The following is a 57283-nucleotide window of genomic DNA, read 5'->3' as shown; positions in this document are numbered from 1 at the left end:
TCGCGGAACACGCCGTCTCTGACCGCCTCCTCCAGATCACGGTTCGTTGCGCACACGAGCCGGCCTTTGAAGGCAAGATCCTGTGTTGCGCCCAGCCGCCTGAACTGTCGCTCCTGCAACACGCGCAGAAGCTTTAATTGAAGTTCCGGTCCCGTATCACCGATTTCGTCAAGAAGCAGCGTCCCTTCGCCAACACTTTCCAAAACGCCGATCCGCCTGTCATGTGCGCTGGTGAAGGCGCCTTTCTCGTGCCCGAAGAGCGTCGAATCTGCCAGCTCCGGCGAGAGTTGCCCGCAGTTCACGGCCTCGAAGGGGCGCGATTGTGCCGCGTTCTTGGCGTGCAGATACCGTGCTGCAATTTCTTTGCCGGTGCCGGTTTCTCCAATCAGCAAAACGGGCAAATCAATCCCCGCCAGGCGGTCCAGCATGGACCGCACGCCGCGCATGGAGGCCGAAAGTCCAAAGGTTGAAAACGGGTCATCCAGTTGCGGCGCAAGCGGGCGAAGCAGAAGCTCCTGAATGCGGCTGACAAGCTCATCCAGGTTGAAGGGTTTCGCTAGGTAATCCCTGGCGCCATCGCGCACGAGTTCCACGGCCTGATCGACAGAGCCATAGGCCGTCATGTAGACAATCGGTACCGCACCGTGCTGGCTGAGCACCTCCCGCAGCAAATCAGCACCGGACCCGTCCGGCAACCGAATGTCCGACAAAACAAAGCTCGGAACCCGTTTGCCAAGAAACTCGCGGGCGGCTGCCAATGTGGTGGCATGAACGACAGAAAACCCTTCCAGCACAAGCCGTTGTTGCAAGGAGGGTCCAAGGACCGGATCGTCTTCCACCAACAAAATCAGCTCAGACATTTTCCGCCTCGTCGGTGCGTTTTGGAATGGTGATGGTGATTACCGTGCCGCTTTGCGGGCGTGTTGAAATCGCCAGCCGGCCATTCACATCATCAATCAGTTGGTGAACCAGCCAAAGTCCAAGGCGCCGCGTTTGTGGCTTCTCCGGAGTGGTTCCGCCGGTTAGGACATTCAGGGCTTCTCCAGGTAGACCGGGGCCGCTGTCGGAGACCTTGATGGTGAGTTGCTCTTCGATCAGCTTGGACTCAAAGGCAACGGAACTGCCAACCGGAGTGGCGTCTATGGCATTCAAGAGCAAGTTGAGCACGATCTGGCGCACGGCTTCCGCGCTGGCCGGGTAGGTTTCCGCGAGCTCCGATTTAAAACTCAAGTCCACCTGTTTGGCGCGCACTTTCGGGTTGATCAAGGTCCGCAAGTCATTGAGATCGTCGGGCTTGAGATCTCTGTTGCCTTCCGGTGGCCGGTAGGTCGACAACATGCTGGCCGCCACATGATCAATGCTTTGTAGGCCCCGGTCAATCAGGTCAATCGTCTGTTCCCGTACAGCTTTGTCATCTCCGAACCGGCGCAGTGTCGATGTGGCCGCGCTCATCCCGGCAAGCGGATTGCGCACCTCATGCGCGAGCCCTGCTGCAAGGCGGGCCAGCGTTGCCTCCCGCGCATGTTTGTTTTCAGTTTTTGCGATCGCGTCAGCTCGTGCTTGAAGCTCGGCCCGGGTTCTCAGTGCATTTTGCAGACGGCCGATTTCCGTGTTCGCGGACACTGGATCAATCTCAGTATTTGCATCGTAAGAATCGTCGTCGAGAGCCTTGGTGAGATCATCAATGGGGCGCAGGCTGTATTGCGCGATAAAAAACGTCAGGATCGCCGCGAGGACAGAAAACGCGACATCCACGGCAAGAGCGACACGGCGCCGTTCTTCTTGCTCGGCGCGTTGCCATTCGAGATCAAAGGCCGCGCCAAGCTGGATCGTTGAGCCATCGCGCACGGGAAAAGACTGCACAATCAGTTGTTTGTTTGTCTCATCGACAATTTGGATTGCGGCTTCGTTTGGCGCCAGACTGCGATTGGCGTTGAGCCAGTCTTCAAGAGCCAGCTCAGTTGTTCGCGGTTTGGCACCATTTGCGGTATCATCCGGGTAAGAGGATGTTATCAAAATTGAGCCGTCCACCAGACAACAAACGGCAACAGCTTCGTTGCGCAAAGAGGGTTTGAACCGGGCAGAGGCCGCCAGCAAGCCTTCAATTTCCGATAGCGGACCACCGGTGACAAACGCTGGTGTGATCAGCCCGGCCAAGGTGTCGAGAAATGACCCGCCAACTTCGACGCGGAGCTCGGCTTCCCTGCGTTCCAGCTCTTGCAAACCAAAAATGGTCAGAACAACCGCAAACAGCATAACCACCGACGCCATGGCCACCGGCAGCCGCCAAACCAACGGCCAGGATCTCAGTTTTTTTGCACCCGGTCCGGCTAGGCCGGTTTTCTTTTGGTTTTCCGAAGGTGCGTCAGATGGCATATGGGGTCCAGCTAAAGAACAGGGATGGCGCTGCCGCCATCCCCTTGATGTTTTTCAAGAACGTTGAGCATCCTAATGCCAAGGACCGCCTTGGGCTAGGTCCAAACCAGAACGTCTCCCCGCCAATTTGGCGAGATCTTGTCCTGCCAGAAGGTTCCGTACCAACGGGTCCGCAAAGGTCTTGGAAGGTCCGGAAGGATCACCGCGACAGCATCAGAGACCATTTGTTCCGGCAACAAGGCATCATCCGGTGCGGTCAGTTCCGGGTCTGCGAAGACAACCAGTGTGTTGGCATCAGCAGCACGTTGCTCAATTTCCGCCCGGCTGGCGGCATCAACGTACCCAAACACCCGGAGTTCTGTGGCCGTCCACAGCCGCTCAACCAGCGCCAGGTCAAGGGCGCGCCAGACATCATAAGATCCATCGAACAACACAGTGACGGGACCGGCTCGGGGGACATCGACCGCGTAAAGCGTCGGCCCGGGGTGCATGCTGGCAACACGCAGCAATCCGTCGGGTTGCTTGGTGGCATGCGGCGTTGCAACGCCGACACCGTGGTCTGCCCATCCGTCCGTCGGCAGAACCAGAAACTCACGCACGTCGCCGACACCGGCCATTGATGCAGCCGCATCACCTTCCTCGTAGACGAGCTCTACTGAAACGCCGAGATCGTCTGAGAGCGAGCGCAGATCAGGCAGCCAATGACCGACCTTGTCGCGGATCAACCGCATCGTCTCGGTGCTGTTGTCTGTTGCATCCACATATCCAGTGTCCACAGCGACAACAGCGATGAGCGGGAGGTCTGTGCGTGCTGCAAATTCTGCTGCGCGGCGCGCGAGTTTCGGCGCGGCATCGCCAACTGCCGCAAAACGGACGCGCTCAGGCGCAACAACATCCTTGAGGGATACGAAACCCGATCTTTCAGCATCGCAGAGCACAGGATCCGCTGACACCGGCACTTCTTTTTCAATGTCTGCCTCAGCCGCCATTCCTTGCAGATCCAAGCGTTCAGCCTGCTTTTCAATCGGCTGCTCTGGCCGTTTCAAAACGTCACGCAAGGCATTGTCCGCATCTCCGATCCCGGCCAGCTCAGCGCCGGACAGGTACGCCGCCCGTGCCAGCAAATGACTTGCGACGGGAATTGTCAGGATCAGGAACAACAGGGTCATGCCGCCCATCATCGTTGAATCCAAGCTGGATTTGCTGAGCATGGTCCCGATCAGGACCAGACCAGCACCCAACGTGCCTGCTTTCGTTGCGGCGTGCATCCGCTGGAAAGGATCCTCAAAGCGCAGCAATCCGATCGTTGCGATCAGCAAGAAGCCAACGCCAACAAATTTCACCAAAAGGGCAATAAGATCAACCATCACGATGCCTCCTGCTGCGCGGCTTTGTTGGCTTTTTGTTTGCCATTGTCCCGGAAGCGGCCATCGGTGACTGCGACCTTGCGTTCCAGGAAAGCTGCAAATGCTGCCGTTGCGACAAAGGCGATCAGGGCCAGCGCAAATGCCACATCGAGGAATTCGGACCGGCCGGTGGTCAGCGCGGTCAAGGCGCATGCGGCCACGGCAAGACCCGTCAGCATATCAATGGCGACAAACCGGTCCGCATAGCTCGGGCCTTTCATGAGCCGCAAGGCGGTGAGCGCGAAAGCGCCGATGATCAACAGTACCAGAACCGTGTTGAGGGTCTCAGAAATACCCAAAATGCTTTCAGTGCTCATGCGACGGCTCCTTTCTTGGCTACAGTTTCGCGGGGAGCCGGTCCCTCGACGGCGCGAACGCGGGTTTCGAACGTGTCTTTGATGGAACGGATCACATCCTCGTCGCTTTCCCGGTCAAGGACATGAACATAGAGCGTCTTGCGATCATCTGAGATGTGCAGCGAGGTGGTTCCTGGTGTCAGGCTCACGATGTTTGCAAGGGTGGTGATCCCCATGTCTGTCCGCAGGTCGAGCGGGACCGCAACAATGGCCGGCTTCAATTTCTGCTTGTTGGACAAGACGGCGACCGTCACGTCCACTGAGGCTTTTACCAGCTCGATGATAAAGACGCCGCACAGAAGGCCGAAGGCGCCCAAACGCTTTGCAATGCTGATCATTGGTCGATCCTTTCAAGAGCAGCTTCACCAACCTGGGTCTCTTCACCGAAGAAGGCCGCGATGTAGACATCCGGTTGCGTGAGTGTGATGGAGGCTTTCTCCGCGAACTGAACGAACGGTTCGGCGTAAAAGCCAATCGTGAGCGTTATCGCACCAAGAACGGCGATTGGAGCGATCATCAGAACAGGGACCGGACGCGTTTGAGAACGCTCAATGCCCGGTGCTTTCCAGAACGCTTCCATCCAGATCTTTGTCATGGAGTAGAGCGTCAACAGACCCGTAAACAGGGCAACGGCTGCCAGCCACGCCATGTCGCCCTTGAACGAGGCGTCAACGACGAGGAACTTGGCCCAGAAACCCGACAGTGGCGGCAACCCTGCCAGCGACAGGGCAGGAATAAGAAAGAGCACCGCCAGCCACGGGTGGCTTTTCAGGAGGCCGCCAGATTTCTTCAGGTCGTCCGTCCCGCTTGCCTGACGAATAGCACCGGCCAGCAGGAACAAATTGGCTTTCACGATGATGTGGTGAACGATGTAGAACACCGCACCTGCGATGGCCAAAGGTGTGGCGATTGCAAGGCCCATCAGGATGTAGCCAATCTGCGAGATGATGTGGAACGACAGGATCCGGCGGATGTTCCACTGGACTGCAGCACCGAACACCCCGGTCACCATGGTGAGCGCTGCAACAACGGCGACGATTTCGCGGATCCCGGATTCCTCCACCGTGAAAAGCAGCGTGAACACGCGGAAAGCCGCGTAGACGCCGACCTTGGTCAGGAGACCTGCAAAGATCGCGGAAATCGTGAACGGTGCTGTGTGGTAGCTGGCCGGAAGCCAGAAAAACAGCGGAAACACGCCTGCCTTGATGCCAAAGGCACACAAGAACAGGATTGCCGCTCCAACCAGGCCAGGTGTCGGTTCAAGCGTTGGCAGGACCCGCGCAAGGTCGGCGAATGCCAACGTGCCGGCAGCCCCATAGAGCAAGCCGATGGCCATCAGGAACAAGACCGTGCCGAGGAGGTTCAGCAGCGCGTATTTGATCGCACCGTCGATCTGCGCTTTCGTGCGGCCAATCACCAGCAGGCCGAGGGACGTAATGAGCATCACCTCGAACCAGACATAGAGATTGAACAGATCTCCGGTCAGGAACGCCCCGTTCACCCCGGCGACCATGCCGAAGAAGAGCGGGTAGAAACCTGCACGCATGTGGATCTGGCGCATATCCCGAAGGCTGAAGATGCCAACGCAGAACGCGAGAACGCCGGTGATCATGACCAGTGCCGCTGCAAAGCGGTCTGCCACGAAGGAGATACCAAATGGCACGGCCCACGAGCCGAACTCAACGGCAAGGATGTCGTAGCGGAGCACAGCCATCGTGAGCAGGGCCGAGCAGACCACGATAACGCCAAGGCCGGCAATCGCGACAACGCGCTGGGCCTGAATATTGCGCCAGAGGATTGCTGTGATCGCTGCAAGTGTCAGCGGAACCAGCACCGGAAAGGCGAGAACAAGCAGATTGTATGATGTTTCTGTCATTTACCTCAGCCTTGTTTTGGAGCTGATTTTGCTGCGAACGGCGATCCGAGATCCTCTGCGTCATGCATCTGGCTCGTATCCATGGTGCCCAGCGACTTGTAGCCTTTCACGGCGAGCGCGACGGCATAGGCGGTGAGAGCAAAGCCAATCACGATCGCCGTCAGTACCAGCGCTTGCGGCAGTGGATTGGCGGCGTAACTGCCCAACACTTCCGCATCTTGCCGGATGATCGGCGGGGTGACCGAGCCAAGCCGGCCGGACAGGAAGATCAGCAGGTTGGCTGAGGCGGCGAGCAGGGCGACGCCCAAAATGATCCGCACGATGTTCTGTGCAAGGATCATGTAGATCCCAGCTCCTGCAACGATGGCGATGGTGGCCGCATAAACGTAGATCATGCCGACGCTCCTTGAGTTGAGATGTTGGATTTCGTGACATCGTCAGCAGCAGTGGTGGCGTCATCGCTGCCACTGTTTTGTTGTTGAACCCGAATGAGGAAGGCGAGAACGCCGCCGATCACTGTCAGGTAGACACCAATGTCGAAAAGATAGGTGGTGCCAAGCTTCAACGAGGTCACGCCGAGGTTCAGGTTGACCCATTGGTGTGTGAGGAAGGACTCGTTGATGATCGCGCCCGGGACGCCGGACAAGATGGCCAGGGTCAGACCGATACCCATCCATGCGACTGGATGCAGGAGCAGTCTCCGGCGTGCGAAGTCGACGCCCAAGGCCAGTGCAAGCACTGCAAACCCTGCTGAGGCTATCAAACCACCAATGAACCCGCCGCCCGGCTCGTTGTGACCGCGGAACAGAACCCACACGGATACAATGAGCATCAGGAAGAAGAACATCCGTGCCGTCGTCTCGAAGATCAAAGATGGCACGGCGCGGTTTGTAGCAACGCCCGCCTTTGCGGTTTTCGATGGTGGATTGCCGCCGGTCAGGACCGCCCAGGCTGCGATGGCCGCGAATGCGACAACGGCAATCTCTCCAAGCGTATCCAGAGCCCGGAAGTCGACCAGGATCACGTTGACCACGTTGCGGCCAAACGCTTCAGACAGGCTGGTGACGGCGTAGTATTCGGTAACCGTCGGATTGAACGGCTTGGCCGCAATTGACAGGAGCACGACAAACAACGCACCGGCAAAGACGGTCGACAACAGCGCGTCCCCTGTCCGCAGGTCAAACTTGGAATAGCTGCGAAGGCCATCGGCAATCGCTGGCATCTTGACCAGGACCGCAGAGACAATGACGACCAGAAGTGTCTCGACAAGGAACTGTGTCAGAGCCAGGTCAGGTGCGCCGTTCTTCAAGAAGACCAATGCAATGCCATAGCCCGAAAGCCCCACGCCGACGAGTGAGACGACCATCGAACGGGAGATCGCCGCAACGATACCCCCAAGTGCGATGAGCGTACAAACGATCAAGAGGTACGGCCGGATTTCATCCGCAGCGAGTGGCGGCAGTGTGAGGCCCGCGGCTCCGGCAAAGGTTTCACCGGCGAGCACTGCGTAGGCCAGAGCACCCGTCACCACGGCAATGGTCACAGCGACATAGGTCCGCATCTGACCATTCTGGATTGTGCGCGTTGTGCTCTGCGCAAGGCTGAGGAGACCGCCGAAGATCGCGTCATAGCCCTTCTCGAAGGAAAAGCGATCGATGAACGACAGGCGCAGCATGGCCTCATGGATCGGTGTCCATTTCCAGACGAGAAGGCCGCCAATCAGAACGACCAGAGCGGACAGGCCAAGCATCGGTGTAATGCCATGCCACAGCTCGAAGGAGACGTAGAAGGGAGCACCCTGCAGGGCGACAGCCGCCGGCCCGACAATGAAGTACTGCGGGATATCTGCGAACAGGCCGAAGAATACGCCGAGGGCTGCCAGGACAACCGGTCCGGTTGTCATCCCGATCGTTTCGCCATGTTTCGGTTTTTCAGTGTAGGCCGTGGCTTTGCCGAAGAACGGACGAAGCGCGAAGATACCTGCAATTGCGACCAGGACTGAGTTCACCAGAACCGCAACAAACGTCACAACAGCCGCAAAGGACGAGTCAAGTTTGGCCTCGAAGACATATTCCTTGGCGATGAACCCAACGAACGGGGGCAGGCCGGCCATGGACAAGCTGGCGAGAATTGCCGCGATTGCGGTCAGTGGCAGCAGGCCGAAGAGTGCACCAAGATCCCGCACCCGCGTCGCTCCGGTCGCGTGAATGACAATGCCTGCACAGAAAAATAGCGCGGCTTTGTAGAGCGAGTGGGCGAGAATAAACCCTGCGATCCCGATCGAGCTTCCGGGGCCCTGAAGACCAATAAGCGTTACCAAGAGGCCGAGGGAGGCCACTGTCGAATACGCAAGAATGGCTTTCAAACCATCAGCCGAAGCGCCATCAGTGCAGCAACCAGCATCGTGGTCAGGCCAACGGCAACCATGATTACGATCACGGTCGGCGAGGCGCTCAAGATCGGGTCGAACCGGGCCAGCAAGAAGATGCCCAGCTTCACCATTGTTGCAGAATGGAGATAAGCGGAGGCCGGTGTCGGCGCCTGCATTGCATTCGGCAGCCAGAAATGGAACGGGAACTGCGCGGACTTGGTGAAGGCACCGATCAGGACCAGGGCGGCAATCACACCGAACCATGTGCTGTTGGTCACCAGACCTGGATTGCTTGTGATTTCAAGCAGCGAGAAGGTGCCGGCTTCCATACCCATGATGAGCAGACCGCCGAACAGCGCCAAACCGCCACCGGCGGTGATCACCAGTGACTGCAGTGCTGCCTTGCGCGCTTCAATCGAGGTGGAATTGAAGCCGATGAGCAGGAAGGACAAGAGGCTCGTCATTTCCCAGAAGACGAACATCACGATCACATTGTCGGACAGAACGGTACCGAGCATCGCGGCCATGAACATCAGGATGTAGCTGAGGAAGCGCCCCCTGTCGTCCGCGGGTTTTTCCGCAAAATAGGACCCCGCATAGAGAACCACCAGGGATCCGATGCCTGTGATCATCAAGGCGAACAACAGGGAAAACCCGTCCAGCCGCACATCGAAGTTGATGCCAAGCGATGGAACCCATTGCACCGTTTGGAGGATTGTCGGAACGCCCTCGCCATACGCCATGACAGGCACGTAGGTCATGAAGGCCACAAACAGGCCTGCTGGCAACAGTGCGGCGACGGGGCCGGCAGACTTGCCGAGCCGCGGCAGAACCAGGAAGCTGAGCGCAGCACCTAGAAAAGCGATCACCAGCAAGCTTGGAATGGCCTCTCCGGGCATCCAGCTGGCGATAGCAGAGCTATCAAGCGTGTTTGAAAACATGTTGGCACCTCAATTGATCGTCTCTCCGACGTCTGCAATTGCAGTGCCATTCAGTCTTATTTTGAAAATTCAATCAGTTATGCATCGACCGCTGTTAGCGACGTTCAGGCTTCCGAACACCATTTCGAGGCGCATGTTCGGAAACCTGAACACGCGTTTCCAATGTCAACAAGATGCAACGAGCACCGTCTGACATGACCTTTCAAAAACGCAACTCACTTATTGCTGGCCGGCTCTGGTAGGTCGCTGCTTAGCTCACTGCTTTCAGCTCAAGGTCGTCGTCGTACTCCGGACAGGCCAGAATGCGCTGATAACCTTTTGCATTGGCGGCCCACCGCGCCGCCTGAACCACCTATGCGAAGATCGGATTGATCAGGGACGCCAACACACCATTAACGCCGCGCTTCGAAAATCACGGAAGTTTTCGAACGCCAGCGCAGCTTTCTCGAACGATGAGATCGCCGTGAAGGAGATGTGTCTGAGCTGAGAGGGTGCGATTGGCCAATCGATCTAGCAAGAGGGACATTGCCTTTTCGCCAATGTGCTGGCGGGGTTGGCGTATCGTTGTGAGACCCGGCGTGAAATTGTTGGCAAAAGGAATGTCGTCGAACCCCAGAACTGAAAAGTCCTCCGGGACGCGGTATCCGCGCATCTGCAGTGCTGAAATCACACCGATGGCCGTATTGTCGTTGAAACAGAAAAACGCCGTCGGAAGGTCATCCTTAATGAACAAGCGCTCGACAGCTGCCCGGCCACTTTCCGCTGACCCGTCCCCCTCCAGGCGCCAATCTCGTAAGGAAACGGCGGATTCCCTCAAGCCCTTCTGATAACCGGAATGCCTGAGATCGCTGCGCACATCGGCAGGACCACCGGAAATGAAAACAATCCGGCGGTGGCCGAGAGAAATCAGGTATTCGGTCGCCATCTTTGCACTGGCGACGTCGTCAACACCGACATAACTGATATCGCCCCGGTCAACTGGCCGTTCAGTCGCGACAATCGGCGGAAGAGCTGTCAAAGGTGTTTGCGGTTCACCAGCAACGGGAATATGTCCCGTCAACAGAATGAGACCGTCTGCCATGCCTGTTGACAGGAACCGCAGATAGTTTTGCTCAAGACCCGTAGTTCCTTCGGTGTTACCGATAAGCACTCCGTACCCTCTGTCATTGGCTGCTTTTTCCAAGCCTGTGAGAATGCCGGCGAAGTTTGGATCGGCAATCGCAGAAGCCAGCACCAGGACCATCTGGGAGCGCTGCATCCGAAGGTTCTGCGCCATCGCGTTGGCGGTGTAACCGGTTCTTGCAATGGCCGCCGTTACTTTTTTCCGGGTACTCTCGGCAACCTTTTCCGGGGACCGGAGCGCACGGCTGACAGTCGCGATAGACACGCCCGCAAGCTTTGCGACGTCTTCTATGGTCGCAGGCCGGCTGCCCGGATCATCCATTATTTTACCCCGGTTTTGTTGCGGTGCGGCGTTTCAATAACCTCATGAAATTCCACACCTCTCTACGCTGTATAGGTTCTTCCATGCCCTTTGAAAAGGTTTACAATCCAAAATGTAAAGGTTTACATCACAACTGAAAACGTTTACATAACCTCATGACAGCGAGGCAAAAAAGAATACGGCTGTCTGGGAGGAATTCTGAGATGCAACACCATTCGCCCCCGATGGAGGCGGTGATTGAAGCCGTCAACATCAGCAAATCCTTTGGGCCGGTGCCAGTGCTGTTCAGCGTCAGCATGGACATCCGGGCGGGCGAGGTTCATGCGCTGATTGGCGAGAATGGCGCGGGCAAGTCGACCTTGATGAAGATCTTGTCCGGCTTCCACGACCCGACAACCGGTCACATCAAGCTCGACGGCACAACGACCGAACTCCCTCCCAATGGCGCTGCAGAAAAACTTGGCATCGTTCTGATCCACCAGGAACTCAATCTTGCAGAACAGATGACGGTCGAAGAGAACGTCTTTCTCGGCCGGGAACTGAAATCAAGAGGATTTCTGGACCGGGCGGGCATGAGATCTCTTGTCCAAAAGTACCTGGATGATGTCGGTCTTGACATCTCCCCTTCTGACCGAATTTCAGATCTCACAATTGCACAAAAGCAAATGGTTGAAATCGTCAAAGCTGTCAGCAGAAACGCACGCATCCTCATTATGGACGAGCCGACCGCCGTTCTGACGGAAGAGGAAACGGAAATCTTCTTCCGGCAAGTTCAGAAGTTGAAACAAACTGGTGTCGGCATTGTGTTCGTGTCGCACAAGCTGAATGAAGTTAAAGCGATTGCGGACCGGGTGACCGTCTTGCGCGATGGCCAATGGATCGACACGCGCCTGGCGAACGAACTGACCCCAGATGCCATGGCCCAGATGATGGTCGGCCGGGAACTCTCTGACCTTTATCCGCCGATGCACGAAGCGGATGTGGACGCAGACTTGGTCCTGGAGGTTCAAAATCTTTCAACGCCCGGCGCACACAATGTCAGCTTCAACCTGCGTAAGGGTGAAATCCTGGGGTTTTCGGGATTGATCGGGTCAGGCCGAACAGCGGTCTTTGAAGCCATATGCGGCTTAGCGCCTGTCGAGGGCGGCCGGATCCGGCTCTTTGGAACCGAAGTAAGCGCCCTGTCCGTTGCCGCAGCAAGAGACGCAGGGCTTGCCTACCTGACGAAGGACCGGAAGGAGAAAGGGTTGCTTCTGGACAAGAAGATGCAGCCCAATCTGACCCTGTTTGCCTTGCCGAAATTCATCAAAAACTTCACGCTCGACAGCACCGCTGAAGCCAATGCGCTCGAGCGCGCTATCCGGCGCTTCGATGTCCGGGCACGGGACCAGGAGATCGTTGTCGGAAAGCTCTCCGGTGGCAATCAGCAGAAATTGCTGCTCGCGAAAATCATGGAATGCGATCCGAAGATCGTTGTCATAGATGAACCCACCCGCGGGATCGATGTCGGCACCAAACAACAGATCTATCATTTCATCGCTGCGCTGGCAGCGGAAGGTGTTTCCGTCGTGGTGATCTCCTCGGAGATGCCGGAAATTATCGGAATTTGCCACCGTGTTGTGGTCATGCGGGAAGGCCAGATCACCGGAGTACTGACCGGAGATCACATCAACGAAAACGAAATCATGCGCTATGCCGCCGGGCTAAAACGGGAGGAACTCCATTGACCATGTCGAGCGTATCGGAAAACAACGCGGAAAAGACATCCAAGCGCATCTCGATTGACTTCAAGACGCTGGGGCCAGCATTGGCTCTTCTCCTGCTGTGCGTGATTGGTTTCCTACTCAACCCCGCCTTCGTGAGTGAAGGCAACCTGACCAACTTGCTGACGCGGTCAGCGTTTATCGGCATTATTGCGGTGGGCGCGACCTTCGTCATCACCGCTGGCGGGATCGACTTGTCGGTGGGCTCAATGGCAGCGGCCATTTCCGGCGTGATGATCATTGTCATGAACAATGCCGTTGAAACGCTCGGGACCGGTGTGCCAACTGTCCTGTTTGGGTGTGGCTTGGCGATCCTCCTCGGCATCGGCGCAGGCTGGATCAACGGTGCGCTGACCACCAAGGGGAAGATCGAGGCGTTTATCGTGACGCTGGGTACCATGGGGATCTATCGGTCTTTGGTGACCTATTTCGCGGACGGCGGCACCCTGTCGCTCAACTTCGATATTCGGGGCACGTACCGGCCGGTCTACTATGACAGTTTTCTGGGACTGCCGATCCCGGTCTGGGTCTTCATCGCGGTCGCCATCTGTGGCTGGCTGCTCTTGAACCGGACAGCGTTCGGACGCTACTGCACGGCTATCGGATCAAATGAAGCCGTCGCCAAGTACTCGGCAATCAATGTCGATCGGGTCAAGACGCTGACATACATCATCCAAGGTCTGTGTGTGTCCTTCGCGACCATCATTTATGTCCCCCGCCTTGGTTCTGCCTCAGCATCAACCGGCGTGTTATGGGAGCTGGAAGCCATCGCGGCCGTGATCATTGGCGGAACGGTCCTGAAGGGCGGTTACGGACGGATTGGCGGCACGATCCTGGGCGCGCTCATTCTTACCACGATCGGCAATATCCTGAACTTCACGGACATGATCTCAAACTACCTCAATGGAACCATGCAGGGGTTGATCATCATCGTTGCTGTGCTGCTGCAGCGCAGTGACTGGAAACTCAAAAAGAACGGCTGAGCACGGCCCATTAAATCCACGGAATAGGGACCCGTCCCCAATTTGAACCGGTTCGCACCGGACGGGAGAGGTGCGCCTTGAAGACAGCATCGGAGGAGGAAACAATGCTAGGAAGAAAAACACTGGGTGCGATGGCACTGACGGGGCTGATCGCCCTCAGCGGGACGGCAGCGGCAGAAGAAAAAATCAAGATCGGTGTCAGCTACCCAACACCGACCCACGCCTGGGCTGCCGGGATGAACTGGCATGCCGAGCAGGCCGAAAAACGTCTGGAGGCTCTTTATCCGGACGTGGACCTGATCCTCGTGAACTCTCCGGATCCAGGAGCACAGGCAAGTGCGCTGGAAGATCTCGTATCGGTCCATCAGATCGACGCACTTGTTGTTCTACCGTTTGAGTCCGAACCGCTCACCGATCCGGTCCTGAACGTCAAGAAATCCGGAGCCTGGATCACCGTTGTCGATCGTGGTCTCAGCCAACCGGGCATTGAAGACCTCTATGTTGCTGGCAACAACCCTGAGCTTGGCCGCGTGTCTGCCCAGTACATGAAGGGCCGCCTTAAGGACGGCGACAACATCGTTGTTTTGCGCGGCATCCCAACCGTGATCGACAACGAACGCTTTGATGCGTTCATGGCGGAAATCGAAGGCTCGGGTATCAACGTTCTGGATCACAAGCATGCCAACTGGAACCGCGATGACGGTTTTGAAGTCATGCAGGATTTCCTGTCCCGATTCCCGGACATTGATGCGGTGTGGGCACAAGACGATGATATCGCGATCGGCGTGGTCGCAGCATTGAAACAGGCAGGCCGTGACGGCAACGGCATGTTTGTTGTTGGAGGTGCTGGCATGAAGGAAATCATCAAAGGCATCATGGATGGCGATGAGCTGATCCCTGTAAACGTCCTTTACCCACCGGCAATGATTGCAACCGCGATGGATGCAACGGTCAACGCTTTCAAGTCGAATGGCCCTGTGGCCGGCCGGTACATTCTCGGGGCGACACTGATCACCCGTGAAAACGCAGAAAGCTACTACTTCCCAGAGTCGCCTTTCTAAGACGTCGCTTTGTGTGGGCCGGGGTTCAGTCACGTACCCCGGCCCTCAAACACTCTATTTCATTCAAGAGGTCGTCATGAAAACGATAAAGGGTCCAGCGCTTTTTCTAGCGCAGTTTGCGGGAGATGAGGCGCCGTTCCATTCCTGGGACGCAATTACGAAGTGGGCCGCCGATTGCGGATACAAGGGGGTACAGGTCCCAAGTTGGGACGGCCGGCTCATTGATCTGGAAAAAGCCGCCAGCTCGAAGGGATACTGCGACGACTTTGCCGGACAAGCCCGAGAGAACGGCGTTGAGGTCACCGAGCTTTCAACCCATCTGCAAGGCCAGCTCGTGGCCGTCCACCCTGCCTATGATGCAGCCTTTGACGGTTTTGCAGCTCCGGAAGTCCGCGGCAATCCGGCCGCGCGCCAGGCCTGGGCAGTGGATCAGGTCAAGCAAGCCCTGACCGCCAGCCGCAATCTTGGAATCACCGCGCATGCGACGTTTTCCGGCGCTCTGGCGTGGCCTTACATCTATCCCTGGCCACAGCGACCAGCAGGCCTGGTACAGACCGCATTTGACGAACTTGCCAAGCGCTGGCGGCCAATTCTGGATTATGCGGACGATATGGGCGTCGATGTTTGCTACGAGATCCATCCGGGCGAGGATCTTCATGATGGCGCAACGTATGAGATGTTCCTGGAACGCGTTGACAATCATGCCCGCGCGAAGATGCTCTACGACCCGTCGCACTACGTGCTTCAGTGTCTCGACTATCTCGACAACATCGACATCTACAAGGACCGGATCGGCATGTTCCACGTTAAGGACGCCGAGTTCAATCCGACCGGCCGCCAGGGCGTTTACAGCGGCTATCAGCCCTGGGTTGACCGGGCTGGGCGGTTCCGCTCCTTGGGCGACGGGCAGGTCGACTTCGGCGCCATCTTTTCCAAGATGGCAGCCAATGACTTCGACGGCTGGGCGGTCGTCGAATGGGAATGTTGCCTGAAGCACCCGGAAGACGGTGCCCGGGAAGGCGCGCAATTTGTTGCCGACCATATCATCCGCGTCACTGAAAAAGCCTTTGATGACTTTGCCGACGGCGGGACCGATGACGCGGCCAACCGCAAGATGCTGGGCATTGAATAGGAGCACGACATGGCCATTGAAGGAACAGAAGTCACATTCCAGCGCCCAATCCGCCTCGGCATGGTCGGCGGCGGCAAGGATGCGTTCATCGGCGCAGTTCACCGGATCGCAGCACGGCTGGACAACAGTTTTGAACTGGTCGCAGGCGCCTTGTCCTCAACACCGGACAAGGCCATCGCGTCCGGGCAGGCTCTCGGCCTCAAGGAAGACCGGATCTATAGTTCCTTTGAAGACATGGCCAAACGGGAGGCCCGGCTGAAGGACGGGATCGAGGCCGTTGCCATCGTGACGCCGAACCATGTTCACTATCCGGCTGCCAAGGCATTCTTGAAGCGCGGCATTCACGTGATCTGCGACAAGCCGATGACCTCGACGCTGGCAGACGCCAAAAAGCTGGCCAAGGCGGCCGCAGCCTCACCAGCTCTATTTATTCTCACGCACAATTACACCGGCTATCCGATGATCCGCCAGGCGCGGGAGATGGTTAAAAACGGCGAACTTGGAACAATCCGGGTCATACAGGTCGAGTACCCGCAGGATTGGCTGACGGTCGAACAGCACAACAAGCAAGCCGACTGGCGTACGGATCCTGCCCGGTCAGGTGCAGGGGGTGCAACTGGTGACATTGGAACGCATGCCTACAATCTGGCCTGCTTTGTGACCGGCCTGCGGGCTGAAAGCCTTGCCGCCGATTTGCAGTCCTTTGTTCCGGGCCGGCAGGTTGATGACAACGGCCACGTCATGCTGCGCTTTGACGGCGGGGCGCGCGGCATGCTCTGGTGTTCACAGGTCGCACCGGGCAATGAGAACAATCTCAAGCTCCGGGTCTATGGCGACAAGGCCGGAATTGAATGGCATCAGGAAAATCCGAACTATCTGCAGTACTCGCCGTTCGGAGAACCAGCAAAGCGCCTGACAAGAGGCGGCGCGGGCATGCTGGAGAGCATCGCGCCCACCACACGGATCCCGCCCGGACATCCGGAAGGCTATCTGGAAGGCTTTGCCAACCTCTACCGGGAAGCTGCCGACGCAATCAGGGCACACAGGGAGGGCAAGAGCACGCAAACACTGCTGCCCGGGATCAAGGAAGGCCTCGCAGGCGTGGAATTTGTCGACGCATGCGTAAGATCGTCAGCCAGAAATACAGTCTGGGTGAAGCTAGGATGACGTCTGAACGTTAGGGGAACCCGTCTCCCAGATCCCAGAACAAGCCTGTCATCATCTCCAGCCCTTCTTTCATCAGATGAGGCAGGACGTGTTCGTTGGGGGCGTGCTGGGAACAGCCGGTGTAGCTGTGTGGAACCCAGAGCGTTGGCATGCCGATGGTGTTGAGAAAGATGTCGTTTGGCAGGGAGCCTCCGGCATTCGGGATGACTGTGACCGGTTTTCCAGTCGTCTTTTCAATTGAAGTGACAGCCCAGGCTACAGCCGGATGTTCCGGATCGAGCCGTGAAGCACGCAGCATCGACATCCGGGCCGGTTCAACCGAGATGCCAACAAACCCTTGGTCCTTCAGATGCTGGCGGATCAAAGGCAGGAAGGTGTCGGGGTCCGTATCCACCACAAAGCGGATCTGGCAGATGGCTTCGGCAAAGGGGGGAACAGCGTTTTGAGGTTTCTCCGGATCCCCTGCAATGAAGGAGAGGACTTCAAACGTGTTCCAGCCGAAGACTTTTTCCGCGCCACTTAGGCCTGGCTCTCCCCACCAGGGATCAATCTCCGGATCATCCGGCCCGGATGTGACTGTCACCTTGGCAAGTGCATCGCGCACGGAATTCTTGATATGGGCAGGTTTCAGGCCGGGATGAAGGATCTCGCCGTTTCGACTGACCAGGGTCGTGAGCGCATGCATGAGCACAATGGCTGGATTGGCCAGCAGTCCGCCCCAGTTGCCGGAATGGTGTCCACCTTCCCGGTATTCCAGACGAAACCTCAGGTTCAGACCGCCTCGCGTACCAAGCTTGATATCCGGAGCGTCTGCCGAAAACCGCGGACCGTCCGATGCAATCAGCAGATCGGCCGCCAGCATGTCCCGGTTGTCCCGGCAAAATTCATAGAGCCCTGGCGAGCCCATTTCTTCTGCCATCTCGATCAGAAATGTGGCGTTGTAGCCAAGACGACCACGCGTTTCGATCACATTGCGCATGGCTTCCATATTGATGGCATGCTGCGCCTTGTTGTCGGCAGTGCCGCGGCCATACCAGCGGGGGCCGGACGGGGTTTGCGCAACATCCAGCGTCCAGGGATCCCGGTCCTCGCTCCAACGGCCTTCTTCCCCAGGAACCGTGTCCCCATGCCCGTAGCAAAACAGTGTGGGCAGGTTCGGGTCTTCGATCCTCTTGGCAACAAGAAAAGGCGCCCGGTCGAGCATTCCATTTGGGTGAATATCGACCGCAAATCCCATAGCCTCAAATCGCTTGCGCATCTCAGCATCCAGATAATGCATTAGGTCAGGTCGGTGCTCCTCCTCCCGGCTGGATGTTTGGATAGCGACCAGCGCAGTTAGTTCTTTTTGAAAACTGCCGTCTTCGAAACTCTTCGCCGCCGCCCCAATCGCTGCATTGCGTTGTGTCATGCCTAATCCCTTGTCTGTATCTCTTTGTTTGCAATTGTTCGTCGTGGCTGATCGCTGGTTAAACGGCCTCTGAATAGTCATCGGCCGGTGTGGTCGATTTGATGTACTCCATAAACTGCTGGGCAAGCTCTGACGGTTGGCGCCCCGCGGGCAACACGAAGCTGGTATCATAAGTGATCGGTGCATCGAATGGCCGGACAGAGATGTTCGGTACACCAACAGAAAGTACGGGAAAGGGATTGAGTACGGTCACACCCAGTCCTTCACGGACAAGCTCCAGTGCGGCCATGTTCGTCGCCGTTTCCGCAACCGTCCGGGGTTTGACACCAGAGCGGGCAAACAACTGTTCGGTGATCGCCCGGGTGCCGAGCCGCCTTAGAAACTCGATCAACTCCACGCCTTCCAGATCGGCGGGAGTGACGATTTCCTTCGCTTCAAGCGGATGTCCTTTGGGCATTGCGCAAACCACATGAGAGCGGAGCCACGGCACGAGAGTGACACCAGAGCGCTGGATCATCGCGCTGGTCAGTCCAAGGTCATAACGCAGATCCAGGATACCGGAGACCAGCACATCCGTTGCCTGAATATCCAGCTGCAGGTTCTTGCCCGGGTTCTGTTTCAAAAACGCAGCCACTCTTGTGATGATGAAGTTATGGGCAAGTGTGGGCGGAACAATGAGGCGCAGGGGCTCTTCATCTGCCTCCGCCCATTCCGCGCCTTCAATCAGAGCGAGCGTTTCAAAAAGCGGATCAAGCTGCTCGTTGAGCCTGAGCGCCGCGGCGGTCGGTTCGATTTTGCCGGCGCGCCGCAAAAACAAAGTTCGGCCAACCCGCTGCTCCAATTGCCCCAACGCGCGGCTAACGGAGGATTGCGAAACACCGAGCCGCCGGGCGGCGCCAATGGTTGTGCCGGTGGTCACCAGCGCACGGAGCGCTTCCATTTCCCTCAGTCGGTGCCGTGGCTCTGCCATAGGTTGAGATCTGCCTTATAAATGATCATGCCTACAAGGTGAATTAACCTATGCAAAAATGGATTAAATTCTCTGTTGGCAATGAATTTTCTGCAAGCTACCATCCTTTTCAGCGTGCGGCAAAAAGGTCCGGCAAAAGGACACCGCGCCTTCCGAGGGAGTTACTTTGTTATGAGAAAACTTACTGCCGCAGCCGCGGTGTCTGTAAGCGTGTTTGCCTTGTTGACCGGGGCAGCATCCGCAGAAAAACTGACCATTGGGTTGGCCTCCGAACCAACAGCTATGGATCCTCATTTCCACAATCTTGGTCCGAACAACGCAATCTCGTATCACCTGTTTGATCGCCTGATTGCACAAGACGAAAAGCAACGTTTGTCGCCGGGCCTTGCCGTTTCGTGGCAACCGATCGACGAGCTGACATGGGAATTCAAACTGCGCGAAGGCGTGAAATTCCATGATGGCAGCGACTTCACTGCCGACGACGTCATTTGCACCATGGAGCGGGCTCCTGATGTCCCGAACTCGCCATCTGGATTCGGCACCTATTTGAAGGGCAAAACCTTCAAGAAAATCGACGACTACACGGTCCACATCACCACTGAGACACCGTATCCGTTGATGGCGAACGACATTTCGACGATCCCGGTGATTTCCGACAGCGCCGGATGTGGCGCCGCGACAGAAGACTTCAACACTGGGACCGCTGCTATTGGCACCGGTCCGTTCAAGTTCGGAAGCTACAAGCCGGGTGAGAGCATCACCATGGTGCGCAACGATGACTACTGGGGCGACGCCCCGATCTGGAGTGAAGTCGACTTCCGCCCGATCAAGTCAGGTCCGAGCCGTGTCGCGGCACTCCTTGCAGGTGATGTCGACATGATCGCAAGCGTTCCGACAACAGATATCGGGGTGCTTGAAAGCAAGGACGAGATCCAGCTGAGCCAGGGTGTTTCCAACCGTGTTATCTATCTCCACTTGGACCAGTTCCGTGAGAACTCTCCTTTTGTGAAGGGTACTGACGGTAGCGACATCAAAAATCCGCTTCTGGACCAGCGCGTTCGTCTGGCGATCTCCAAGGCGATCAACCGGAATGCAATTGTCGACCGGGTGATGGAAGGCGTTGCACTGCCGGCCGGCCAGCTGTTGCCGGAGGGTTTCTTCGGAGTTTCGGAGAACTTGCAACCGATTGATTACGACCCGAACGGTGCAAAGGAACTGCTGGCAGAAGCCGGATACCCGGACGGTTTCCAACTGACCATTCATGGCCCGAACGACCGCTATATCAACGATGCGAAAATCGCTGAAGCGATCGGTCAGATGCTGACACGTGTTGGTATCAAGACGGCGGTCGAGACCATGCCGCGCTCCGTCTACTTCGGCCGCGCGTCCCGTGGTGGTGCCGATGGTCAGCCGGAGTTCAGCTTTATCCTTGTCGGCTGGGGTGCTGGGTCGGGTGAAGCGTCGTCTCCGCTTAAGTCCCTGATCCACACCTACGACAAGGACAAGGGCTTCGGATCTTCGAACCGTGGGCGCCACTCCAATGCGGAGATCGACGCCAAAATCGAAGAAGCACTGCGCACCGTCGATGATGAAAAGCGGCAGGACCTGCTCGCGGAAGCCACAGAAATGGCAATCGGGGATGTCGCGATCATCCCGACACACTTCCAGGTCAACACCTGGGCGGCCAAGAAGGGCCTGAAATATATTCCCCGCACCGACGAGTACACGCTCGCCATGGGTGTCGTGAAGGAATAACCAGCGATTTCCGGGCCGCTGATCTCAGCGGCCCGGAACGTCCCTGAACCGAGAACTCCTTATGTCTGTTTTTGTCATCCGCCGGCTGATGCAGGCGTTCCTCGTCGTGTTTCTCATGTCGGTGATCGTCTTCTTCGGTGTGAACATTGTTGGCGACCCGGTCTATATGCTGGTCAGCCCCGATGCCGATCAGGCCGACATCGAGGCCGCAATCCGCCGGCTTGGTCTCGACCGTCCGATCTGGGATCAATATCTGCTGTTCCTGAAGGGGGCAGCGCAGGGCAATCTGGGCGATTCCTTCATCTTCGGTGAACCGGCCCTGAAACTGATCCTGCACCATATGCCGGCGACGCTGGAGCTTGCGTTCAGTGCATTGATGCTTGCCATTGTCATCGGCATTCCGCTTGGCCTTTTTTCTGGTCTCTATCCGGACAACCCGATTTCGAAGGGCATAATGGCCGGATCCATTCTCGGGTTTTCCCTGCCGACATTTTGGGTCGGCTTGATGCTCATATTGCTGTTTGCCGTTGAACTCGGATGGCTTCCGTCAACCGGGAGGGGTGATACGGCCACAATCTTCGGCATTGAGACCAGTCTGGCGACCTGGGACGGCTTAAGGCATATTTTCTTGCCCGCGCTTAATCTGGCACTTCTGAAAATCTCGCTTGCCATCCGCTTGACGCGGGCCGGTGTGCGGGAAGCGATGAGCCAGGACTATGTAAAATACGCAAGGGCCAAAGGCATTTCGACCAGGCGGATCATCTTTGTTCATGTGATGAAGAACATCATGATCCCTGTCGTGACAGTCATGGGCCTGGAGTTCGGCAGCCTTATCGGATTCTCTGTTGTGACAGAAACGATCTTTGCCTGGCCAGGAATGGGCAAGTTGCTGATCGACGCCATTCTTCAACTCGACCGGCCCGTCGTCGTCGCCTACCTGATGATTATGGTGCTGTTCTTCGTGGTCATCAACCTGGTCGTTGACATCCTCTATTCAATTCTGGACCCGCGTGTCCGTTTGCAGGATCAGGGCGCATGACAGACACCACACTGCAATCTCCAGCGCCTGCCAAAGTTAAGGTTGAGACACCGTTTCAACGGTTCAGGGCTGAGTTTTTCGAAAGCCGAATTGCGGCAACGGCGTTCTTCGTCCTCGTGATCATCATGGCCCTGGCCGTACTTGCGCCCTGGATCACGCCGCAAAACCCCTATGACTTGGCGCAGGTCGATGTTCTGGACGGACGGCTGCCGCCCGGATCGGAAGCATTCGCCGGATATACCATGTGGCTGGGCTCCGATGGCGCGGGTCGGGATCTTTATTCGGCCATTCTTTACGGGCTCAGGATTTCTATTTCTGTGGGCTTGGCGTCCGGCGTGATAGCTTTGTTTGTCGGGATGGTCGTTGGCCTGATCGCCGCTTACGCTGGCGGTAGGACAGAAGCCGTCATCATGCGGGTTGTCGACCTTCAATTGTCGTTCCCTGCAGCCTTGGTGGCCCTGATGCTGGTGGCAGCATTGGGCAAGGGCATCGACAAGATCATCCTTGCGCTCGTTGTTGCGCAATGGGCCTATTATGCACGGACTGTTCGGGCCACCGCGCTTGTTGAACGCGGCAAGGAGTACGTCGAAGCAGCCCAATGTCTCGGGCTTTCCAAGACACGTTGTCTTCCGCCACATCCTGCCGAACTGCCTCGCCCCTCTGATCGTGGTTGGGACAGTGCAGACAGCGCATGCGGTTTCGCTCGAGGCAACGCTCTCATTCCTTGGCGTGGGGCTACCGCAAACCGAACCGTCACTTGGCGTTCTGATCGCCAATGGCTTTGAGTACATGCTGTCGGGCCGTTACTGGATCTCTGTCTTTCCCGGGATTGCGCTTCTCCTGACCGTTGCCTCGATCAATCTTGTGGGCGATCAGCTGCGCGACGTTCTCAATCCGAGGATGAAGAAATGACGGCGGTTCTCGAAGTAGCTGGGCTGAAGACGCATTTCTTCACCCACGCGGGTGTCGTCAAAGCCGTGGATGGCGTTGATTTCACCGTCAACAAGGGCGAGGTTATGGGCCTTGTCGGGGAATCGGGATCTGGCAAGTCCATCACCGGCTTCTCAATCCTTGGCCTGATTGATCAGCCGGGACGGATCGTCGAAGGCTCGATCCGCTTCAATGGCGATGAGATTGCCAATGCACCGGAGGAGACGCTGAAATCCATCCGTGGCAATCGGATATCGATGATCTTTCAGGATCCGATGATGACGCTGAACCCGGTTCTGCGCATCGATTCCCAGATGATGGAAGCGATCTTCGCCCATGAAAAAGTGTCTAAGAAAGAAGCCTGGGAACGGTCGCGGGATGCACTGGGCCTTGTCGGCATCCCCTCCCCTGAAGAGCGATTGAAAGCCTATCCTCACCAGTTGTCCGGCGGCATGCGCCAACGGGTATCGATTGCGATCGCATTCCTCAACAAACCGGACCTGATCATCGCCGATGAACCGACGACGGCACTGGATGTCACAATCCAGGCACAGATCATCCACGAAGCACAAAAGCTGACGCGCCAGACAGGCACTGCGATGATCTGGATCACCCACGATCTCGCCGTCGTCGCAGGCCTCGCCGACCGGATCTCTGTGATGTACGCGGGCCGGATCGTGGAGCAGGGTCTGACTGACGATGTCATCGACCATCCACTCCATCCCTACACGGTTGGGCTGCTCGGATCTGTCCCGACCGCAAACAAACGCGGCGAACGATTGTTCCAGATTGAAGGTATGACGCCAAACATGCTGGCGCTCCCCGAAGGCTGTGCCTTTGCGCCGCGGTGCAGATCGGCAAGTTCAGCCTGCAAAGCCCCGCCGCCGATCACCCATGTCGCGAACCGGGATATCCGCTGTTTTAATCCTCAGGCACAGGCTGCAGCCGAATGAACGCGCCACTTGTTGAGATCAAAGACGTTTCGAAACGTTTTGCCAAACGCCTGGATATTGCCGAAAAAGTCGCGCAAAAACTGGGCGCTGGCATCCGGGAAGAAATCGTCCACGCCGTCGATGAAGTGAACCTCACCGTCAAGGAAGGTGAAGTGCTGGGTCTTGTGGGCGAATCTGGCTGCGGCAAATCCACGCTTGGCCGTGTTGTTGCAGGCATCCATGCCCCAAGCTCCGGGCAACTGCTGTTTCAGGGCAAGGACGTCGCCACGATGTCACGCGCTGACAAGAAAGCGGCAACACTCGCCATCCAGATGATTTTTCAGGACCCCTTCGCCAGTCTCAATCCGCGCATGCGGGTAGAAGACATCATTGGCGAAGCGCCGCAAGTCCACGGTGTCGTTTCAAGGTCAGAAGCCTCTGACTATGTCGACGACATCATGAAAAAGGTCGGCCTGGATCCATCTTTGAAACGGCGATACGCGCACCAGTTTTCTGGAGGCCAGCGTCAGCGCATCGGCATCGCGCGGGCACTTGCGGTCAAACCGAAATTCCTCGTCTGCGACGAAGCGATTGCGGCCCTCGACGTGTCGATCCAGGCTCAGGTCATCAACCTCTTCATGGATCTGCGCGAGGAGTTTGGTCTGACCTATCTCTTCATCAGCCACGATCTCAGCGTTGTCGAACACATCGCGGACCGGGTCGCGATCATGTATCTCGGCAGGATTGTCGAAAGCGCCTCGACCGAAGAGATCTTCAGCGCGCCGAAACACCCCTATACAAAGGCCCTGCTTGCAGAAGCACCCCGGCTGGATCAACGAAAACGGGACTTTGCGCCAATCGAAGGCGAAATTCCGTCTCCTCTGGATCCGCCGAAGGGCTGTTTCTTCAATCCCCGCTGCCCGCATGCACAGGACCTCTGCCGCCAGGAGCAGCCCGGCCTTGAGACTTTCGGCGACGGCCATTCGGTCGCCTGCCACTACTGGAAAACGCTCTGATCCCGGCAGTCGGGATCGCCAACATGAAGACTTGCCCCGTGCCGCATATCTGCGGCGCGACGGGGTTCTGCTGACCTTTTGGGAGGACACAATGAAAAATACGGATCGCGTCTGGGATCTGGTCGACAGCCGCCGGGAAGACTATATCGGCCTCTCCGATCGTGTCTTTGACCTGCCGGAAATTGCCTATACCGAATTCAAGTCCGTTGCTGAGCATAAGAAAATGCTGGAACAGGAAGGTTTTAGGATCACTGAAGGTGTTGCGGGTATACCGACCGCGATTGTCGGCGAAGCCGGGGATGAAGGCCCCGTCATTGCCATTCTCGGTGAGTTCGATGCCCTTCCAGAACTTGGTCAGGTTGCTGGCGCTGCCGAACATCAACCCGTCGAGGCTGGCGGTCCCGGGCATGGATGCGGGCACAATCTTCTCGGCTCCGCAGCTTTGATGGCGGCGTCCGCCGTGAAGGATTATCTGGCAGAACGCGGCCTCAAGGGGCGCGTGCGCTATTACGGCTGCCCCGCTGAAGAAGGCGGCGCGGCCAAGACCTTCATGGTTCGTGAAGGCCTGTTCGACGACGTCGATGCAGCGATCTCCTGGCATCCGGCAACCTTCACCGGCGTAAACGAAGCCAAGTCTCTTGCGAACACGCGGATCGATTTCACCTTCCATGGCTTGGCAGCCCATGCCGCCGGCGCTCCCGAACTCGGCCGCAGCGCTCTCGATGCAATCGAACTCATGAATGTGGGCGTAAATTACATGCGCGAACACATGCCGGACGACGCCAGGGTGCATTATGCCTATCTGGATGCCGGCGGGATTGCGCCGAATGTCGTCCAGTCCAAGGCAACCGTGCGCCAGCTGGTGCGGGCGCGGAACCTGAAAGAACTGCGCGACCTGATCGGGCGGGTGCAGAAGATTGCCGAGGGCGCAGCGCTCATGACTGAGACAACAGTCGAGAGCAGTGTTGTCAGCGGGGTGTCCAATCTGCTCGGCAACCGCCCATTGGAAGAAACCATGCAGCGCAATCTGGACCGGCTGGGTGCCCCTGATTTCGACGAAACGGACCGCATCTTTGCAAACAAAATCCGCAAGACATTGAGTGCGGACAACATCACGGTTTCCTTCCGCAGGATTGGCGCGGAGGTCGATCCGGATCTTGCGCTGTGCGATTTTGTGGCACCGCTGGATCGCCAAAGCGAGGGCGGGGAAGGCTCAACCGATGTTGGCGATGTCAGCTGGGCCGTTCCGACGGTTCAGGCACGCGTTGCCACCTGTGCAGTGGGCACGCCGTTCCACACATGGCAGCTGACCGCACAAGGAAAGGCACCGGCAGCACACAAGGGGATGGTCCACGCTGCAAAGATCATGGCAGGCACGGCCGTCGATCTCTTTGAGGACGCTGGTGTTTTGAACCAGGCCATTGATGCGCACAAGGCGACGCTGGCCAAAGACCCCTATGCCTGCCCGATCCCGGAAGAGGTTGCCCCTCCCCTGAAAGCCATGAGCAACCAGTAGGTGCAAACAGATATCCAAGTGCGCTGGCCGGAAATTGTCGTGTTTTTATGCGAAACACGTCCGGCCAGCCACAATCAAAAAACCGCCGGGCAGATCAATCTCACTAGATGGGGTATCTAACAGCTGGTTCATGCTTACGAGCAGTTTGCGCTTGGCATTCAATATGTGTTGGAACGCCTCAGAAGAACGGCGGATCTATTGCAGTTTGCTGCGCAGCCAGTCGGTGATGAACTCCATTACGAGCACAATCACAAAGATCACCAAAATAATCGCGGACGCGTTCTTGTACTGGAAGAGATCGAAGGCCGCCTTCAATTCCTGACCGATCCCGCCAGCACCGACAAGCCCCAAAACGACAGACGACCGGACAGCCTTTTCCAACGCAAACAGGGCTGTGTTGATCATTGATGGTGCGGCATCCGGCAATATTCCACCCATGAGGATGGACACCTTGTTGGCACCGATCGCTGCGAGCGCTTCCTGCGGCTCCTTGTCGGCGTCTTCCATGGCTTCCGCGAAAAACCGGCCGCAAAACCCGATTGTGTCGACAACGATCGTCATGGTGCCCGCAACGGCCCCAAGCCCGACAGTCACCACAAACAAAAGCGCCCAAACCAGATCGGGGATGGTCCGAAGTAGAGAAATGATAGCTTTCACCAGCCAGGATGCCGGACCGATGGGAGACACTTTTTTCGCAGCCAGCCATCCAATCGGCAGACTGAGAGCGATCCCGATCGCGGCGCCCGCCAAGGCAATTTGAAATGTCTCGACGAGGCGCATTCCCACCCGCGCAAGAAAATTTGCTTCCGTGTTGGGCGGCCACATGCGGTCAAGCAGGTTGATCATACTCGGCAACCCATCCGCCAATTGGCCAACGGATGGCGCAACAGAGTTGATGGAACTTAGAACAATCGCGGCAACAACAAGGATCAGCACGAAGTTGATCGATGACATTCCCGAAAAACGGGACCGGAGGTCCGGGGACACGCCACTCATTGGAATGTGTCCCGAAGGTCTTGGTCAGAGACCGCGCGCGAGGCCTTGTCGAACAGGATCTGCCCATTCTTCAGAGCCACGATCCGATCGGAATAAGCCGCAGCGTGTTCCATGTCGTGGCTGGTGAAGAGCAAGGTAATTCCGTGCGCTTGAGCAAGTTCGGAAAATAGGCGCATGACCTCTGCACCGGACACCGGATCAAGGCTGGCGGCCGGCTCATCGGCAATGATCAGCCGCGGCCCACGCACGATGGCGCGCGCAATTGCAACGCGCTGTTGCTGCCCTCCAGACAACGCATCAGCCCGGCTCCGCGCCCTGTCGGCCAGATTAACATCCTCAAGCGCAGACATGGCCTTCGCACGCCACCTAGAAGGCGCTGTCGCCTGAGTGAAAGCGCGCCAACTGCCAGGCAAACCCAGCATGCCGTGGACAACATTGCTTAAAACCGAATGCCGTTTCACCAGACAGTGTTTTTGAAAAACAAAACCTGTCTGCTTGCGCAACTGTGCGCGCTGCGCAGCGGTCGGCATGGAGCCAAAGGTTTCACCCAGTGTCTGGACTGATCCCTCGTTGACAGCATGCAGCCCGATAAGGCACTTCAACAAAGTCGATTTGCCGCTGCCATTGGAGCCGATCAATGCGACACGCTCGCCGTGGCGGATGGTCAAGTTGACGCCCTTCAGGACCGGAAACTGGCCATTCTTGTACTGTTTCTTAAGTGCCGACGTTGCAATCGCAACATCTTTGGTATCGGCGAGAGGCGTGTGAAGCACCGCGCGGTCCTCAGGATTCTTCGTGTCAATTTTCGGTGCAAGACACAGCGACAGCACCGGAAAGGAGCGCGATCGCCCGCGCTCCCGCTATCTTCAAGAGGAGGTTAGTCACCAACGAATGAAGAGGTGTCGACACCAATGGTCTGGTACATGTCGCGAACGTAGTTGTAGTTCTCATCGTTCACGCCGGTCAGGAAGAAGCCACCACCATACTTTTGGTTGTCTTCGCCCTTCAGAACAGCAGCCATCAGCGCTCCGCTGTTTTCCAGAAACGCAGTCTTGATTTTTTCCAAAGCATCACGATCCATGTCCGGGCGAGCGACCAGAATGTCGTTCGGAAGATCACGGCCCCGGGCAATGACCTTGAAAGCTTCGCCAGGAAACGCGTCGCGAATGCGGCGCAAGTGGCTGTCGTTCATGCCAACAGCCTGCACATCGCCGCGGATCAGAGCTTCGATGGCCACGTTCCGGGAAATAATCTGCGGCGTGTAATCGGTGCCGTAAGCAAGACCGAAGTCAGCGAGAACCTGCGCCGGGCCAAGGTGCTGAGATGTTGAGCCGACACTACCGAAAGTCACGGTCTTGCCCTTGAGGTCCTGTGGCCCATCAATCTCACCTTCTGCCATCACCACGATCTGGGCGAAGTAGTTTGGGCGCTGCCAAGCAACCACGATTTCCGCGTTGGTCAGTTCCTTCATTACGACATATTCGGCCGGACCTGTCAGGACCAGATCGACCTTATTCTGATTCATGGACTCAACGGCGGACGTCCGGGAGCTGACCGGAAACAGTTCAATGTCCAAACCTGTTGTGTCTTCCAGAGCCTTTTCAAAGGCCGAAAATTCCTGCTGCAGCGCTTCCAAGCCTTCGATATCGGTGACCGCAAAACGAACAGGTTCAGCGGCAACAGGGAGCGCGAAAATCATTGCAGCTGCAGCAATGGCAGAACGAAGCATGTTGAATTCTCCAATGGCTATTCCTGTGTACACAGGAGTGTCATACAGCCTCCCTATAGATCTCCGTCGATAACGGTTTCATGACGTAGCCGCACCATTCTTAAAATATTCGAGGGCTAGAAATTGACTTCCATAAGTATTTTTGGCGGCGACGCTCTGAAAAATGATGAATTCATTCGTGAGCCGGTTAACATTCACTCAGGCGTTTTTGTTGATTCATCAAAGAGATTTAGCGAAACAATTGACGCAGCGGACTGCTATATCCTCCCGGGTATCATAGATGTACACGGGGATGCTTTTGAGAGGTCAATACAACCGCGCCCGAATGTCGACTTCCCGCTTCCAATTGCGCTGGCGGATGTTGACCGGCAATTGATCTCCAATGGCATTACCACCGCTTATCATGGGCTGACTGTTTCCTGGGAACCGGGCTTGCGCAGCTATGAGGCTGCCGCCAATTTCCGAATGCACCTGAAAGCCCTGCGGGCGAAGTTTGCCTCAGACATGCATCTGAACATCCGGTGGGAGACATTCGCGCTGAACCATGTCCGCGATATGATTGATTGGGTTCAGGACGACCCCAAGTCCATTCTGTCTCTCAACGATCACACGACCGCCTATCTCGACCTGCCGAAAACCTCATCGAAGATCAGCCGGATGGCTGGCAGATCCGGCCTTTCAGAAGACCAGTGCAAGACCCTTATCGAGCAGGTCTGGGAACGGCGCAACGAGGTCTCAGCTGCGATCGAAGCCATCTGCGCAGGAGCTCGGGATACGGGCTGCTCCGTCTTCGCACATGACGAGTTAACCCCGGAAACCCGCACGGAACACCGCCGCTTGGGCGTCTCCGTGTCCGAGTTCCCTATGACCATCGCAACCGCCAAAAGCGCGGCCGAAGAAGGTGAACACGTGGTCTTGGGCGCCCCCAACATCGTGCGCGGCGGCTCCCAGAACAACGCCATCGATGCAAGGGAAAGTGTGGCGTCCGGCCACTGCACCGTTCTGGCATCGGACTACTACTACCCAGCTCCATTGATCGCTGCGTTCAAACTGGTTGATGACGGTGTTCTTCCGCTAGAAAAGGCATGGAACCTCATCTCCAAAAACGCGGCAGCGGCGGCAAAACTGGCAGATCGTGGCGAGATAGCAGAAGGACTGCGGGCGGATTGCATTCTGGTGGATAAAAAGACCCGCAGCATCCGGATGGTGATTGCCAACGGCCAGGTGAAATATACCTTCAATTCAGGAAATCAAAGCCACCAGGTGTGATGTGACCGATCTGGAATTGTTTCGAACTCTCGCGCGCGAACCCTATCGAGCCAAAGGCGAAAAAGCCATCTGGCTACAGATATGTGACCGTCTTCAGTTCGCGTATGAAAATGGCGAGCTGGCACCTGGCATCAAGCTTCCCGGAGAAGTTCATCTCGCCGAAGTCTTTCAAGTCAGCCGGATCACCATTCGCCGGGCGCTCTCCAAGTTGCAGCAGGAAGGTCATCTTCACGCCAGAAAAGGTGTTGGCGTTTTCGTCCGTCAGAGACCTGAACGGTATGAAGTTGAAAGCAACATGAGGTTTGCCGACGGTTTCAAGGTCGCCCGCGATCGGGTGACCACCGAGACATTGAACCTCACTCGCGGCGATGTTTCGTTTGAAGGCGGAGTTGCTCTTGCACTGCCAACCGGAACCCAAGTCATTAAGCTGCTCAGGCGCCGGATTCTGGATGGCGAGCCAATTTATCTGACCGCCAAAGAGTTCCCGGCAGCGAGGTTTCCGGACTTCCAAGCCGTCTACAACAAAACGGGCTCAGTGACAGAGGTCTACAAAGCGCACGGTGTCGAACGCTACGAGCGCGCCGAAACAAGAATTGCGGGCGGATTTGCAACGGCGCGGCAAGCGGAGGGGCTGAACCTCAGTCCGCGCACACCCATTCTGGAAGTGGTTGCGATCAATTGCGATCCAACCGGTACCCCAATCGAATACAATGCTGGCTGCTGGCCACTCTCTAGCGTCGAAATTGTATTTCCAGGCGCGGTACCCACCAAGGCTTGATTGTATTGGCAATCTCTCGACGGTCGGGTTAGCGATCGGCTGCCAACTTTAGTTTGCTAGAGTTTTTCAAACAGAACCCCTGCCGCCGCGATTGGGCCCGCGGGCGTTTCAGCAGCCTTTGAACCATAGTTGATCCAGATGCGCATGCCTTCGGTGTCACGGCACCGGACCCCATCTTTCAAATCGAAGGTCGGCATATCCGCCTTTGCGCAAAGGTGCTCAAAAAGCCGGCGCCAGGCCACATCATCACACCACCCGCCAACGTATGTGAGATGATCAGAGCTGACAGCAGCCGGTTCTCCGGTGTCCAGTTCGAACAGCGTTTCGGCAGCGCTTTCCAGTTCCTCGCGGTACCCGGTAAAGGCCCCGCCGCCCTTGAGGGGCATTGGCATGTCCGGACGCAAGCTTTCCACCCGTGCAACGGTGACATCCAGTCCCGGCATGTCCGGGGGCAGTGGGACGGGTATGACCATGTCCGCGTCTCGTGCTGCTGTCCGGGGACCGAGAACCACTTCCGCGTCACACTCTGCCAGGGCGGTCTTCAGATCGTTCGGCATGGTGATCATGCCGGGTGCGGCGACGACTTTGTAGCCGGTGAAATCGCGGGTTTCAGGACGCAGAATATCTATGGACAGCCCGAGCTTGCGCAGTGCCTTGTAGGCGTCGAACACCAGCTGGAAATAGCTGAGCCCGGCACCGTGTGGCTGGGTGGCCCAGGCAAAGTCGGCGTCATAGTCGAAGATCAGGGCAACAGGGGTTTGCGGAGCTGACACATCCGGTACGGCACGCAATTCGTCCGCGACCTGCCGGGCCTCGATCAGGGCGGGGGCATCGGCATTGTCCGACCGCAACATACCTGCATGCATCTGCTCCTGGGCAAACGGGGCCTGCCGCCAGCGGAAGTAACAGACAGCCTCCGCCCCATGGGCATAGGCCTCCCAGGCCCAAAGCCGCATCATGCCCGGCAGCGGTGCCGGATTGTAAGGCGCCCAATTGACCGGTCCCGGCTGCTGTTCCATGACCCACCAGCGGCCCTCGCCGACGGCGCGGTAAAGGTCGTGATGGAAGGCCTGAAAGTCGGGATCTCCCTGACGGGCATAGGCGCGCTGATGCTCGGCCGATGCCCCGACCCGGTCCTCAAGGAACCCGAGCGGGTAACTGTCCCAGGTGGCGATTTCCAGATCGTCGCCCACCTTGAAGTGATCGAAATCCGTGATCCTGCCCATGTAGTTGTGGCTGATCGGAGCATCGGAATTCGCCCGGATGATCTCGACCTGCCGCTTGTTGAAACTGACCACCTGGTCTGACGAAAACCGCCGGAATGCGAGCGTGTGAGACGGGTTCGGTTCGGTGACCGTCAGGTTGGGCAGATCAATTTCGGCAAAGGTGCGGTACTCCATCGACCAGAAGACATTGCCCCAGGCGCGGTTGAGCGCACCGATAGTGCCGTACCGTAGCTCCAGCCACACCCGGAATGCATCACGGGCGGCAGCGGAATAGGAAATGGTGGTATCGTGACAGCCGTATTCATTGTCGGTTTGCCAGGCGGCGACCCGCGGGTTCCGACCGTAGCGCTCTGCAATCAGTGTGACGATGCGGTCGCTTTCGGCCCGGAAGCCCTCATGGGAAAAACAATAATGGCGGCGGGAGCCGAACTTGCGCGGCTGACCGCTTGCATCAACGGCGATCATGTCCGGATGCTTGTCGATAACCCAGCGCGGCGGGGTCGCGGTCGGCGTGCCTAGAACGACCTTCAGACCGGCGGTTCCGAGAGTGTCGATGGCCCTGTCCAGCCAGTCGAACTGAAGGTCCCCCGGCGTGGGCTCCAGACGCGACCAGGCAAATTCACCAATGCGAACCCACGTCAGGCCGACGTCCTTCATCCGGCGGGCATCGGCCTCCCAGATTTCCTCAGGCCAGTGTTCCAGATAATAACAAGTGCCAAGTGTGCGTTTCATGATTTGCTCTAAAGCCGGACACGGTGTTCCGCTTGACCCCTGGTCGATGTCTCAGCGACAAAGGTCTTGCCGTCGCTATCGCCAGTCAGCCCGCCTTCGGTCGCGGTTGTTACGAAAAGAGTTTTCAGATCGGCACCACCAAAGGCCGGGCAAGAAATCTGTTCAGCGGGAAAATCAATTGCTTCGATGAAGGATCCATCCTGCGCATAACGAGCGACCCGGTGGGCGCCCCATTGTGCATTCCAGAGGTATCCGTCCGCATCGACGACCGAACCGTCGGGGTTCAGACCTTCGGTTGTAAGATCAGCAAAGACGGTTGGCTCGCCCATCGGCCAACCATACGGGTCGAGTGCGGTTTTCTGAATGATACCCGTTGGCGTATCAGTGAAATAGGCGGTCTCACCGTCCGGAGAAAAGCAGATCGAATTGGTAATCGTCAGACCGGAAAACAACTGACGCAGCTCTCCGCGAAAGTACCGGTAGATACTGCCTGCACCAGTTTCAGCACGTTTTCCCATGGTCCCGATCCAGAAGCCGCCGTACGGGTCGGCGCGTCCGTCATTGGAGCGGGTGATCGGATTGTCTGCCTCCAGCGGGCACAACATCTGCTCGGCCCCAGTTTCCAGGTCGAACAAAAAGAGCTTACTCTCACTGGCGATCACCAGGGCATGTTCACTGATCCACCCCGCGGCAGAAACATGTTCCGGAAATTGCCACGAGAGGTCTTCATCGCCTCTCCGGCTCAGCAGTTTTTTGTTGAGAATGTCGAACCAAAACAACTGCTGGCGCTGAGGGTGCCAGATCGGCCCTTCCCCCAAAAGGCATTGCCTATGATCGTAGATCGTTGCCATCTTACGACCCATTCGATGTTACGGCAGCATCATAGGCAGTGACAATGGCCCCAGCCCGGGCTTTGATCTCATCAACCGTATATCCCGGCTTGAACAGTGCCGTCCCAATACCAAAACCTGTTGCGCCAGCTTTCAGCCAATGATCGAAATTGTCCGGCCCGGCTCCACCAACTGCGTAGGTCTTCGTTCCCTTCGGTAATACGGCAAGCATGGCCTTAAGCCTATCAGGACCGATGAGCGTGGCAGGAAAAAACTTCAAACCATCAGCTCCGTTGCGGAGCGCGCTGAAACATTCGGTGGGTGTCATCACACCCGGAAAGGATGACATTCCCTCCGCCTTTGTGATGCGGATGACGTCCGGATTGCAATCCGGCGAGACAATCAATTTGCCACCAGCGGTTTTAACCTGATGAACCTGCTCAGCTTCCAGAACAGTTCCAGCACCGATTTCAGCTCGCTCGGAATAGGCTTTCGCCATGGCCTCAATACTCTTGAGCGGCTCCGGTGAATTGAGGGGAACCTCAATCTTGGTGATGCCAGCCTCTATCAAAACCTCTGTAACCGGCAAGGCCTCAGAAGGCGTTAGTCCCCGCAGGATCGCGATGATGTGTCGGCTCATTTTGTTTCTTTCAGGTGTGCTTCATAGGCCAAGCTTAGACCCTTGACCGTATAACTTTCAGCGTCGAGCAACGCGCTCTGGTGCCCGAGGATACCAAGCGCTGCTCTATAAACTCGCGAGAGCTGATCCTTGCCCAAGATTGCTGTTGTCTTTAGATCAAACTCTGATGCGACTGCGGCAAGTTCAGCTCCGATAAGCAGACCTGAAAGGCGACCAGTCGCGGCTTCGGGAGTTTGCCCTGCAATCAGACTGGAGGCGCGAATGCCGAAGAGCTCACTGGTCAGACGTTCCGGAGACCTGGTGATCTCTTTGACTGCCACCTCAAAACTTGTGTTGCAAAACCCCTCTTGCGCCAGGCTATGCTGCAGGACGGATTTGTCTTTCAAAAGGGCGAAGACTTCGCCCGTCATACACGTGCGAAACCTGGTGATGGTCCCCTCCTCCAATACCACCCACTTGGTATGGGTCCCAGGCAGGCAGATCAGACCGGTAAATGAGGGATGGTCAGACAGAAACCCGGCAATCTGGGTTTCTTCGCCGCGCATCACATCTGCCGGTGCCATCTGTTTGATGCCTGGAAGGATATAGACCGAGAGCCGTGGATCGACCGGCTCCACGATTGTCGCGTTGCTGACACCGGGAGGCGCGCAAGGTGTCTCCCTATAAGGCGCTTCCCGCCAACCTTGCCGCGACCCGGCCATACCGCAAATTATGACCGGAATTGTTCGGTTCTCGGGCAAGCACTCGCAGATCAGCTCCAGAAGAGCGCCTTCAAAGTCTTCCGGCGCGAGTGTACTCATTCCTCTGGCCGACGCTTTGTGCAAAACCGTATGATTTGCAGCGTCGAGCGCCCAAATCCGCAGATTGGTCGTTCCCCAATCAGCGGCGATCCAGGCAATGTCATCCTCTCCACTCATCCGGTTACCACAACCCCGCCATCGACTACGAGAGATTGACCGGTCATTGCCTTGCTGGCTTTTGAGGCAAGGAACAGCACCGGGTCGACCATGTCTTCAGGCACCAACTCCTCCTTGAGGCACTGGCGATCGATATGAGCAGCAAGGCCTTCCGGCGTTACCCACATATCCTTTTGCTTTTGGGTGAGAACCCAGCCGGGAGCTACAGCATTGACGCGAATACGGTCCGGGCCAAACTCCCGCGCCAGGCTCCGGGTCAATCCGTTGATGCCGGAGTTGGCTGTGGTATAGGCCGGGTATCCAGCGTTGCCCATCATGTAGGAAATCGATGTGAAATTGATGATCGATCCGCCGCCCGCTGCTCGCATGCCGTCGACGACGTGCTGGCACGCAAAGAAATAGGCCTTCAGGTTGATCGCCTGGGACCAATCCCAAAAGCCCTCATCAACCTCTTCCGTGGTGTGGCGCTTGTCATTGGCCGCGTTGTTGACAAGGACCGAGATCGGCCCGTTCGCCTTCACGGCCGCATCCATTGAGGCCTTGAGCGCACTCATGTCGGTGATATCGCACGGCAAAAACACCGGCCGGTTGCCATGTTTTTCTTCCATTTCATCGCAAAAAGCAGTCGCATCGGACCGCTGCACGAAGGCGACCTTGGCCCCTTGCGCCAAGAAACCATCCGTCAGAGAGGCGCCGATGCCGGACCCACCGCCGGTGATGAAAACCGAGCTGTCTTTGAGATCCGGAAAATTCGCGTACATCAGTGGGTCCCCTGTGTTTGTGGCTCAAAATGCCAAAGTGATTTGCTCAATTTGGCAGACGCTGGCCTTCGATAACCCAGATTGTGTCCGGGAACCGCCAGGGCAGTGTCAGACCGTGCGACATCAAATACCGACCGCTGACCGTGAGATCTTGATGTTTCAAAAGCGGCGCGCCACGAGACAAGCCGGGCGTCTCGTCCCGGTTCGTCAGCGTGATCTTATAGACAGCATCTGGGTCCAAACCCGTCAAACGGATCGGGTGCGGCAGGATCTGGTCGGAAGGCCGGGTCAGGGCGGCGAAAACTGCAAACCGGTCCCCGGTTTCCGCTACCTGTATCTCCGCGATGGTTGCCGGATCGGTCGTATCGAGACGCAGGATGTCCGCCTCCATCAACCAGTCCCGGTTGGCCTTCCACCAGTCGGTCACGGCCTTCAACGTCCGCGCTTCGTCATCCGTCAACTCGCGCGGATCCATTTCAAACCCCATGTGCCGCTGGGCTGCGGTCCAGGCGCGCATCGACATGCAGATCACCCGGCCTGAAGTGTGGCAGTGACGTGGACCGACATGCGATCCGGTCACGGACGCGGGTAGGAAAAGCGCTGCATCGTGCTGAATACGTTGACGCTCCAGCGCGTCGTTGCTGTCGGATAGCCAGACCCGCTGCGTGCGTTCCAAAATGCCAAAATCGATCCGGCCTCCGCCGGACGAGCAGCTCTCAAATTCAACATGTGGGAAGGCCGTGCGCAGCTGATCGAACAGGGCGTAAACACCCTCAGTCTGTGCCGCATCGACAACGGGCAGAACCCGGTTGTGATCCCATTTGACATAGCCAACGGCATGGCTGCCAAGAACTGCCGACATCTGGTCAAAGAGATATTTGCGAACGTCCTGCCGGCCCATGTCGAGCACGAGCTGCTGGCGGCCGCGTGTCTGGTCTTCAAGTCCCAGGATCCAGTCCGGATGGGCGCGGTAGAGATCGCTGTCCTCATTGACCATTTCCGGCTCGTACCAGATGCCGAATTCCATGCCCAAAGACGTGATATGGTCAATGAGCGGAGTGAGGCCCTCCGGGTATTTGCGCGGATCAATCGTCCAGTCCCCAAGAGAGGACGTGTCATCGTCGCGTTTGCCGAACCAGCCGTCGTCAAGAACGAAGCGTTCCGCACCAAGCTCCGCAGCCCGGTCAGCGATGGCTTTCAGCTCATCGAGTTTATGGTCGAAATAGACGGCTTCCCAACAGTTGTAGTGCACGGGGCGCGGCGTCCGCGCGTCCTTTACGATTTGCGTGCGGACATGCCGCTGAAACCGGACCGCAGCCCCATTGAAGCCATCGGCGGAATAGGTGGCATAAAGCGGCGCGGTCGCAAACGATGTGCCCTTGCGAAGGCTGGCCGACGCGTGTCCGAACTGGATCTGCCGCCTGCCATCCGCCAATTCCTCTGCGACCATTTTATGGCCTCCGGACCAGCCATAGTGAAAAGCATAGGCGTCCCCAGTGGTATTGGAGGTTCCAGAATTACACACGATCAAGCCCGGAAAGTGGGCATGATCGGTCCGGCCCGTCCGGTTGTCACGAACGCGTGCGCCGGGGGCAAAGGGCAGGCGGTTGGTCAGGAATTCCGAGCACCAGCGGCCGGAAAACTCGATCATCTCGTTGGTGTACACCGGAACCGGCAGGACAGGCGCTGCCAGCCAGTCGACAACAATGTCGTCATTGCTGCGAAGATGGCATTGCAGTTTCAGGAGCGAGGTGTCGGCCGTCAGGCTGAGAGCAAATGTCAGCAACAGACCGCAGTCTTCATCAGAGTAAACCAGTGACAACTCATTGCCGGACTGCTCTTCCGATTGAAAGCTGAAACGTGGGGCCAGAACCTTCCCAGCAGCGTCTCGTGCCGCAAGCCCTGTCTGTCCGGGAAAGGTTCTTGAAGCTTCCGGGTTCAAACTGATTGGCGCATTTTCATCCACCATGCCGCCGGTCACATCCATGACAGCAGCTTCCGCCAGAACCTGCAGGTTTTCGCTCTCCGGCAGGGCCGGACCCCAGTAGACAACCTCCGGTAGACCAGCATTACGGCATGCCAGGACCAGACTCTGATGCTGGTCGCCAAGATGCCAGGTCTTAATCATTTCACGGCCCCAAGCGTCAAACCGGCGATGAAATGCTTTTGCATCATGAAGAACATGGCAACCGGGGGCAGAGCTGCGACGATGGAGCCCGCGCTCATCAGGTGATAGGCGGCCCGGTATTGGGCATTGAACGAGGTGATCCCCGCGGTGACCGGCTGGCTTTCAACGCCTTGGGTCAGCACAATCGCCCAGAAGTAATCGTTCCAAATGAAGGTGAAGATCAGCACTGAGAGCGCGGCGATAGCGGGCTTCATCAGGGGCAGGACGACAAACCAGAAGATCCGCCATTCTGCTACGCCTTCCACCCTTGCTGCTTCGATCAACTCAAACGGCAGGGCGCGGATGAAATTGCGCATGAAAAGCGTACAGAATCCGGTCTGGAAAGCGATGTGGAACAGAACCAAGCCGGTGATCGTGTTGTAGAGCCCCAACTGCAGCGTGAGATCGCGGACCGGGACCATGAGGATCTGGAACGGCACAAAGTTGCCGGCGACGAACATGAAGAAGATCCAGATGTTGGCTCTGAACTTATAGATACCGAGCGCGAAGCCGGTCATGCAGGACAGCGCGACCGCACCGATCACAGTCGGGATCGTGATCTTGAACGAGTTCAGGAGATATTGCGGCATGTCCGATCCGGTGAAAACCAGACCGTAATTAGTGAACCCCTCAAAAGATGACGGCCAGCCCCAATAGTTGGCATTCGCAAAATCAGCGTCAGGTTTGACCGAGAAAATGGCGACGGCGATCAGGGGCAGCAGCCAGAGGATCAGCGCAAGCGGCAACAAGGTCTGATAGGTAATCTGCCAAGAGCGCGGTGTGCGTTCGATGGGTGTCGGAAACATCTCAGCGCGCCTTTTCTTCCTTGTACATCGACCATAGGAAGTAGGCGATGAACATCAGCATGATCAGGAAAAGGACAACCGCAATTGCCGCGCCATATCCCATCCGGAAACCGTATTCAGACAGGGCAACCTCGAACATGTAGAAGCTGAGCACGCGGCTTGCGCCAAACGGTCCGCCGTTGGTCATGATCGAGATCAGGTCGAAGGACCGGAGCGCACCGATAATGGTCACGACGAAGGCAATGAAGGTTGCCGGACGAAGCTGCGGAATGATGATGTACCAAAGCATCCGCCAGCCTTTGGCACCATCGAGACGCCCCGCCTCAATCTGTTCCGGATCAACAGCATTCAATCCCGTCAGATACAGGATCATGCAATACGCCGTCTGTGGCCAGAGCCCGGCAACGATGATCCCAATGGTCACCCAATTCTCGTCCCCCAGAACATTGATCGGCGGGAGACCGACGGAACCGAGCAAAACGTTCAAGATGCCGAAGGTTGGGTCGTAGAACCAAGTGAAGACCAGTCCGACGACCACTTGAGAAATCACGAAGGGAAAGAAAAACAGCGACTTGTAAAGCCGGATACCAGTCACTGTCTGGTTCAAAAACAACGCAATGAAAAGGCCGGCAGGGATCGCGGCCAGATAGAGAACGAGCCAAATAACATTGTTCTTGAGGGACGTATAAAACGCGTCATCCCAATAGAGCTCTTCGTAATTGTAAAGACCAACAAACTCCGCTTCTCCAAGTCCATCCCACTCGTAAAGCGACAAGTTGAAGGACTGGAAGATTGGAAAGATGACGTAAAACAGGAAAAACAGGATTCCCGGGGCCAGAAAGAGCCAAGGCGTCAACTGTTGCTGGTTCCTGTGCCACCACGATGTCTGGTGGCCGTCTGTCGTGTAGGCCATTCGGAAACTCGTTGGAAGAAATCGTCTCTGGCTCTGCCGGCTGGCAGAACAGGAGTTTAAGGCAGGGTGCCGAAACACCCTGCCCGTTTCATCAGATCGGAGTTAGTCCTTGTAGATGCGCTTGGCCGACCGGTCCAAACGGGCCAGGATCTTGTCCAGATTGTCCGGCTTGACCATGAACTCCTGCATGCCCTCCATGGCAACTTTTGCCATTTCAGCCGGAGCATCCCGATCGAAGAACTGCGCGACACCGCCTGGCGAGTTTGTCGACAGCATTTCAAATCCCTGCTCCAGGAACTTGTCCTGATCGACAGAGGATTTGGCGTTCACCGGAAGCTGCCCAAGGTTCTTGCCGTCGTTGATCCATGTTTGGACGTCCGGAGACACCACATACTTCAGGAACTCGCGGGCATTTTCTTTGTTCTGCGCATTGGCCGGAATGTGGAAGGTATCGGTTGGCGCATCTTCAGCCTTTTCAATACCCGGCGTGATTTCGACAAACTGGTAAAAATCCAGCTGATCATCAGTGAGGCCAGCATCGCGCAGCGGTGCAACGGCGAAGTTGCCCATCAGGTAGGCTGCAGCATCGCCCTGAACCATGAACGGCAGCGCTTCCTGCCAGCTGTAGGTCTGATGATTGTCGATGAAGGCGCCCATGTCGATGAGCTCGCGCCAATTGGCGAATGTCGCCCGGACCTTATCAGAATCCCACTTTTCCTTGCCCTGCAGCAGGTCCATGTGGAAATCGAAGCCATTGGTGCGCATGTTCAGGTAGTCGAACCAGCCACCGGCCGTCCAAAGGAACTTGGTGCCGATCGTGTAGCACTTTTTGCCAGCATCAATGATCTTCTGGCAGTTGGCTTTCTCCTCTTCCCAAGTGGTCGGCTCAGTAAGGCCCAGCTCGTCGAAGATGTCTTTCCGGTAGTAAACACCCCATTGATAATAGGTGTAAGGCACACCCCACTGCTTGCCATCAATGGTCAGCGCACCTTTTGTGGATGCAAGATTTTCACCGATTTCGGTGCCGTCCCACAGATCGGAAACATCTTCGAACAGCCCAGCTTCGACATAGGGACGCATCCGGTTGGCCGCATACCAGGTCGCAACATCCGGAGCGTTCGCCGTCAGGAAGTTGCGGATCTGGGTCTTGTAAGCTTCCCGGTCAATCACTGTGGTCTCAATCTTGAGATCCGGATTGTCTGCCTGAAAATCGGCAATCATCTTTTCCATCGTCGCCCGGGGAGCCGGGTTGGATGTGTCCAGAAAGATCTTGAGATCACCGGTCAGGCCGTCAGCAAATGCGCCGCCGGTCGCCGTTGCAAAAAATGCAAGAGCCGCCGCGGACGTCTTCAACATGGAACGCATGGTTTCCTCCCTTAAGGTTCCATTATTTGAAACTTAGTTTTGTATATTGATACCTTGCGGGTGAGCGGTTACGTTGTCAACAGGCTCGGCGATAAGAAACGGGTCAGGAGGAGAGCTCACATGAACAAACACGCCACCGGAGATGGGACGGTCGGCAAAGCACTTGATGTGCTGGAGATGGTGTCAGCCAAGGGGCGGCCGGTCCGGTTCTCCGAATTGCTCAATGAAAGCCCCCTGCCCAAGGCAACGCTCTACCGGCTGCTGCAGACCCTGGTGAGCCAAGGCATGCTCTCTTACGGCGATGAGCAGCAGACCTATGCGTTGGGTATCCGCCTTGTCCGGCTCGCCCATCAGGCCTGGCGCCAAAGTTCCATTGCACCAATCGCGCGGCCCATTGTTTCCGCTTTGTCAGAGACCGTCGGCGAGACGGTGCACCTGGCACAACTGGACAACGGACAAGTTCTTTATGTCGACAAACGCAACGCAAAAGATCCCATAGACATGTATTCCCAGGCGGGAAAGGTTGGCCCGGGATACTGCACGGGGGTCGGCAAGGCCCTGATGGCGTTTCTCGAGCCAGGTGAACTCGATCAGGTGATCGCCAAACAATCCTTCTATCGCTACACCCCGGCAACGCTGGCCGACGAAGCCTCTCTGCGCGCTGATTTGGACACTATCCGCCAAGAGGGAATTGCTTACGACCGGGAAGAGCATGAACCGGAAATCATCTGTATCGCAGCACCGATCTTGTCACCAAAGGGCCGTCCGATTGGCGCGCTTTCGGTGACAACATCAACCCGGCGCAAAAGCCTTGATGAATTGAAAGAAGCAAAGCCTGCGCTCTTGAAGGCTGCATCTGAAATTGCCGCAGCTGTCTCGGACTGGCAGTTTCCAGGATAATTGTTCCCAGGGAGGGGAGAAGAACTTCATGTCTGGTGTCACCTTAGACGGAGCCGTTAAAAAATACGGTGAGGTTCAGGTCATTCACGGTGTCGATCTTCAGATTGAACACGGTGAGTTCTGTGTATTTGTCGGACCGTCCGGCTGTGGAAAATCCACGCTCTTGCGCATGATTGCAGGCCTTGAGGAAACCACCGGCGGAAAAATTTCCATCGGCAAGAGAGACGTGACCAAATCAGATCCGGCCGAACGCGGTGTCGCGATGGTGTTCCAGACCTACGCCCTTTATCCGCACATGACGGTCGAGGAAAACATGGGCTTCGGCCTCAAAATGAACGGGCACCCGAAGGCCGAGATCAAGGAGAAGGTCGGCGAAGCGGCGCGTATCTTGAAACTCGAGCCTTATTTGGCGCGCAAACCAAAGGCCCTTTCAGGCGGCCAACGCCAGCGTGTTGCCATCGGACGCGCCATTGTTCGCGGACCGGAAGTCTTCCTGTTCGATGAGCCGCTGTCGAACCTAGATGCGGAGCTGCGCGTTGATATGCGGGTCGAGATTGCCCGGCTGCACAAGGACATCGGCGCCACCATGATTTATGTGACCCACGACCAGGTCGAGGCCATGACCTTGGCCGACAAGATCGTGGTTCTGCGCGCCGGGCGGATCGAGCAGGTCGGCTCCCCAATGACGCTCTATTCCGATCCGGACAACAAGTTCGTCGCCGGTTTTATTGGCTCACCGTCGATGAATTTCATTGAGGGGACCGTCCAAGATGGCAGCGTTGCCATTCCGGCATTTGGTGGTTTAACGATCGAGCCATCCGTTGCACTTCCCAAAAATGGCGAAAAGGTTCTGGTCGGCCTCCGCCCGCAGCATCTGGTGATCAGCGAGACGGACGAGGGCGCGAGGGTTGATCTTTCCGAACAACTCGGCGGTGTCGCGTACTCCTATCTTGTTTGCCAAACGGGAGAACGCGTCATCATAGAAACAAAGGGCGAAGACGTCCCGAGACCGGACAGCACCGTTGCAATCACGTTCGATCCAGCCAACGCCTTTTTCTTCGATGCCAAGACCGAACAACGGCTCCGTTGAGTGCAAGTTTTGCGCTCTGCGAATTTTCTGATGGAAGACGCCAATAGGCAGTGGTTTTAACGCCGAGGCGTCAAACTGAAAATTTGCTTGTGATCACAAGCTTCAAGTCAATCATTTTAAGTTGACCGGCCGACGGCCATCGGCTTTTTTAGCGATGATGGTTCTCAGACGCCAAAGGCCGACGAGATGAAAAGGGAACACGGTGCGGCGTAGCCAGTAGGCACCAAATCCGTGACTGCCCCCGCAACTGTGAGCGGTGAGCGACCCCGTAAAACACCACTGGACACTTCGTCCGGGAAGGTTCGGGAGAGTTACGACCCGCGAGTCAGGAGACCTGCCATCACCGGTGCAGATGCTGCGCCGGATCTTCAACTTGACGCGGGCGGGGCGCCCGGCTCGGAGCATATGATGGCAAAGCGGTCACCACCGCCACCACTTCGTTTTGTTTGGCGCGCCCTTCTTTGTGGCGGAGGGCCAAATGAACCATCGTATAACTGTTTGCACATCCTGCCGGCGAAGGGGCACGGAAACACGTCCGGGTTTTGAGCTGATTGAACGGCTCCGAAACGCCTTACTTGCTGCTGACGACACAATGCCCGAAACCTTCGACGTTTCAGGTGTCGCCTGCATGGCGGGGTGCGATCGGCCGTGTACGATCGCCTATCACGGCACGAGCAAGGCCTCCTACCTTTTCGGGGACATTGATCCAGAGACCGATGTCGATGATCTCGTCGCGTTTGCAAAACAATACGCCTATCTCGGCGACGGATGGTGTTCGTCTGTCGACCGTCCAGGCAAGTTGCGGAAGTCTACGCTGGCGCGGATACCCGCCACCGGCGCGGCATTCGAAGAGCAGAAAGCGCGCGCTTCGTGACCGCAGCAACCCTCACCGCCAAAGACCTGTCTTGGTCGCCAAAGCACCATGGTGACATCCTGCTGCGATCGACCAGCTTCCATCTTGAAGCGGGCCGTGTACTCGGAATTGTTGGACCGAACGGTGCCGGCAAAACAACCCTGCTCAGACTGCTTTACCGATTTTATCGACCGGTCACAGGTCAGGTTCTGCTTGACGGTGAGGACATCTGGAGTCTCTCCGCGCGCGAGACTGCACAGCGGATTGCCGCCGTCTTGCAGGAACAACCAAGTGACTTTGCACTCACTGTCGGTGAGATCGTGGCACTTGGGCGGACACCGCACCGGCGCGGGTTTGCTGGGACGACAGGCTCCCATGACCGGAATATCATCGAGAGCGCCTTGGACCGGCTGGACTTGCACGGACTGGCAGGCCGCCAACTTGGAACCCTCTCGGGCGGAGAGCGCCAGCGTGTCATGGTGGCCCGCGCCTTGGCGCAAGAACCGCGGCTGTTGATCCTGGATGAACCAACAAACCACCTCGACATCCGTCATCAGCTGGAAGTTCTGGACCTTATCCGCAGTTTGCCCCTGACGATCGTCACCTCGCTGCACGATCTGAACCTTGCTTCTGGGTTATGCGACGATGTTGTGCTCCTCCAATCGGGCCGTCAACTCGGGTTCGGATCACCTGCCCATGTTTTGACGGAAACGGCTGTTTCCCAGGCTTTCCAGGTTGACGCCCGGCGCGAGCGCCTCACCCCCAGCAACAATGATCATCTGACTTTTCATATTCAAAAACAGGGAATTTAACTCATGAAGAAAACATTGTTGACCGGCCTGGCACTTGCTCTTTCCGCAGGCATTGCAACCGCGGAAACCAGCGTGCAGAGCTGCGACCGTGTGGTGACCTTCGATGCGCCACCGCAACGCGCCATATCCAACGACGTAAATCTAACAGAGATGATGCTGGTCCTCGGTCTTGAGGACCGAATGGTGGGCTATACCGGGATCTCAGGCTGGAAAACGCTAGATGAAGAAATGCGGGCAGGTGTTCAGGAACTTCCGGAACTGTCCTCCAAATATCCGTCCAAGGAAGTGATCATTGGAGCGGATGCCGACTTCTACTTTGCCGGTTGGAACTACGGAATGAAAGTCGGTGGTGAGGTCACCCCAAAGACGCTCGAACCTTTTGGCGTGAAGGTTTATGAGCTCACCGAATCGTGCACCCACATCATGGACAAGGACAAAGCCAGCATCGAGGACATGTATGCTGACCTGTTGAATTTGGGACGTATCTTTGACGTTGAAGAGCGTGCCGAAGACCTCGTAGAGGGTTACCGCTCGGACCTTGCCGCGTTCAAGCAGGACCTCAAAACAGGCGAACCGCTGCGGGTGTTTGTTTATGACAGCGGCGAAGACACGCCGTTTACCGCCGGGCGCTACGCCATGCCGACCGCGCTCATCGAAGCTGCGGGCGGCAAGAACATCATGGATGATTTTGAAAAAAGCTGGGCCACCGTCACATGGGAAGAAGTGGTTGAACGCAACCCGGAAGTCGTCGTGATCGTCAACTACGGCGAAGTCACTGCAGACCAGAAACGTGCGTTCATGATGTCAAATCCAGCTTTTGCAGATCTCGATGCCGTCAAGAACGACCGCTTTGTAACGTTGGAGTATGTCGAGGCAACGCCGGGACCGCGCAACATCAGAGCGATCAAAACACTCGCCGAAGCCTTCTGGAGCGAGTGAACCCGTGAGCGAGACGAGGACTGTTCAAATAAAATCGCTATTGTCTGGAAACAAGCTGATTGCCGGTCTTGGCGGGCTTGTGCTGCTCCTTGTCTCGCTCTCTTTCGCGGTTTCGGTAGGCGCTGTTCAGATCGAACTTGGAACCGTTTGGGGCGTATTCCTCAACAAACTGTCTCCTGGAATGATTGAACAGACTTGGTCGCAAGGCCGTGAAGCGATTGTCTGGGAAATCCGTTTTCCAAGAGCCCTGCTTGCCATGATGGTGGGCGCGGGGCTGGCCATCGTCGGTGCAAGTCTTCAGGCGGTGACCCGCAATCCGTTGGCGGACCCTCACCTCTTGGGAATTTCTTCCGGCGGCGCTTTTGGCGCAATTCTGGCCCTGCTTCATACCGGTTTGTTCATTGGTTTATTGACGGTCCCGCTATTTGCATTTCTGGGTGCTCTCGCAGCTACCGCCGTTGTGCTGGGTGTTTCGCGTTTTGCCGATGCGACAAGCGCGGACCGTTTGGTGCTCGCAGGTGTGGCCGTGTCCTTCATTGTCATGGCAGCGGCAAACGGGTTGATTTTCCTAGGCGATCCTCGCGCAACCCACACGGTTGTGTTCTGGATGCTGGGAGGTCTGGGACTCGCCCAGTGGAGCCAGCTTGTCTACCCGCTCATAATCCTGCTTGCATGCGGCACCTGGTTGATGTCGCAGGCGGCAGCTCTGAATGCCATGACGGTTGGCGACGAGACAGCCTCCACTCTAGGTATTCCGGTTGCCCGCTTCCGTCTCATCGTGTTCGTTGTGGGAGCTTTAATCACGGGCGTGATGGTTGCGTTCTCCGGCATCATCGGCTTTGTCGGCCTGATGGTCCCGCATGTTGTCAGACTGGTTGTCGGCGGCGACTATCGCCGTGTTTTGCCGGGCTCCGCGCTGATTGGCGCGGTCTTTCTTCTTTGGGCCGACATTGCAGCCAGGACCGTCATGGCACCGGAAGACATGCCCATCGGCATTGTCACTGGTCTGGTCGGGGGCGTCTTCTTTGTTTGGCTCTTGCGGGGAAAAAGAGCGGCATAAGGAACGCCGCTCTTTCTAACATTCGATCTCGGCCGCGCAATCATCAGAATGCGGTGCCCAGGTATTTACAGTTGCCCTGCTGCGGTGGCGATTGCTTCGTCGGTTTGCTGTAAGTCCTCAGCTGAAAGCGCCAGGTGTGCGTAGAGCTTGCTGTCGGGTTTCAAGATCCCGCTTTGGCGCAGCGATGCGTTGAACGCCTTGGCCTGCGCCGCGTTGTTCTTCAGCGTATCACGGTAGTCGCGCACCGGGTCTTCGGTAAAGACGACATCGAACAACATGGGTTCGCCAACGATCTGGTGAGGAACGCCTGCGGTCGAAAGATGCGTCGCGTAACTTTGCATCAACCGCTCACCGTTTTTCTTAATCTCCTCGTAGGCGCCCGGACGGCGCAGGACTTCCAGCGTCTTCAAGCCCGCCACACTGGCAACGGGGTTGCCGCTTAGTGTTCCGATCTGAAACGTAAAACTCTTGTCGCCGACAACGGCCTTGTCGAAATGGGCCATAATCTCAGATCTGCCCGCAATCGCGGCGAGCGGAAAACCGCCGCCAATGATTTTGCCGAGCGTGCACAGGTCCGGCACGACGCCGTAGTACTCCTGCGCACCGCCATAAGCGAACCGGAAGCCGGTCACCACTTCATCAAAGATCAGAACGATTTCATGCTTGGTTGCCAGATCCCGCAAGGTCTGCAGGAAACCCGGTGCAGGCGGGATCAACCGTTGCAAAGGCTCCACAATGATACAGGCGATTTCGCCGGCATATTCCTCAACCAGAGACGTCACGAAATCTGCGTCGTTGAACGGCGCAATCAGCATCTTGTCGCGCACACTTTCCGGAATGCCGGCGGAATCTGGAACAGCTTGCGGGTAATTGACGAGCGTCTTGGGCGCAAGGCTCATCAAGGCTTCGCCGGACATTCCGTGGTAACCGCCCTCGAATTTGAGGATTTTGTCTTTCCCCGTAAAGGCGCGGGCAAGCCGCATGGCGTACATGTCCGCTTCTCCGCCCGTCGACACGTAACGGATCTGCTCGGCGCAGGCCATGGCCTCGACCAAGACTTCAGCAAGTTCAATACCGGCTGCATTGTTGGTGAAGAACGTCATGCCCTTGCCAAGCTGTTCTTGCACCGCGTCCAGGACTTCCGGATGGCCGTGGCCCAGGATCATTGGGCCGGACCCGATAAGATAGTCGATGTACTCTTTGCCATCCTCGTCCCAAACCCGCGAGCCCTTGCCTTCGCGCAAGATCAAAGACGGATCGAAATTTCCAAACCCGGCCGCAGGCAGGACTTCGCCTGCACGGTCTTTCCAATCGGATTGCGAGATATTCGTTTTCATGGGGGCGCCTCCCAGGCTGGCCTTATGCCACTAGGTCGAGAATGGGATCTCCGAGCACATCCGGATCGGGTGACACACCCAATCCCGGACCACTTGGAGGAGAAATGAAACCACCGGTCCGCGATGGCGCAGCGGGATCAATTCTGGGTGCAACATATCCGGACAAATCACAGACATTCATGATGCCCTGGCGCGGTGTCGCGGCCGCGACATGAAGCGCTGCAGCTGTTGCGATATCCGAACCCCAGGTATCCTCAACACACATGCGCGCGCCGGCATAAAGACACAGATCCCGGGCCTTCCGGAGTTCGGTAATGCCACCGAATTTGGACAGTTTCAGAGCCACCGCATCCATGCAGCCAAGTTCATAGGCCTTCAAAAGGCTGGTGGTGTCATGGGCGTTTTCATCGAGCTTCATCGGCAAACCTGTGGCTGCTCTGACTGCAGCGCACTCTTCTAGAGTTTGGCACGGTTGTTCCAGCATGATGTCGAGGTCGGCAACGGCACGCCCGACACGGGTTGCGTCCATCCGGGTCGCACCGCAATTCCAGTCGCCATAGACGATCGGGCCAGGACCCACTGCTTCGCGAACTAGCCGCAAGCGGGCAACGTCTGCTTGCCAATCATCGTCCGCGCCAAGTTTGACCTGGATCTGGGTCATGCCGGCTGCAATCGCGTCTTTTGCGATCCGAACCATATCATCCGGCGCGATACAGGTGATGGAGTGATAGAGCGGGAGTTCATCTGTCTGCAATCCGCCAAGTAGGGTGTAGATCGGCAGCCCGCAGGCCTTTCCGGTCAAATCCCATAGCGCAATGTCGATGGCAGATTTTGCATAGACATGACCGATCAGGTGCTTGTTGCAGGCCGCCATCGCAGCCTCTGCGCCAATCGGGCTCCGCCCAATCAGAACGGGCGCGAGTTCTTCAAGGGCCGGAGCAACACCGTTGGCATAGGCGGGCAAATAATGAGGAATCGGGCAGACTTCGCCCCAACCGGAGACGCCTTGTTTGGTCTCGATGCGCACAACCATGCTGTCCACGGTGGCACAGGCCTTGCCGGATGCCATGTAGTAGGTCTCGTGGCTAGTCAGTGGAACCCGCCACAGGGAGAGACTCGAGATTTCAAGATCGGGTACGTTTCTCATGCGGCGTCTCCATATACCGCGATCGGGTCGCCAAGAATTTCAGGATCAGGTTCGACACCGATGCCAGGGCTCTGGTCGAAATGAACCGAGCCTTCGACATTGCGCGCGCCCTGACCGGGAACTGGATCAACAGCAAGATGCGCATGGCACAGCCAGCTTGCCAGTCTGTTGGCCTCCGGCGTTGCAGCCGCCAGATGCAAGGCGGCTGTGTCCGCGAACGCGGTTCCGCCCGTGTCTTCTATGTGCATCTGCCAACCGACCGAGATGCCGAAATCCCGGATCTGTTTCGCCTTGGTCAGTCCACCGACCCGGTTCGGCTTGACCTTGACGCCCTGGCAGATGCCTGCCTTCCAGGCATCAAGATGATCTGCAAATGAATGCAGACACTCATCCAGCATGATCGGCTGAGGCACTTTGGCGGCCACAAGCGCACACTCCGCAAGCGTTTCACACGGCTGCTCGATCCAGTCGCGGGCTGCAACCGAGTTTAGCACCTGTAGAGCGACACCTGGTGTCCAGGCCCGGTTCACATCGAAGGTCACCTGTTCGTCCGGCGCTAAGGCCGCTGAGATTGCCTCAATGCGTTCGATGTCGGCCTTGAAATTGCTGCCACCGGCCTTGGCTGAGTGGGTCTTGTAGCCCTTGGCACTGGCAGACTGAATATCCGCGATCATTTCGTCTGGCGTACCAGTTGAAATTGACGAATTGATCGCGACCTCTGCTGGATTTTCCGCACCAAAGAGCCGCCAAAGAGGGGAGCCGCTTGATTTGCCAAGGATGTCCCAGCAGGCAATGTCCAAAGGTGCTTTTGCGTAGGGGTGTCCGGGCAATTGCAGATCCATCGCGCGATTGACGGACTCCAGAGCCCGCGGGTCCTTGCCGATCAAGGCAGGTGCCAAGAGCTTAAGAGCTGCGCGCAAACCCGAACCATGGGCCGGCAGGTAAGTATGACCCCACGGGCACCCTTCCCCCCAGCCGGTGAAACCTTCGTCGGTTTCAATGCGCACGAAGGTGCTGTCGAGCCTCTCGAATTTCAGCCGCCCACCGGAAAGCCAGTAGGGTTTGGAGAGCGGCAGATCGATCTGCCAGACCGAGATCTTTGTGATCTTCATGCGGCCTCTCCATAGGTGGCCACAGGTTCTCCAAGAGAGGTAAAATCCGGAGCAACCCCGAGCCCCGGTGTGTCAGAGGCAAAGAGCTTTCCACCCCCCGTCTTTGGGGCAGGTGTTCCTGTCGAGCGGGTATTGTAATTGCAAAGGTCTGTTGTGTTTTGCAGATAATCCTCTGGAGTGGACGCTGCAAAATGGGCAAGCGTTGCGGTTGCGATTTCGCCGCCCCATGTGTCTTCGGCAACGACCGGGATCCGGTTGTCGAGGAAAAAGTCCCGAACCCGCCGAGCCTTCGACAAGCCTCCAAGATTCGATATTTTCAGGCACACCAGATCCGCACCCTGATCGGCAACAATCCGTTGTGCGGCTCGCATGCCGGTCACGCATTCGTCGAGCTTCATTGGCAGATCGATCCGCCGGCGCACCTGAAGGCACTCCTCATAAGTCCTGCAGGGCTGTTCGAAGATGAAGTCGAGATCCCGTGTTGCACGGGCCACCCGGAGCGCATTGTCGACGCGCCAGCCCTGATTGGCATCGGCCATCGCTTTTTCGCCGGGTTTCAGAAGCGGAACGGTTGCGCGGATGCGGTCTATGTCGCTGGACCAGTCCGCACCGACCTTGATCTGGAATTGCCGGTATCCTGCAGCCCGATGCCGGTCCAGCTCGGCGATCGTCTCTTCGGTTCCTCTATGCGGCGCGACACGGTACATGGGCGCGCCGTCCGTGAGTTTTCCGCCGAGAAGAAGCCAAACCGGCACTTCCAGAGACTTTCCAAAGATATCCCAGCAGGCGGCGTCGAAAGGGGCCTTGGCATAACCGTGGCCTTGAATGGTATGATCGAGGATCTGCTCGATCCGGGCCACCTGCCTCGGATCTTCTCCGATCAGAACCGGCGCGACCAACCGCGCGAGCGCTTCAACCCCTTCAGAATGGGCGACCATGTAGTTCTCGCCGCAAGGCGTGAACTCGCCGCAGCCTTGCACACCCGCATCCGTATCAATCACGACAACCGAGGCCTTTGCCACCGTAATGGCATTGCCCGCTCCCCAGCCGTATGCGCCATCGACATAGGGAAGATCTGTCTTGTATACACGGATGCGGGTGATCTTCATGGGGTCACCACAATGTTGCCCGTGTGCTTCTTCTCAATGAACGCGGTTTGTGCCGCGTGAAAATCTTTGAGTGGGTAGGTCGCGGCCAAAGCCGGCCTGATTTCATCGCGTTCAATGTACCCGACAACGTCCGAGAAAATATGGGGAGCAATAACGGTCGAGCCGGTAAATGTCAGGTCGCGCAGGTAGAAGGTTCTCAGATCGAGTTCCACGATCGGACCCGCGATTGCGCCGGAGCACGTATACCGACCACCGCGTTTCAGAACATCGATCAAAGTGCCCCAGTAGGATCCTCCGACGATGTCCGCGACGACCGAGACCGTGTCTTTACCCATTGCTGATTTCAAGACGGCTTTAAGGTCTGCCGGTGCCCGTTCAAGAACGTGATCCGCGCCGAGCGCCTTCACGTCTGCATGTTTGGCGGGCGACGCCAGAGCAATAACAGTCGCGCCCCGGCGTTTGGCAAGTTGGACGAGAGCCGACCCGACACCGCCCGACGCGCCAGTCACAAGAACCGTATCGTCTGCATTGACATTGGCGCGGCTGAGCATCCCTTCCGCGGTTGTGTACGAACAGGAAAATGTTGCCAGTTCTGCATCAGATAGTGTGCTGTCGATGGTTCCGACATTCCGCGCGTCGACAACCGTATATTCGGCAAACCCGCCATTGCACTCGGAGCCGAAATAGCCGGTCTTGTCCATGTTGTCCGGATCGGACCAGTCCCGCAGCCAGCAGTCGACCATGACGCGCTTGTTCAAGAGGTCTTCAGAAACTCCATCTCCCAACGCGACAACCGTGCCAACCGTATCGGCACCCTGGATACGTGGGAAGGTAATAGGCCTCCCGCCCCACGTCGGGTCTTCCTCGGCAACCTCCTGATAGGCCCCGCCTGTGGTCGCCTCGGAAACCGTCTTCGAATACCAGCCGGAGCGGGTGTTCACGTCGGTGTTGTTGAGGCCGCAAGCTCCGACCTTGATGAGGACTTGCCCGGCGCCCGGTTCGGGTGTCGGCCAGTGTTCGTGCCAGACGATCTTGTCCAGGCCACCATGTCCCTCAAGAACCATCGCTTTCATTGTGGCGGGAATGCTCATTCCGCGGCCACCCCGACCGGTGCGTCTGTGCGCGGTAAAATGCTATCCGGATCGTACGCTGGGACATCAAGAACCCGCGCTGATCGCGACCCATTCATGACGACGACTTCCAACTCGGTCCCCGCGTTCGCAGCCTCCGGTTTGACGTAGGCAAAAGCCAGGATCTTGCCGACTGAATGACCGTAGGCAATCGAGCTTGTTGCCCCGACGACCTTCCCGTCCATTAGTACAGCTTCTCCGCCATGGCCATCAGCAACGCCATCCGGCTCCACTTCAAGATAAACACAGACCCAGGGAAGTGCGCTTTCCGCGCTCTTTGCGGTTTCTTCACGACCGAGGAAGTCACCCTTGTCCAGTTTGACGAAGCGCATCACATCCGCTTCCGGCAAAGTGACTTCGTTTGTCAGTTCACCAGCGCCTTTGAAGCCTTTTTCGAGCCGCAGGGCATTCATCGCAAAGGACCCGTAGTCCACGAGACCCAGACTTTCCCCGGTCGCCCAAAGTGCGTCGTACACCGCCAGCATGTCTTCCCGGGGAACGTGGAATTCCCAACCAAGCTCGCCTGCATAGGACATGCGGAATGCCCACAGTTTGCGGCCTGCCACTTCGATTTCCTGTGCCGTCAACCACCGGAACGACGCATTGTCCAGAGCGGCCGGGGTATTGGGAGCCAGAATATCGCGGGCCCGCGGCCCGTTCAGCGCCATCGCCCCCCAGTCGGTCGAGAGGTTTCGGACCGTTACCGTTTCACCGTCAAGATGTTGGGCCAAGTGATCAAGCAGACGCTGCTCGAAGAACGCCGCGCAGACGAGATAGAACCGGTCCGGGCCAAGCCGCACCACGGTCAGCTCCAGCTCAATCCGGCCACGCCGGTTGAGCATATGGGTCAAGGCGATGCCGCCAACCTTTTTGGGAAGCTTGTTGGCAGCCAGACGATCGAGATAGGCTTCTGCGTCCGGACCGGACACTTCGATTTTGGTGAAAGCCGAGATATCCATGATGCCGGCAGTGTCCCGCACTGCCTTCATTTCCTTCGCCACGACGCCATGCCACTCAGGCCGGTTGAAGGAATAATAATCGCGCTGCTCCAGACCGTCCTTTGCGAACCAGCGCGGCCGTTCATGACCATAGACTTCTTCGTAAACCGCACCCTTGTCTTTCAAACGCTCATAAAGCGGGCTGGGTTTGATCGGCCGGCCTTCCAGGCGGTTGAAGTGCGGGAACGGAATTTCGTGGCGCAGGCAATAGTCTTCCTTGGCCTTGATCACCTGCCAGTCCTTGTCGGCATAGTCGCCGAACCGGCGTGGATCAAACTCGCGCATGGAAATGTCGGCGGCGCCATGCACCATCCATCTGGCCAGTTCGCGTGTCAGACCCGGGCCCCAACCGATGCCGATCTGGGTGCCACAGCAGCACCAGTAATTCTTGACGCCGGGAGCTGGGCCAATCAGCGGATTGCCGTCCGGCGGGTGTGAAATTGCGCCGTGGACTTCGCGCTTGATACCGAGCTCTGCAAAAATCGGCATCCGGTCCATGGCGTTTTCCAGCCAGGGCATGATCCGATCGTAGTCGGCGTCAAACAGCTCGTTTTCCGCTTCCCAGGGGCAATGATCCTCCCAGACCGTGTTCGGGTTTTCCTTCTCGTAAATTCCGATCAGGCCGGACTTCTGCTCCATGCGGATATAGCCGGAGACCAGCTTGTCGTCGCGAATGACTGGAAGTTCTTTATCTAACTCCAGGAACTCCGGAACCGTGTCGGTGACGATGTAGTGGTGGGTCATGGAGGTCATCGGCAATTGCAGGCCACTCCATTCGCCCATCTGGCGCGCATAGGTGCCACCTGCATTCACCACATGTTCGCAGGTGATGTCGCCAAGCTCGGTAAACACCTTCCACTCGCCCGTCGGCAGCTGCTTGATGTCCTTCGCCCGGCAGCGGCGAATGATCTTCACACCCAACTTCCGCGCACCGATTGCCAGCGCCTGGGTCACACCGGACGGATCCGCGTGCCCGTCATCCGGCGTGTGGAGCGCGCCGAGAACGCCGTCGAGATTATAGTAGGGATGCAACTCCCGGATCCGGTCCGGCCCCACAAGTTCCATCGGAAACTGAAGCGCCCGGCCAACGCTCATAGTGTGGCGCAGCCAATCCATTTCGTCTTCCGTATAGGCGAGACGGAAAGACCCGCAACCATGCCAGGTTACGGATTGGCCTGTCTCTTCTTCCAGCTGCCCGGAATAAAGATCAATGTTGTAGCCGACACATTTTCCAAGGCCGAAGCTGGAAGTGGAATGCGTGATCTGGCCGGCCGCGTGCCAGGTCGACCCGGATGTCAATTCTGCTTTTTCCAAAAGCACAACATCCGACCATCCCTCATGCGCCAGATGGTAGGCAAGCCCGCATCCCATAATACCGCCGCCAACAATGACAACACGTGCCGAAGACGGCAGTTTCGTAGCTCCAAGTTCTGACACGTCACATCTCCATGGACCGTGATTTTTCGATGGACAGCGTAATTGTACAAATGTACTCTCGTCAATCATGAATGATATGAATGTACCAAAATCTGATTTGAAGGCACCGCAGACGGTGCTGGACGACCTGGCTGCCGAGCTTGAGGTATTGACCCCAGAGCTGCGCAAGGCGGCAAGCTATGTGCTTGAAAATCCGAATGATGTCGGCGTCAGCTCAATCCGCGAGATCGCAGATGCTGCCGGGGTAAAACCCAACACATTTGTGCGCATGGCACGGTCTGTAGGTTTTGAAGGCTATGAGGACTTCCGGCAGCCGTTCCGCGAAGCGATCCGCAGCAGAGGTACAGATTTTCCGGACAGGGCGCGTTGGCTGCAGTCCCTATCCAAAGGCGGCCAATTGGGTGAGCTCTTTGCCGAAATGGCGGCCTGTGCAATCTCGAACATCGAGAACACTTTTGCGGCAACCGATGCGAATGCCATGAAAGCGGCCGCCGATGCGATCGTGAATGCGCGGCACACCTATGTGCTCGGCGTTGGCGTCAACAACTCCAACGCCCGCAACTTCACCTACCTTGCAGACATGGCCGTTGACACGATCTGGACGATCCCGCGCATGGGGTCCGTCGCAACCGACGACTTGGCCCGGGCAGACAAACGCGATGTGTTGCTCGCAATGACCTGCAAACCGTATCGGACCGACGTGATTGAAGCCGTTGAGGTTGCCCGCGAACAGGGCCTGACAATCATCGCAATCTCTGACAGCCCGGCTTCTCCCATCGTGGTCGGCAGCGATCACGCCTTCATCATCGACGCCGAAACCCCGCAGTTTTTTCCCTCGTCCGTGTCAACGATCGCGTTGTTGGAAACGCTGCTTGCCTTTGTCATTGCCGACGCACCACCCGATGTCGTTGCAAACATTGAGAAGTTCCACACCCGCCGCCATGCCATGGGGCTCTATCAGGAAGAATGGAAGGACCGCTCATGAACGTTCACAGCCAGCTGATCCATTCGCTCGAAGCGCGGTACTACACTGACCCTGCTCACTTTGAGCGGGAGAAGGACGGCCTGCTGGCACGAACGTGGCAATTTGCAGGACATGCGTCTTTGCTGCAAAAACCAGGCGATTATTTCACGATCGACATCGCAGGTGAAAGTATTGTCTGCCTGAAGGATCGCGAGGGTGTGCTGCGCGCCTATTTCAACGTTTGTCAGCACAGGGCCCATCAGCTGGTTCAAGGCGAAGGCAACACCAAGCTGTTGGTGTGCCCTTATCACAGCTGGACTTATGAACTCACGGGCGGTCTGCGATCCGGACCAAATGTCAAGTCCGTCCCGGGGTTCGACCGCAACCAGATTTGCCTGAGCACCGTCCAAATTGAAGATTTCTGCGGCTTCCTGTTTGTAAACCTGGATCCCAATGCCAGGCCCATGGACGAGTGGTTTCCAAATGTCCGGGAAGAGCTGAGATCCTTTGTTCCGCATATCGACCGGCTGCAGCCGCTCGAATGGGTGGAAATTGAAGAAAACTGCAATTGGAAAGTCTCGGTCGAAAACTATTCCGAGTGTTATCACTGCCCCATCAACCACCCGACTTTCGCGACCGGTGTCATCAAGCCAGAAACCTATGACATCCAGCCGCAAGGGTATTGCCTGCGCCACACAACAGAATGTCAAAATCTGGAGCGCATGACCTATGAGATTGATCTCGATTCCAACGAGCATGCAGGAGACTATTCCTCCTGGTTCTTGTGGCCGTTGTTCTCGTTCCAGGTCTACCCGGGCAACATC

50 protein-coding genes, 1 pseudogene and 1 riboswitch (2 of these 52 only partly in view) are annotated in these 57283 nt (G+C 57.1%); of the genes and pseudogenes, 21 read left to right on the top strand and 30 right to left on the bottom strand.

What is annotated here, in order from left to right; translation table 11 throughout:
• The 10 genes from ACQY4Z_RS17410 to ACQY4Z_RS17365 all read right to left on the bottom strand — a co-directional run.
• Positions 1-860, bottom strand: partial view of a sigma-54-dependent transcriptional regulator gene (locus ACQY4Z_RS17410; protein WP_428523337.1) — the 5' portion only. Its footprint begins 517 nt before the window's first position; the window shows 860 of its 1377 coding nt (coding positions 1-860); it begins with the start codon at positions 858-860; its stop codon lies beyond the left edge, outside the window.
• Positions 853-2376 (bottom strand): ATP-binding protein, encoded by a 1524-nt coding sequence (locus ACQY4Z_RS17405; RefSeq protein ID WP_428523335.1) that lies wholly within the window; start codon positions 2374-2376, stop codon positions 853-855. Before ACQY4Z_RS17405 ends, ACQY4Z_RS17410 begins: the two co-directional genes overlap by 8 nt.
• A 95-nt stretch (positions 2377-2471) precedes the next feature.
• Positions 2472-3743 carry a monovalent cation/H(+) antiporter subunit G gene (mnhG, locus tag ACQY4Z_RS17400; RefSeq protein ID WP_428523333.1) on the bottom strand — a complete coding sequence of 424 codons (1272 nt, stop codon included), beginning with the start codon at positions 3741-3743 and terminating at the stop codon, positions 2472-2474.
• Positions 3743-4099, bottom strand: a complete 357-nt coding sequence (locus ACQY4Z_RS17395) for a monovalent cation/H+ antiporter complex subunit F (RefSeq protein ID WP_409688896.1) — start codon at positions 4097-4099, stop codon at positions 3743-3745. Before ACQY4Z_RS17395 ends, mnhG begins: the two co-directional genes overlap by 1 nt.
• Positions 4096-4476 carry a Na+/H+ antiporter subunit E gene (locus ACQY4Z_RS17390; protein WP_428523331.1) on the bottom strand — a complete coding sequence of 127 codons (381 nt, stop codon included), beginning with the start codon at positions 4474-4476 and terminating at the stop codon, positions 4096-4098. Before ACQY4Z_RS17390 ends, ACQY4Z_RS17395 begins: the two co-directional genes overlap by 4 nt.
• Complete coding sequence (locus tag ACQY4Z_RS17385) at positions 4473-6014, bottom strand: Na+/H+ antiporter subunit D (protein ID WP_428523329.1); 1542 nt, start codon at positions 6012-6014, stop codon at positions 4473-4475. The genes ACQY4Z_RS17390 and ACQY4Z_RS17385 overlap by 4 nt, the downstream gene beginning before the upstream one ends.
• A gap of 5 nt (positions 6015-6019) precedes the next feature.
• Positions 6020-6409, bottom strand: a complete 390-nt coding sequence (locus tag ACQY4Z_RS17380; protein ID WP_209172494.1) for an NADH-quinone oxidoreductase subunit K — start codon at positions 6407-6409, stop codon at positions 6020-6022.
• Positions 6406-8379: a hydrogen gas-evolving membrane-bound hydrogenase subunit E gene (gene mbhE / locus ACQY4Z_RS17375; protein WP_428523326.1), complete on the bottom strand. Its 1974-nt coding sequence runs from the start codon at positions 8377-8379 to the stop codon at positions 6406-6408. The genes ACQY4Z_RS17380 and mbhE overlap by 4 nt, the downstream gene beginning before the upstream one ends.
• Entirely contained in the window at positions 8376-9326 is a 951-nt protein-coding gene (locus tag ACQY4Z_RS17370) for a proton-conducting transporter membrane subunit (RefSeq protein ID WP_428523324.1), read from the bottom strand. Before ACQY4Z_RS17370 ends, mbhE begins: the two co-directional genes overlap by 4 nt.
• 412 nt (positions 9327-9738) lie before the next feature.
• On the bottom strand, positions 9739-10770 hold the full coding sequence (locus ACQY4Z_RS17365; RefSeq protein ID WP_428523322.1) for a LacI family DNA-binding transcriptional regulator: 1032 nt from the start codon (positions 10768-10770) through the stop codon (positions 9739-9741).
• A gap of 203 nt (positions 10771-10973) precedes the next feature.
• On the opposite strand from ACQY4Z_RS17365, the gene ACQY4Z_RS17360 reads away from it, so the two are divergent.
• The 5 genes from ACQY4Z_RS17360 to ACQY4Z_RS17340 all read left to right on the top strand — a co-directional run bounded on the left by ACQY4Z_RS17360 (position 10974) and on the right by ACQY4Z_RS17340 (position 16876).
• Entirely contained in the window at positions 10974-12497 is a 1524-nt protein-coding gene (locus ACQY4Z_RS17360) for a sugar ABC transporter ATP-binding protein (RefSeq protein WP_306147436.1), read from the top strand.
• Between the two features lie 2 nt (positions 12498-12499).
• On the top strand, positions 12500-13516 hold the full coding sequence (locus ACQY4Z_RS17355; protein ID WP_428523320.1) for an ABC transporter permease: 1017 nt from the start codon (positions 12500-12502) through the stop codon (positions 13514-13516).
• Between the two features lie 104 nt (positions 13517-13620).
• Positions 13621-14577 (top strand): substrate-binding domain-containing protein, encoded by a 957-nt coding sequence (locus tag ACQY4Z_RS17350; protein WP_306147438.1) that lies wholly within the window; start codon positions 13621-13623, stop codon positions 14575-14577.
• 76 nt (positions 14578-14653) lie between these two features.
• The gene (locus ACQY4Z_RS17345) at positions 14654-15709 is read left to right on the top strand and encodes a sugar phosphate isomerase/epimerase family protein (protein WP_428523317.1); all 1056 of its coding nucleotides are present in this window, start codon (positions 14654-14656) and stop codon (positions 15707-15709) included.
• Positions 15710-15718: 9 nt separating this feature from the next.
• A complete protein-coding gene (locus tag ACQY4Z_RS17340) occupies positions 15719-16876 on the top strand; it encodes a Gfo/Idh/MocA family protein (RefSeq protein ID WP_428523315.1) in 1158 nt (385 codons plus the stop codon).
• Between the two features lie 10 nt (positions 16877-16886).
• Here the strand turns inward: ACQY4Z_RS17340 and ACQY4Z_RS17335 are convergent, their stop codons facing one another.
• Both ACQY4Z_RS17335 and ACQY4Z_RS17330 read right to left on the bottom strand, forming a co-directional pair.
• On the bottom strand, positions 16887-18284 hold the full coding sequence (locus tag ACQY4Z_RS17335) for a M20 family metallopeptidase (RefSeq protein WP_428523313.1): 1398 nt from the start codon (positions 18282-18284) through the stop codon (positions 16887-16889).
• 58 nt (positions 18285-18342) lie between these two features.
• Entirely contained in the window at positions 18343-19254 is a 912-nt protein-coding gene (locus ACQY4Z_RS17330) for a LysR family transcriptional regulator (RefSeq protein WP_428523311.1), read from the bottom strand.
• A gap of 171 nt (positions 19255-19425) precedes the next feature.
• On the opposite strand from ACQY4Z_RS17330, the gene ACQY4Z_RS17325 reads away from it, so the two are divergent.
• The 6 genes and pseudogenes from ACQY4Z_RS17325 (at position 19426) to ACQY4Z_RS17300 (ending at position 26442) form a co-directional block, all read left to right on the top strand.
• On the top strand, positions 19426-21009 hold the full coding sequence (locus ACQY4Z_RS17325; protein ID WP_428523309.1) for an ABC transporter substrate-binding protein: 1584 nt from the start codon (positions 19426-19428) through the stop codon (positions 21007-21009).
• A gap of 61 nt (positions 21010-21070) precedes the next feature.
• Positions 21071-22048, top strand: coding sequence for an ABC transporter permease (locus tag ACQY4Z_RS17320; RefSeq protein WP_133953187.1), 978 nt, complete (start codon positions 21071-21073; stop codon positions 22046-22048).
• Positions 22045-22960, top strand: a pseudogene (locus tag ACQY4Z_RS17315) (ABC transporter permease). The gene ACQY4Z_RS17320 and the pseudogene ACQY4Z_RS17315 overlap by 4 nt, the downstream one beginning before the upstream one ends.
• Positions 22957-23931: an ABC transporter ATP-binding protein gene (locus ACQY4Z_RS17310; RefSeq protein WP_428523306.1), complete on the top strand. Its 975-nt coding sequence runs from the start codon at positions 22957-22959 to the stop codon at positions 23929-23931. The pseudogene ACQY4Z_RS17315 and the gene ACQY4Z_RS17310 overlap by 4 nt, the downstream one beginning before the upstream one ends.
• Positions 23928-24926 (top strand): ABC transporter ATP-binding protein, encoded by a 999-nt coding sequence (locus ACQY4Z_RS17305; protein ID WP_428523304.1) that lies wholly within the window; start codon positions 23928-23930, stop codon positions 24924-24926. Before ACQY4Z_RS17310 ends, ACQY4Z_RS17305 begins: the two co-directional genes overlap by 4 nt.
• 91 nt (positions 24927-25017) lie before the next feature.
• The gene (locus tag ACQY4Z_RS17300) at positions 25018-26442 is read left to right on the top strand and encodes a M20 family metallopeptidase (RefSeq protein WP_428523302.1); all 1425 of its coding nucleotides are present in this window, start codon (positions 25018-25020) and stop codon (positions 26440-26442) included.
• Between the two features lie 195 nt (positions 26443-26637).
• On the opposite strand, the gene phnE is transcribed toward ACQY4Z_RS17300, so the two are convergent.
• From phnE to ACQY4Z_RS17285, 3 genes are all read right to left on the bottom strand, one after another.
• The gene (phnE, locus tag ACQY4Z_RS17295) at positions 26638-27438 is read right to left on the bottom strand and encodes a phosphonate ABC transporter, permease protein PhnE (protein WP_428523300.1); all 801 of its coding nucleotides are present in this window, start codon (positions 27436-27438) and stop codon (positions 26638-26640) included.
• A complete protein-coding gene (locus ACQY4Z_RS17290) occupies positions 27435-28211 on the bottom strand; it encodes a phosphonate ABC transporter ATP-binding protein (protein WP_428523298.1) in 777 nt (258 codons plus the stop codon). The genes phnE and ACQY4Z_RS17290 overlap by 4 nt, the downstream gene beginning before the upstream one ends.
• Before the next feature lie 104 nt (positions 28212-28315).
• On the bottom strand, positions 28316-29167 hold the full coding sequence (locus tag ACQY4Z_RS17285; RefSeq protein ID WP_209174482.1) for a PhnD/SsuA/transferrin family substrate-binding protein: 852 nt from the start codon (positions 29165-29167) through the stop codon (positions 28316-28318).
• Positions 29168-29290: 123 nt separating this feature from the next.
• Here ACQY4Z_RS17285 and ACQY4Z_RS17280 point away from each other — a divergent pair, with 123 nt between their 5' ends.
• Together ACQY4Z_RS17280 and phnF are read left to right on the top strand one after the other, a co-directional pair.
• Positions 29291-30436 (top strand): alpha-D-ribose 1-methylphosphonate 5-triphosphate diphosphatase, encoded by a 1146-nt coding sequence (locus tag ACQY4Z_RS17280; RefSeq protein WP_428523296.1) that lies wholly within the window; start codon positions 29291-29293, stop codon positions 30434-30436.
• Between the two features lies 1 nt (position 30437).
• The gene (gene phnF / locus ACQY4Z_RS17275) at positions 30438-31214 is read left to right on the top strand and encodes a phosphonate metabolism transcriptional regulator PhnF (RefSeq protein WP_428523294.1); all 777 of its coding nucleotides are present in this window, start codon (positions 30438-30440) and stop codon (positions 31212-31214) included.
• Between the two features lie 56 nt (positions 31215-31270).
• On the opposite strand, the gene ACQY4Z_RS17270 is transcribed toward phnF, so the two are convergent.
• The 9 genes from ACQY4Z_RS17270 to ACQY4Z_RS17230 all read right to left on the bottom strand — a co-directional run bounded on the left by ACQY4Z_RS17270 (position 31271) and on the right by ACQY4Z_RS17230 (position 41571).
• Positions 31271-33172: a beta-galactosidase gene (locus tag ACQY4Z_RS17270; protein ID WP_428523292.1), complete on the bottom strand. Its 1902-nt coding sequence runs from the start codon at positions 33170-33172 to the stop codon at positions 31271-31273.
• Between the two features lie 8 nt (positions 33173-33180).
• The gene (locus ACQY4Z_RS17265; protein WP_428523290.1) at positions 33181-34023 is read right to left on the bottom strand and encodes an SMP-30/gluconolactonase/LRE family protein; all 843 of its coding nucleotides are present in this window, start codon (positions 34021-34023) and stop codon (positions 33181-33183) included.
• Position 34024: 1 nt separating this feature from the next.
• The gene (locus ACQY4Z_RS17260; RefSeq protein WP_428523288.1) at positions 34025-34642 is read right to left on the bottom strand and encodes a 2-dehydro-3-deoxy-6-phosphogalactonate aldolase; all 618 of its coding nucleotides are present in this window, start codon (positions 34640-34642) and stop codon (positions 34025-34027) included.
• The gene (locus tag ACQY4Z_RS17255) at positions 34639-35559 is read right to left on the bottom strand and encodes a 2-dehydro-3-deoxygalactonokinase (protein WP_428523286.1); all 921 of its coding nucleotides are present in this window, start codon (positions 35557-35559) and stop codon (positions 34639-34641) included. The genes ACQY4Z_RS17260 and ACQY4Z_RS17255 overlap by 4 nt, the downstream gene beginning before the upstream one ends.
• Entirely contained in the window at positions 35556-36320 is a 765-nt protein-coding gene (locus ACQY4Z_RS17250) for an SDR family NAD(P)-dependent oxidoreductase (protein WP_428523284.1), read from the bottom strand. Before ACQY4Z_RS17250 ends, ACQY4Z_RS17255 begins: the two co-directional genes overlap by 4 nt.
• Before the next feature lie 46 nt (positions 36321-36366).
• Positions 36367-38448, bottom strand: coding sequence for an alpha-galactosidase (locus ACQY4Z_RS17245; protein ID WP_428523282.1), 2082 nt, complete (start codon positions 38446-38448; stop codon positions 36367-36369).
• Positions 38445-39293, bottom strand: coding sequence for a carbohydrate ABC transporter permease (locus tag ACQY4Z_RS17240; protein ID WP_008195769.1), 849 nt, complete (start codon positions 39291-39293; stop codon positions 38445-38447). Before ACQY4Z_RS17240 ends, ACQY4Z_RS17245 begins: the two co-directional genes overlap by 4 nt.
• A 1-nt stretch (position 39294) precedes the next feature.
• A complete protein-coding gene (locus ACQY4Z_RS17235; RefSeq protein ID WP_306147458.1) occupies positions 39295-40206 on the bottom strand; it encodes a carbohydrate ABC transporter permease in 912 nt (303 codons plus the stop codon).
• 102 nt (positions 40207-40308) lie between these two features.
• Positions 40309-41571, bottom strand: coding sequence for an ABC transporter substrate-binding protein (locus tag ACQY4Z_RS17230; protein ID WP_428523279.1), 1263 nt, complete (start codon positions 41569-41571; stop codon positions 40309-40311).
• Between the two features lie 120 nt (positions 41572-41691).
• Here ACQY4Z_RS17230 and ACQY4Z_RS17225 point away from each other — a divergent pair, with 120 nt between their 5' ends.
• From ACQY4Z_RS17225 to ACQY4Z_RS17200, 6 genes are all read left to right on the top strand, one after another.
• A complete protein-coding gene (locus ACQY4Z_RS17225; RefSeq protein ID WP_428523277.1) occupies positions 41692-42471 on the top strand; it encodes an IclR family transcriptional regulator in 780 nt (259 codons plus the stop codon).
• A 28-nt stretch (positions 42472-42499) separates the two neighbouring features.
• On the top strand, positions 42500-43561 hold the full coding sequence (locus tag ACQY4Z_RS17220) for an ABC transporter ATP-binding protein (protein WP_428523275.1): 1062 nt from the start codon (positions 42500-42502) through the stop codon (positions 43559-43561).
• Positions 43562-43702: 141 nt separating this feature from the next.
• Positions 43703-43917: riboswitch (cobalamin riboswitch) on the top strand.
• 122 nt (positions 43918-44039) lie between these two features.
• Positions 44040-44435 carry a DUF1636 family protein gene (locus tag ACQY4Z_RS17215; RefSeq protein ID WP_428523273.1) on the top strand — a complete coding sequence of 132 codons (396 nt, stop codon included), beginning with the start codon at positions 44040-44042 and terminating at the stop codon, positions 44433-44435.
• A complete protein-coding gene (locus ACQY4Z_RS17210) occupies positions 44432-45226 on the top strand; it encodes an ABC transporter ATP-binding protein (protein WP_428523271.1) in 795 nt (264 codons plus the stop codon). The genes ACQY4Z_RS17215 and ACQY4Z_RS17210 overlap by 4 nt, the downstream gene beginning before the upstream one ends.
• A gap of 3 nt (positions 45227-45229) precedes the next feature.
• Positions 45230-46165 (top strand): ABC transporter substrate-binding protein, encoded by a 936-nt coding sequence (locus ACQY4Z_RS17205; protein WP_428523269.1) that lies wholly within the window; start codon positions 45230-45232, stop codon positions 46163-46165.
• A gap of 55 nt (positions 46166-46220) precedes the next feature.
• Positions 46221-47225, top strand: coding sequence for a FecCD family ABC transporter permease (locus ACQY4Z_RS17200; protein WP_428529597.1), 1005 nt, complete (start codon positions 46221-46223; stop codon positions 47223-47225).
• Positions 47226-47290: 65 nt separating this feature from the next.
• On the opposite strand, the gene ACQY4Z_RS17195 is transcribed toward ACQY4Z_RS17200, so the two are convergent.
• From ACQY4Z_RS17195 to ACQY4Z_RS17170, 6 genes are read right to left on the bottom strand one after another with little or no spacing between them, the layout of a single operon-like run.
• The gene (locus ACQY4Z_RS17195; RefSeq protein WP_428523267.1) at positions 47291-48562 is read right to left on the bottom strand and encodes an aspartate aminotransferase family protein; all 1272 of its coding nucleotides are present in this window, start codon (positions 48560-48562) and stop codon (positions 47291-47293) included.
• 22 nt (positions 48563-48584) lie between these two features.
• On the bottom strand, positions 48585-49709 hold the full coding sequence (locus tag ACQY4Z_RS17190; RefSeq protein WP_428523265.1) for a mandelate racemase/muconate lactonizing enzyme family protein: 1125 nt from the start codon (positions 49707-49709) through the stop codon (positions 48585-48587).
• Entirely contained in the window at positions 49706-50821 is a 1116-nt protein-coding gene (locus ACQY4Z_RS17185; RefSeq protein WP_428523263.1) for a mandelate racemase/muconate lactonizing enzyme family protein, read from the bottom strand. Before ACQY4Z_RS17185 ends, ACQY4Z_RS17190 begins: the two co-directional genes overlap by 4 nt.
• Positions 50818-51930 (bottom strand): mandelate racemase/muconate lactonizing enzyme family protein, encoded by a 1113-nt coding sequence (locus ACQY4Z_RS17180; protein ID WP_428523261.1) that lies wholly within the window; start codon positions 51928-51930, stop codon positions 50818-50820. Before ACQY4Z_RS17180 ends, ACQY4Z_RS17185 begins: the two co-directional genes overlap by 4 nt.
• The gene (locus tag ACQY4Z_RS17175) at positions 51927-53021 is read right to left on the bottom strand and encodes an alcohol dehydrogenase family protein (protein ID WP_428523259.1); all 1095 of its coding nucleotides are present in this window, start codon (positions 53019-53021) and stop codon (positions 51927-51929) included. The genes ACQY4Z_RS17180 and ACQY4Z_RS17175 overlap by 4 nt, the downstream gene beginning before the upstream one ends.
• Positions 53018-55495, bottom strand: a complete 2478-nt coding sequence (locus ACQY4Z_RS17170) for an FAD-dependent oxidoreductase (protein ID WP_428523257.1) — start codon at positions 55493-55495, stop codon at positions 53018-53020. Before ACQY4Z_RS17170 ends, ACQY4Z_RS17175 begins: the two co-directional genes overlap by 4 nt.
• 76 nt (positions 55496-55571) lie before the next feature.
• On the opposite strand from ACQY4Z_RS17170, the gene ACQY4Z_RS17165 reads away from it, so the two are divergent.
• A complete protein-coding gene (locus ACQY4Z_RS17165) occupies positions 55572-56480 on the top strand; it encodes a MurR/RpiR family transcriptional regulator (protein ID WP_428523255.1) in 909 nt (302 codons plus the stop codon).
• Positions 56477-57283: the 5' portion of an aromatic ring-hydroxylating oxygenase subunit alpha gene (locus tag ACQY4Z_RS17160; protein ID WP_428523253.1), read on the top strand. Its footprint extends 276 nt past the window's final position; the window shows 807 of its 1083 coding nt (coding positions 1-807); it begins with the start codon at positions 56477-56479; its stop codon lies off the right edge, out of view. Before ACQY4Z_RS17165 ends, ACQY4Z_RS17160 begins: the two co-directional genes overlap by 4 nt.

The organism is Roseibium sp. (genome assembly GCF_965276855.1).
Lineage (GTDB): Bacteria > Pseudomonadota > Alphaproteobacteria > Rhizobiales > Stappiaceae > Roseibium.
The sequence above is the reverse complement of the archived record's forward strand: the minus strand, read 5'-3'. Positions and strand labels throughout refer to the sequence as shown.

What these genes read in the sequence shown, in the direction of transcription:
- ACQY4Z_RS17235 (WP_306147458.1), bottom strand. Translation starts at nt 40,206, where the DNA reads ATGGCCTACACGACAGACGGCCACCAGACATCGTGGTGGCACAGGAAC.
- ACQY4Z_RS17195 (WP_428523267.1), bottom strand. Translation starts at nt 48,562, where the DNA reads ATGAAAACGAATATCTCGCAATCCGATTGGAAAGACCGTGCAGGCGAA.
- ACQY4Z_RS17285 (WP_209174482.1), bottom strand. Translation starts at nt 29,167, where the DNA reads ATGCTTCGTTCTGCCATTGCTGCAGCTGCAATGATTTTCGCGCTCCCT.
- ACQY4Z_RS17350 (WP_306147438.1), top strand. Translation starts at nt 13,621, where the DNA reads ATGCTAGGAAGAAAAACACTGGGTGCGATGGCACTGACGGGGCTGATC.
- ACQY4Z_RS17250 (WP_428523284.1), bottom strand. Translation starts at nt 36,320, where the DNA reads ATGTACGCGAATTTTCCGGATCTCAAAGACAGCTCGGTTTTCATCACC.
- ACQY4Z_RS17270 (WP_428523292.1), bottom strand. Translation starts at nt 33,172, where the DNA reads ATGAAACGCACACTTGGCACTTGTTATTATCTGGAACACTGGCCTGAG.
- ACQY4Z_RS17300 (WP_428523302.1), top strand. Translation starts at nt 25,018, where the DNA reads ATGAAAAATACGGATCGCGTCTGGGATCTGGTCGACAGCCGCCGGGAA.
- ACQY4Z_RS17335 (WP_428523313.1), bottom strand. Translation starts at nt 18,284, where the DNA reads ATGACACAACGCAATGCAGCGATTGGGGCGGCGGCGAAGAGTTTCGAA.
- ACQY4Z_RS17385 (WP_428523329.1), bottom strand. Translation starts at nt 6,014, where the DNA reads ATGACAGAAACATCATACAATCTGCTTGTTCTCGCCTTTCCGGTGCTG.
- ACQY4Z_RS17180 (WP_428523261.1), bottom strand. Translation starts at nt 51,930, where the DNA reads ATGAAGATCACCCGCATCCGTGTATACAAGACAGATCTTCCCTATGTC.
- ACQY4Z_RS17220 (WP_428523275.1), top strand. Translation starts at nt 42,500, where the DNA reads ATGTCTGGTGTCACCTTAGACGGAGCCGTTAAAAAATACGGTGAGGTT.
- ACQY4Z_RS17255 (WP_428523286.1), bottom strand. Translation starts at nt 35,559, where the DNA reads ATGAGTGGAGAGGATGACATTGCCTGGATCGCCGCTGATTGGGGAACG.
- ACQY4Z_RS17360 (WP_306147436.1), top strand. Translation starts at nt 10,974, where the DNA reads ATGCAACACCATTCGCCCCCGATGGAGGCGGTGATTGAAGCCGTCAAC.
- ACQY4Z_RS17205 (WP_428523269.1), top strand. Translation starts at nt 45,230, where the DNA reads ATGAAGAAAACATTGTTGACCGGCCTGGCACTTGCTCTTTCCGCAGGC.
- ACQY4Z_RS17405 (WP_428523335.1), bottom strand. Translation starts at nt 2,376, where the DNA reads ATGCCATCTGACGCACCTTCGGAAAACCAAAAGAAAACCGGCCTAGCC.
- ACQY4Z_RS17305 (WP_428523304.1), top strand. Translation starts at nt 23,928, where the DNA reads ATGAACGCGCCACTTGTTGAGATCAAAGACGTTTCGAAACGTTTTGCC.
- ACQY4Z_RS17215 (WP_428523273.1), top strand. Translation starts at nt 44,040, where the DNA reads ATGAACCATCGTATAACTGTTTGCACATCCTGCCGGCGAAGGGGCACG.
- ACQY4Z_RS17355 (WP_428523320.1), top strand. Translation starts at nt 12,500, where the DNA reads ATGTCGAGCGTATCGGAAAACAACGCGGAAAAGACATCCAAGCGCATC.
- ACQY4Z_RS17330 (WP_428523311.1), bottom strand. Translation starts at nt 19,254, where the DNA reads ATGGCAGAGCCACGGCACCGACTGAGGGAAATGGAAGCGCTCCGTGCG.
- ACQY4Z_RS17390 (WP_428523331.1), bottom strand. Translation starts at nt 4,476, where the DNA reads ATGATCAGCATTGCAAAGCGTTTGGGCGCCTTCGGCCTTCTGTGCGGC.
- mnhG (WP_428523333.1), bottom strand. Translation starts at nt 3,743, where the DNA reads ATGGTTGATCTTATTGCCCTTTTGGTGAAATTTGTTGGCGTTGGCTTC.
- ACQY4Z_RS17230 (WP_428523279.1), bottom strand. Translation starts at nt 41,571, where the DNA reads ATGCGTTCCATGTTGAAGACGTCCGCGGCGGCTCTTGCATTTTTTGCA.
- ACQY4Z_RS17325 (WP_428523309.1), top strand. Translation starts at nt 19,426, where the DNA reads ATGAGAAAACTTACTGCCGCAGCCGCGGTGTCTGTAAGCGTGTTTGCC.
- phnE (WP_428523300.1), bottom strand. Translation starts at nt 27,438, where the DNA reads ATGAGTGGCGTGTCCCCGGACCTCCGGTCCCGTTTTTCGGGAATGTCA.
- ACQY4Z_RS17190 (WP_428523265.1), bottom strand. Translation starts at nt 49,709, where the DNA reads ATGAGAAACGTACCCGATCTTGAAATCTCGAGTCTCTCCCTGTGGCGG.
- ACQY4Z_RS17225 (WP_428523277.1), top strand. Translation starts at nt 41,692, where the DNA reads ATGAACAAACACGCCACCGGAGATGGGACGGTCGGCAAAGCACTTGAT.
- ACQY4Z_RS17370 (WP_428523324.1), bottom strand. Translation starts at nt 9,326, where the DNA reads ATGTTTTCAAACACGCTTGATAGCTCTGCTATCGCCAGCTGGATGCCC.
- ACQY4Z_RS17265 (WP_428523290.1), bottom strand. Translation starts at nt 34,023, where the DNA reads ATGGCAACGATCTACGATCATAGGCAATGCCTTTTGGGGGAAGGGCCG.
- ACQY4Z_RS17175 (WP_428523259.1), bottom strand. Translation starts at nt 53,021, where the DNA reads ATGAGCATTCCCGCCACAATGAAAGCGATGGTTCTTGAGGGACATGGT.
- ACQY4Z_RS17365 (WP_428523322.1), bottom strand. Translation starts at nt 10,770, where the DNA reads ATGGATGATCCGGGCAGCCGGCCTGCGACCATAGAAGACGTCGCAAAG.
- ACQY4Z_RS17165 (WP_428523255.1), top strand. Translation starts at nt 55,572, where the DNA reads ATGAATGTACCAAAATCTGATTTGAAGGCACCGCAGACGGTGCTGGAC.
- ACQY4Z_RS17240 (WP_008195769.1), bottom strand. Translation starts at nt 39,293, where the DNA reads ATGTTTCCGACACCCATCGAACGCACACCGCGCTCTTGGCAGATTACC.
- ACQY4Z_RS17380 (WP_209172494.1), bottom strand. Translation starts at nt 6,409, where the DNA reads ATGATCTACGTTTATGCGGCCACCATCGCCATCGTTGCAGGAGCTGGG.
- ACQY4Z_RS17395 (WP_409688896.1), bottom strand. Translation starts at nt 4,099, where the DNA reads ATGAGCACTGAAAGCATTTTGGGTATTTCTGAGACCCTCAACACGGTT.
- ACQY4Z_RS17340 (WP_428523315.1), top strand. Translation starts at nt 15,719, where the DNA reads ATGGCCATTGAAGGAACAGAAGTCACATTCCAGCGCCCAATCCGCCTC.
- ACQY4Z_RS17345 (WP_428523317.1), top strand. Translation starts at nt 14,654, where the DNA reads ATGAAAACGATAAAGGGTCCAGCGCTTTTTCTAGCGCAGTTTGCGGGA.
- ACQY4Z_RS17260 (WP_428523288.1), bottom strand. Translation starts at nt 34,642, where the DNA reads ATGAGCCGACACATCATCGCGATCCTGCGGGGACTAACGCCTTCTGAG.
- ACQY4Z_RS17245 (WP_428523282.1), bottom strand. Translation starts at nt 38,448, where the DNA reads ATGATTAAGACCTGGCATCTTGGCGACCAGCATCAGAGTCTGGTCCTG.
- ACQY4Z_RS17310 (WP_428523306.1), top strand. Translation starts at nt 22,957, where the DNA reads ATGACGGCGGTTCTCGAAGTAGCTGGGCTGAAGACGCATTTCTTCACC.
- ACQY4Z_RS17320 (WP_133953187.1), top strand. Translation starts at nt 21,071, where the DNA reads ATGTCTGTTTTTGTCATCCGCCGGCTGATGCAGGCGTTCCTCGTCGTG.
- ACQY4Z_RS17185 (WP_428523263.1), bottom strand. Translation starts at nt 50,821, where the DNA reads ATGAAGATCACAAAGATCTCGGTCTGGCAGATCGATCTGCCGCTCTCC.